Genomic DNA, 57671 nt, shown 5'->3' with positions numbered 1-57671 from the left:
TCGTCATCGAGGCGTTGAACCGTAATGCGAGGTATATCCGCGGCAGGCTCGGGCAACAGCTTCGGCAGATGAAATACATGCCGGAGGTGCGGTTCCGCGACGATACCAGCTTTGACAACTACAAGAAAATCGACGAGCTGCTGCGTTCGCCCGAGGTGCAACGCGACCTCGACGGCGATAATGACGAACAATAAACAGAAGAGACGCATGTCCAAACCACGCAAACCCAAGGGCCGGCCGATTTCCGGCTGGCTGATCCTCGACAAGCCGGTGGATTTCGGCTCGACGGAAGCCGTTTCCAAGATCAAGTGGCTCTTTAAGGCGCAGAAGGCCGGTCATGCCGGCACGCTCGATCCGCTCGCCTCCGGCATGCTGCCGATCGCGCTCGGCGATGCGACCAAGACCGTTCCCTATGTGATGGACGGCCGCAAAATCTATGAATTCACGGTCAGCTGGGGCGAGGAACGCGCGACGGACGATCTCGAGGGCGACGTGACCGAAAGCTCGGACAAACGCCCGAGCGAACAGCAGATCCGCGATATCCTAGCCAGCTATATCGGCACCATCAGCCAGGTGCCGCCGCAGTTTTCGGCGATCAAGATATCGGGTGAACGCGCCTATGATCTGGCGCGCGAAGGCGAAGTTGTCGAGATCCCCTCGCGCGAAGTCGATATCTTCCGGCTGACATTGCTCGCCTGCCCGGATGCCAATACCGCGCATTTCGAAGTCGAATGCGGCAAGGGCACCTATGTCAGGGCGCTCGCCCGCGATTTCGGCCGGGAGCTCGGCTGCTATGGCCACGTGTCCGGGCTGCGGCGCACCTTCGTCGCGCCGTTCGCGGAAGAGGCCATGGTGCCGCTCGCAGACCTTGTGGCGCTGGAGGCAATCGAGGATATGGACGAGCGGCTTGCCGCCCTCGATGCGCTGCTGATCAACACCTGCGAGGCGCTTTCCGCCCTGCCCCATCTCGTCATCAACGACGATCAGGCGCACCGGCTGAAGATGGGCAACCCGATCCTCGTGCGTGGCCGCGATGCGCCGGTTGCCGAAAGCGAAGCCTATGCGACGGCCCGCGGCAGGCTGATTGCGATCGGCGAGATCGGCCAGGGCGAGTTTCGCCCGAAGCGGGTTTTCGGCTGAGTCTGTACAGCTAACGATTGTCAGGCGTTAGCGATGCGATATCTTCCTTTCGGGCCGTGGCGGCCCGAAGGGCCATGGCGGCCCGACAAGGGGATGATTATGCGCGCAACCACTATCGGCATACTGACGTTCTTTTCGATGTTCCTGACTGTTGCCGGCGCTCAATCCGCCGAGCGCTGGGCCGAGCTCCCGGCCTTTCCTGCAATGCCCGTGCCGAAGACGAGCGGCATGGCCGATGTGAACGACATCAAGATGTATTACGCCGAATATGGTGAAGGCGACCCGATCCTCTTCATCCATGGAGGTCTTGGAAATGCCGAGGTCTGGGGTCATCAGATCGCCGATTTTGCCAAGGATCATCTGGTCATCGTTGCCGACAGCCGCGGACATGGGCGCTCGACGCGCAGCCGACAGCCCTTCGGCTACGATCTGATGACATCGGATTATGCCGCGCTTCTCGACCATTTGCAGATCGGCAAGGTGACGCTGGTGGGATGGTCCGACGGCGGCATTATCGGCATCGACATGGCGATGAAACATCCGGAAAAGCTGACGCGCGTCATTGCGCAGGCCGCCAATGTCACCACCGACGGCGTCAAGCCTGACGTCTTGAGAAACAAGACCTTCAACGACTACATCAACGTCGCCGGTGAACAGTACCGGAAGCTGTCGCCGACGCCGAACGAATATGATGCCTTCGTCACCCAGATTTCCGAGATGTGGGCGACACAGCCGGCCTGGACGGCGGCGGACCTTGGAAAGATCACGATACCGGTCACGCTCGCCATCGGCGACCATGATGAAGCCGTGAAGCTCGACCATACGGAGATGATGGCCAAAGAAATTCCGGGCGCAAAGCTCGTGATCCTGAAAGACGCCAGCCATTTCGCCATGCTGCAGGATCCCGCAGGTTACGATGCAATGATCCGGGAGGCCATGGCGGGCCGCTGAAAACCGCCGCGGGAGCTCCCCTCTTTCCATCGCTGCTTATTTGGTTTATAGGCAGCGCCAGCGTCAGGTTCGCCTGCTCGCATTCACGGCCAAAGCTGGACGACATCCCGGCTTTTGGCGACCTTTATCTCCTCTCTTAGAAAGGATCACCCGATGTCGATCACTGCTGAGCGCAAGTCTGCGCTGATCAAGGAATACGCAACCGTCGAAGGCGATACCGGTTCTCCGGAAGTCCAGGTCGCGATCCTGACCGAACGCATCAACAACCTGACCGGACACTTCAAGGACCACAAGAAGGATAACCATTCCCGCCGTGGCCTGTTGACGATGGTTTCGAGCCGCCGCTCGCTTCTTGATTATCTCAAGAAGAAGGATGAAGGCCGCTATTCCAAGCTGATTTCCAGCCTGGGTATCCGCCGCTAAGATTGTCCGGCGGGCGCTTTCCAAGTGCCCGCCGGATCTGTTTCGGGACATGGTTCCCGATGAAATGTTCCAGCCGCGCCCTATCTTCAAGCGGTGGAAAAGACCGGCGGACCCGGATGGGCCGGTTCTGCCAAACCAACCGTTGACCTGTCATGGGGCAGGATTGCCGGATGCTTTCGGCCAAGGCTTCTCGAGGCTTTGGCTTGGTTTTCTCAGGGACCCTCGGATTTATCGAGGAAACCAAGGATGAAAAGCCTCCCGTTGTCTTGCCCGTGATACGTCACATTATTTGCGGTCGACTGTGCGCTGCGCCTTGATATCGGCGATGGCGCGTGCTCCCGCATTGAAGGACAAGTCATGTTTAATACCCACACAGTCGAAATCGAGTGGGCCGGCCGCCCGCTGAAGCTCGAAACCGGCAAGATAGCCCGTCAGGCCGACGGCGCGGTTCTCGCCACCTATGGCGAAACCGTGGTTCTCGCCACCGTCGTTTCCGCCAAGGCTTCGAAGCCCGGCCAGGACTTCTTCCCGCTGACGGTCAACTATCAGGAAAAGACCTACGCAGCCGGCAAGATCCCCGGCGGCTACTTCAAGCGCGAAGGTCGTCCGTCTGAAAAGGAAACGCTGGTTTCCCGCCTGATCGACCGCCCGATCCGCCCGCTGTTCCCGGAAGGCTACAAGAACGACACGCAGGTCGTCGTGACCGTCGTTCAGCACGACCTTGAAAACGATCCCGACGTATTGTCGATGGTTGCTGCGTCTGCAGCGCTCACGCTCTCCGGCATTCCCTTCATGGGCCCGGTCGGCGGCGCGCGCGTCGGCTACATCAACGGCGAATATGTTCTCAACCCGCATCTCGACGAGATGGACGAATCGAGCCTCGACCTCGTCGTCGCCGGCACCTACGACGCCGTGCTGATGGTCGAGTCCGAAGCCAAGGAACTGAACGAAGACGTCATGCTCGGCGCCGTCATGTTCGGCCACAAGGGCTTCCAGCCGGTTCTCGACGCGATCATCAAGCTCGCCGAAGTTGCCGCCAAGGAACCGCGTGATTTCCAGCCGGAAGACCATTCCGAACTCGAAGCCGAAATGCTCAAGCATTTTGAAGCTGAACTGCGCGAAGGCTACAAGATCACCCAGAAGGCTGATCGCTATGCAGCCGTCGACGCCGTCAAGGCAAAGGTTAAGTCTCACTTCTTCCCCGAGGGCGTCGAGCCCAAGTACAGCGCCGAAGTCATCGGCGCCGTCTTCAAGCATCTGCAGGCGAAGATCGTTCGCTGGAACATCCTCGACACCAAGAGCCGCATCGACGGCCGCGACCTCGAAACCGTTCGTCCGATCGTTTCGGAAGTCGGCCTCCTGCCGCGCACACATGGTTCAGCGCTGTTCACCCGCGGTGAAACGCAGGCGATCGTGGTTGCCACGCTTGGCACCGGCGAAGACGAGCAGTATGTCGACAGCCTGACGGGCATGTATAAGGAGCGCTTCCTGCTCCATTACAACTTCCCTCCCTACTCGGTTGGCGAAACCGGCCGCATGGGCTCCCCGGGCCGCCGCGAAATCGGCCACGGCAAGCTCGCATGGCGCGCGATACGTCCGATGCTGCCGACGCCTGAGCAGTTCCCCTACACGCTGCGCGTCGTCTCCGAAATCACCGAGTCGAACGGCTCGTCCTCGATGGCGACCGTCTGCGGTACTTCGCTCGCTCTGATGGACGCCGGCGTTCCGCTGGCAAAGCCGGTTGCCGGTATCGCCATGGGTCTGATCCTGGAAGGCGATCGCTTCGCCGTCCTCTCCGACATTCTCGGTGACGAAGACCACCTCGGCGATATGGACTTCAAGGTTGCAGGGACCGCCGACGGCATCACCTCGCTGCAGATGGACATCAAGATCGCCGGTATCACCGAAGAGATCATGAAGGTCGCCCTTGGCCAGGCCCAGGGCGGTCGCGCCCACATTCTCGGCGAAATGTCCAAGGCCATCACCGAAAGCCGCGGCCAGCTCGGCGAATTCGCTCCGCGCATCGAAGTCATGAACATCCCGGTCGACAAGATCCGTGAAGTCATCGGCTCCGGCGGCAAGGTCATTCGCGAAATCGTCGAAAAGACCGGCGCGAAGATCAACATCGAGGACGACGGCACCGTCAAGATTGCCTCCTCCTCCGGCAAGGAGATCGAAGCGGCGCGCAAGTGGATCCACTCGATCGTTGCCGAGCCCGAGATCGGCCAGGTCTACGAGGGCACGGTCGTCAAGACCGCCGACTTCGGCGCCTTCGTCAACTTCTTCGGCGCCCGCGACGGCCTCGTCCACATCTCGCAGCTCGCTTCCGAGCGTGTTGCCAAGACGCAGGACGTCGTCAAGGAAGGCGACAAGGTCTGGGTCAAGCTGCTCGGCTTTGATGAACGCGGCAAGGTTCGCCTGTCGATGAAGGTTGTCGACCAGGCCACCGGCCAGGAGATCCCGAACGAGAAGAAGAAGGAAGAAGCGGCCGAATAAGCCGCGCCTTCCAGATTTAATTCCGGGCGCGGGAATGCTTCCGCGCCCTTTTTGTATCCTGGTTTTGCGCATGTCGTGGTCGCAAAACCGCTCAACACCTTTGCGCGACATGCTTTTAACGAGACGAGACCCATGAGCCGCGAGACGCTGAAGACCCTGTTCCATCCCTTTGCCAGCGACACAGTCGCGGTGCCCAGTGAGGGCGAGCGCGTGCTCTTCCTCGGCGCCGAGGCCGGCTTTGCGCTGCCGGACGGCTTTGCCGCCTCGCTCAGCGCCGTCCAGGGCTTCCGGCCGCTCTACCGGCAGCTGCTGGCGCAGCGGATCGAAGCAAAGCCCGAGATCGACGGCGAGGACTACGATGCCGCCCTGGTGCTCTGCACGAAGCACAAGGGCGAGAACGAGGCCAATCTCGCCGCGGCAATCGCCCGCACGCGGGTCGGCGGCCTGATCGTCGTTGCCGGCGCCAAGGAAGACGGCATCCAGCCGCTGCGCAAGCGCCTTGAAGGTTTCAACCTCGCAATCGACCATATGCCGAAATATCACGGTGTAGCCTTCTGGTTCGGCCGCCCTGCCGATGGCGACGACATCGTCTCCAAGCTGGTAAAGGCGCCGGTGCGCGTCGACGGCCGATTCCATGCGACCGCCGGCATGTTCTCGCATGACCGGATCGATGCCGGGTCGGAACTGCTCGCCTCGCGGCTGCCGCAGGATTTTACCGGCGACGTTGCGGATTTCGGCGCCGGATGGGGTTATCTCTCCGTCGAGATGGCGCAGAAGTCGCGCGGACTGACCCGCCTCGACCTCTACGAGGCCGATCACGCGGCTCTGGAGGCTGCGAGGGATAATCTGGCGGAGAACTGCCCGAAAGCGCCTGCGCGCTTTTTCTGGCATGATCTGGCGGGAGAGCCGGTCAAGGACAAATACGATCTCGTCATTATGAACCCGCCCTTCCACGAAGGGCACGCCGCCGATCCGGCTCTCGGCCAGGCAATGATCAAGACTGCCGCATCAGCGCTTCGCGGCGGCGGCCGCCTGATGCTCGTCGCCAATCGCGGCCTGCCCTACGAGCCGGTTCTGGCGGCGAACTTCAGGGAAAGCGGTGAAACCTGCCGCAACGCCCGTTTTAAGGTGCTGTGGGCGAAGAAGTAAGGGTTAGGGCTCGAACCGTTCCCCTTTCATCAATCGAAACAAAAAAGGCCGTGCGCACCTGCGCACGGCCTTTTGAGTTTCAAATCGGAGTAGCGTCTATTCGACGTCCGCTCTGCGCAACGTGTCCAGCGTCGGCATGGAGGTGACGTTGAAACCCGCGTCGACGAAATGGATTTCGCCGGTGACGCCGGCGGAAAGGTCGGAGAGCAGGTAGAGAGCCGAACCGCCGACCTGATCGATGGTCACGGACTTGCGCAGCGGCGCATTGCGCTGGTTCCAGGAAAGGATCGCGCGCGCATCGGAGATGCCGGCGCCGGCCAGCGTCCGGATCGGGCCGGCTGATATTGCGTTGACGCGGATGCCCCGCGGACCGTAATCGGCGGCGAGATAACGCACCGAAGCCTCAAGCGCTGCCTTGGCGACGCCCATGACGTTGTAATTCGGGATCACGCGCGTCGAACCGTTATAGGTCAGTGTCAGCATCGCACCGCCGTCTTCCATCAACGGAGCACAGCGCTTGGCGATCTCGGTGAAGGAGAAACAGGAAATGACCATGGTGCGGCTGAAATTCTCCCGCGTCGTATCGGCGTAGAGACCCTTCAGCTCGTTCTTGTCGGAAAAACCGATGGCGTGGACGATGAAATCGAGTTTGCCCCAGCGCTCGCTGATCGCGTCGACCACGGTATCGACCGAGGCGACGTCCTCGACATCGCAGGGCAGCACGAAATCCGAGCCGACTTCGGCAGCCAGCGGCTTGACGCGCTTGCCCAGCGCATCGCCCTGATAGGTGAAGGCGAGTTCCGCACCCTGTGCGGCGAGAGCTTTTGAAATCCCCCAGGCGATCGAATGGTTGTTTGCGACGCCCATGATGAGGCCGCGCTTACCCTGCATGATTCCCGACATGTTGTTATCCGTTATAACGCTGGAAGACCAGCGTGGCGTTGGTGCCGCCGAAGCCGAAGGAGTTGGAGAGGGCGATATCGATCTTCGCATCGTCGATACGCTTGCGCACGATCGGCACGCCTTCGAATTCCGGATCGAGCTCTGAGATATGAGCGCTTTCGCCGATGAAGCCATGTTGCATCATCAACAGGGAATAGATCGATTCCTGCACGCCGGCAGCGCCGAGCGAATGACCGGTCAGCGACTTGGTCGACTGAATATGCGGGATCTTGGCGCCGAATACCTCGCGGATGGCGCCGATTTCCTTGCTGTCGCCGACCGGCGTCGAGGTGCCGTGGGTGTTGACGTAGTCGACATCGCCTTTGACGGTGGCGAGCGCCTGGCGCATGCAGCGGATGGCGCCCTCGCCCGAGGGGGCGACCATGTCGTAGCCATCCGAGGTTGCGCCGTAGCCGACGATTTCGGCGTAGATCTTGGCGCCGCGGGCCTTGGCGTGCTCCAGCTCCTCGAGCACCAGCACGCCGGCGCCGCCGGCGATGACAAAACCGTCGCGGTTGACATCATAGGCGCGCGAAGCGGTATCGGGCGTATCGTTGTACTTGGAGGACATGGCGCCCATGGCGTCGAAGAGGTTGGACATGGTCCAATCGAGATCCTCGTGGCCGCCGGCGAACATCACGTCCTGCTTGCCCCACTGGATCATCTCGGCGGCGTTGCCGATGCAATGCGCCGATGTCGAGCAGGCAGACGAGATCGAATAATTGACGCCGTGGATCTTGAACCAGGTGGCAAGCGTCGCCGATGCGGTCGAGGACATCGCCTTCGGCACGGCGAAGGGGCCGATGCGCTTCGGGCTGTTGTTCTTCACGGTGATCTCGGCCGCCTCGATCAGGGTGCGGGTGGACGGACCGCCGGAGCCCATGATGATGCCGGTGCGCTCGTTCTGAGCGTAGTCCTTCTCTTCCAGCCCGGAATCGGCAAGTGCCTGCTTCATGGCGACATGGTTCCAGGCGCCGCCCTGCGACAGGAAGCGCATGGCGCGGCGATCGACCAGTTCGGCCAGCTCCGCCGAACCGAGCTTGGGGCTGCCCCAGACCTGGCACCTGAAGCCGTGCTCTGCGAAATCGCTGGAGAAGGAGATACCGGACTTTGCCTGCCGCAAGGATTCGGTGACTTCGGCGGCGTCGTTTCCGATCGAGGACACCACACCCAGACCCGTGACAACTACCCGTCTCATCTGATCAAACCTTTTTTGTTTCGTGAGCCGCTTGAGATACGGTTCAGGCCGTCTTGTCTTTCGAGAGACCGACGCGAAGATCGGCCGCCTGGTATATGGTCTCGCCGTCGGCCTTCAGCCAGCCGTTGGCCGTGCCGAGGACCAGACGGCCGCGCATGACACGCTTGAAGTCGATGCCGTATTCGATCAGCTTCGTCTGGGGCCGGACCATGCCCTTGAATTTCACTTCGCCTGTCGACAGGGCCATGCCGCGGCCTGCCTCGCCGAGCCAGCCCAGGAAGAAGCCGGTCAGCTGCCACATGCCATCAAGGCCGAGGCAGCCCGGCATAATCGGATTGCCTTCGAAATGGCAGGGAAAATACCAATCGTCAGGGCGTACGTCGTATTCGGCCCTGAGATAACCCTTGTCGAAAGTCCCGCCCGTTTCGGAAATATCGGTGATGCGGTGAACCATCAGCATGGGCGGCAGGGGAAGCTGCGCATTGCCGGGCCCGAACAGCTCGCCATGTGCGCAGGCGATGAGTTCGTCGTACGAGAAGCTGGACTGTCTTGTCGTCATAAAGTTTCTTTTCCCTCCCGCGTGAGCCCATGGTTATGAACATGTAGTCCAGGTTCTTCAGAAAATGAAGCACGAGCAAGGCAGCTTCATTCAAGGGTCCGGACCAAGCTTGCGCTATTATTTGGTGGTCGCATACAGGAAGGCCAGGGCTGCGACCAGACCTATTTGCGTCAAAAGCCCGTTTTGGCCGCGTTTATCAGGCTCTTGTCCCCATTGAACTATTGAAAGGCTCCGGTGCAAAAGTTATACCGCTTGAAGAAACATGATTGAATTATGCAGGAATAACCGGAGTTGGTTTTGATGACGGGTGCACTCCCGATCGCAATAGAGGTAAGGCTGCGCGGCGCGGGCCTGCGCCCCACCCGCCAGCGTGTCGCGCTCGGCGACCTCCTGTTTGCCAAGGGCGACCGGCATCTGACCGTTGAGGAACTGCATGAGGAGGCGGTTGCAGCCGGCGTTCCGGTGTCGCTGGCAACGGTCTACAACACGCTGCACCAATTCACTGAAGCCGGTCTCATCCGCGTTCTCGCCGTCGAGAGCGCCAGGACCTATTTCGACACCAATGTTTCCGACCACCACCATTTCTTCGTCGAAGGCGAAAACGAGGTACTCGATATTCCGGTCAGCAACCTGACGATCGCCAACCTGCCGGAGCCGCCGGAGGGGATGGAAATCGCCCATGTCGACGTGGTGATCCGTCTGCGGGCGAAGCAGGGCTGACGACACCGCTTCTTCACATCACATCGTCGGGATGCCGGCCGGGCTTGTGTCTGTAAGTCGGGAAGGTCCAGCCGAACCACAGTGCTCCGCCGCGCACCGCAAAGGCCGCCACGACGCCGCAGGCAGACGCCAGATAGAGCGGCATTCCCAGCGCATTGGCGAGCGTGAACACACCGGCGCCGACGAGGGCTGCGGTGACGTATATTTCCGGCCGCAAGAGCACCGAAGGCTCGTTTGCCATCAGATCGCGCAGAATGCCGCCGAAGGTCGCCGTCAGCGTGCCGGTTACGATCGCGATGGTCGGCGAACCGGTGGCGGCAAGGCCCTTGGCGGCGCCGAGCACGCAATAGGCGGCAAGACCGATCGCATCCAGCCAGATCAGCAGGCGATAGCGTGATTCCAGCAGGTGGGCGGTAAAGAAAACGACGATGCCCATGACGCAACAGACGAGGATATAGGCGGGGTTCAGCACCCAGAAAACCGGCACGCGACCGAGCACGATATCGCGCACGGTGCCGCCGCCCGTTCCCGTCACCATGGCGAAAAACAGAAAGCCGATCAGGTCCAGCTGCTTGCGCGAGGCGGCAAGCGCGCCTGTCGCAGCAAACAGCGCAATGCCGGCATAATCGAGATAAACGAGCAAGGACATGCGGCCCCCAGAACCGGCTTATGTTTTTGCCGAAAGAACCATGATGGCAAGGGCGGCGCAAGGCGGCGGCGCCATAAAGCCAAAGTCTTTATACGATGCATGCCGTTGTCCCAAATCCGCTGCACACATTCGGGCGACATGCATCAGGCTGCAGAGCCTTTATCCAAAAGAGGAAAGCCGTGAAAACGCTGGTGCTCGCCGTTCTGAATATCGTCCTGCTGCTTTTCACGCCGGCTGTCGCCTTCGGCCAGCAATCGCTGATTTCCGATCCGGAGATCTACGAGAAGAAACATTTCCAGGAGCAGTGCAAGACGGCCGAGTTCGCCGACGGCTTCATCATCCGGCAGGACATCAACAATGACGGCCTGATCGATGCGGTGGTCAACGAGGGCCAGCTGACCTGCGACGGGCAGAAGGGGCCGCAGTGCAATGACGACGGCTGCACCTATAATTTCTATCTGCAGGTGGCGGAAGGCGGTTATTTCATGATCGCGACGGCGCAGATCTATGGCTACGACTTCGTCCAGCGCTTCGGCAACATGGTGCTGGCAATGAAGATGCATCCGCGTTTCTGCGACCGCACCGAAGGTGATCCCTGCACGGTGACGGCCCGCGTGCGCGGGACGAAATTCGTCACCATTTCAAAAAAGTAACTCAGCCCGGATAAAGCTCCAATGTCCGGCCGGCGAGATAATAGCCGACCAGGCCGTACCATTCGCGGATCGCCGTCGCCATGTTCTGGGCGTTGAGGCTCGGCTGGGTGAAATCCAACCCCGGCCTCACCTCACCGTCGGTGCGATAATCGGTCGGCCAGGGCACGATATCGATGCCGAGCTTGCGGAAGATGCCGACGGAGCGCGGCATATGAAAACCCGAGGTGATCAGCAGGCAATTGGCAAGCCCCTGGCTTGCGAGGAATTCCTTGGTGTTGACGGCGTTTTCGAAGGTGGTGCGCGATTGCTTCTCCTCGATCAGGCGATCCCTGCCGACGCCGAAGAGCGGGAAGAAGCGCTCGGATGCCGCCGCATCGCCTTCGTAGATGCCCGAGAGCGAGCCGTCGCCGCCCGACACCAGAATGTGCGACTGCGGAAATTTCTGTGCGAGCCGCAGGGCTTCGACGAAGCGGTCGGCCGCGGCGTTGAATTCTATGCCATGGCGCGCCGTGTTCACCTCGTTTTCGAAAGCGCCGCCGAGCACGATCATGCATTGCAGGCTATCCGGATCGGCGGCGGGCTTGGCGAAGCGCTGCTCGAGACCCTGCATCATGAGGTTGCCGGCCGTGGTGTAGAGCGTGACGAAGAGGATAAGGGCCGAACCGGCTGCGCCGAGGATACTTAAGGTACGCCAGCGCAAAAGGCCGGCAATGAGGGCAATGATGAGGAGGAAGAATGCCAGCGACAACGGCTGAGCGAAAATCCAGACGAGCTTCGAAATCAGGAACAAGACCTACTCCTTGAGGATGGGCGGCGGTCCTTCCTATCCGATTCGACGGTAACAGGAATGCGACGGCTCTATTTCGCCCGCGCGACGGCCGATCGATGCGGCGCGATCTTCTGGTTGAAGCGCCGCTGAAGCGGCCGGGGGATGAACATGGCGGCAAGCGCAAGCACCATCGCAAAAAGGGAGACCAGCCACAGCGCATACGCGCCGGTCAGTCGCGTCACGAGGGCGCCGGCAATCGCCCCGAGCAGCATGCCGCCCCAGGGCACGATCTGGATCGTCCATTCGATACGGCGATCGCCGATGATCCAGCGGCCGATGCCGCGGCCGAAGCGCGACAGTGCGCCTGTGACATAAGTCAGCCCGATCGGCAGGCCCTCGATTTGCTCGACGGCGGCGTTCACCATGCCCATGGCAAGAACGATCAAATAGAAGCGCGACAGCAGCAAGTTTTGCATCGTCATCATCGAAGCAAGTGCCAGGACGAGGCCGACGCATCCAAGCACCACGAAAATGCGGCGTTGCGAAAAATGGGCGACGACAATGCCGGCCGCATTGCCGAGCACGAAAACCAGAATGGCGGAGATCAGTACCGCCGCGTGATAAAGGTTGCCCTGGCTCAAGGCCAATGCCGCCCGCGTCGTATTGCCGGTCATGAAGGAGACGAAATCGCCGGTCAGCAGCAGGCCGGTCGCATCGGTCATGCCGGCAAGAAACGAAATCGAGCCAACGAGGGCGATCCCGGTCATGGTCCGTCGGGTGCGGATGAGGCGACGGCGTCGTGCTCTGGTCATTGCGGAGGGTCCTGGGGCCGAATCGCTGAGATGCGGCAGAAGGATAATTCCTTTTGTTGAGGAATTGGCAAAGACGACTGCGGTTGGCTGATGCCACGCTCGGAAATGCTACTCTGAGAGACACCAGGAAAGAAGTGGTGATGCCCTGTTTTGCCGACAGGTCGGAGAGAAGCACGGCCGTCAGCTGAGGGAGCATAGGTCGGCTCGCTTGTTCTCACAGAACGACGGCGATCCGTTGCTGGGTACGCACCTTGGGCGCTTTCCTGGGCAATCGCCTTTCCCGTCTTACTATTGGTGCTGCCGGTGATGAAGCCGGTGACAGCGGTTATCGTCGAGATGTGAGGCTCGAGGCGCCGGTGGGCTGTGGGAGCGGCCTGCCGGGGCGACGCGGGGCGGTTAGAGTTTACCTGGATCCGAATGCGGCTGGACCAGTCTCTTGCTGGCAAAAGCCCTGCCGGAATGCGATTTCAGATATGCTTCGAATTCAAGCGCTTTGTGTTTGTCAGGAAAGGCGCAATACCAGAACAAAATCCATGGTGCGAATTTGGCCGTGTGGGTGGATTTTCCGGCATTGTGAGCGGCGAACCGTTGTTTCAGATCTGCGGTAGACCCGGTATATTCCTGATCGAGAAAATCGACGCTGCGGAGAATATAGACATACCACATCAGCGTTTCAGCCCGTCGTCGCCCTTCGGGCTATGCCGGGCACTGCTTCGGCCTAACGGTTTCTCGCGGCTGCGCCACGCGAAGCCCGTAAGGGCGAAGCGTGGTGGAGCTAAGCGGGATCGAACCGCTGACCTCTTGCATGCCATGCAAGCGCTCTCCCAGCTGAGCTATAGCCCCATCAAGGTGGTCCGGCGCAGGGCCGGTCCTGGGATACTCCTCAAGGCGTGCCCTTCGGAGTGGCGGCTTATTACTTCCGGTTTTCGGAGATAGCAAGCCTAAAAAATCCGGCCCGGAGAATTTTTTCCTCACCGGGCCGAAATGCAGTGGTCAGACTTCGTCGTCGTCGCCGGTCACGCCGATGATGTCGCTCATGTCATCGTCGTCATCGTCTTCGTCGGGTGTGAGGAAGGTATCGTCGTCGTCATCGCCTTCGATTTCGACATCGTCATCGCCGATATCGGGGATGTCGTCGCCGCTTGCGGCCTCATCGGCATCTTCCAGCGAAACCAGTTCGACTTCGGTGTTTTCAGTATCGACTTCCGCGACCTCGTCTTCCTCGGCAACCTCGGCGATCGCCGAGGTTTCCTGGAAGAAGGACAGGGGGTAGGACTTGCCGGTATAAGGAGAGACGACCGGATCCCGGTTCAGATCATAAAACTTCTTGCCGGTTTCCGGATCGGTACGCTTGGTTCCAAGTTCCGCTTTCGCCACTATAAGCCTCGTGAGAATGGCCGAATGCGAGATTCGGCAAATGCCGATCAAGCCGGCGTTCCATCGGAATTTATAAGCCGGTCCCCTTAATCGCTGTGGCTTCCCATGTCAAAGCCAAACTTTATGATCAGAGCGCAGGCTATTTCCGCCGCCGCCGGATGACCGGCCGGCGGGTGTATGGTAACGAGCCGCGGCAGCCGCAGAACGTAGCGAAGATTGTCGCCGAAAAGGACGGCCTTGCGAAGGAAATGCTATGCGTTTACAAATGATTACGCCATGCTTGGCTCCAGCCAGAGCCTGTAAGCCCGCTGCTCCAGGATTGATCACATGACAACGAAGACCTTCACCATCGCCATCGATGGCCCGGCGGCGGCCGGCAAGGGCACGCTTTCGCGCCGCATCGCCGAGCGATACGGCTTCCATCATCTGGATACCGGCCTGACCTATCGCGCCACAGCCAAGGCGCTGCTCGACTCCGGCCTGCCGCTCGACGACGAGGCGGTGGCGGAAAAGATCGCGCGGGAGGTTGAACTCGCTGGATTGGATCGCGATATACTTTCCAAACATGAGATCGGCGAAGCCGCCTCGAAGATTGCCGTGATGCCGGCGGTGCGCCGGGCGCTGGTCGAGGCGCAGCGGCGGTTTTCGATAAAGGCGCCGGGAACCGTGCTCGACGGGCGTGATATCGGCACGGTCGTCTGCCCGGATGCGGCGGTCAAATTCTACGTAACGGCGACGCCGGAGGTCCGCGCAAGACGCCGTTACGACGAGATCCTCGGCAAGGGCGCGACGGCGGATTTCGATGCGATTTTCGAAGACGTCAAACGGCGCGACGAACGCGACATGGGACGGGCCGACAGCCCTTTGAAACCAGCTGATGATGCGCACTTGCTTGATACGTCGGAAATGAGTATAGAGGCCGCGTTTCAAGCTGCACAATCGATCATCGATGCGGTCTTGAGCCGAAATGCCTAAATTGAAGCGATTTTGCATGCTCAGGAGCATGGATCGCTGTTAATGCAGCCTGAAATTCCGTCCAAGCGCCGGATTGCCCTCGTGAAAAAGGGCGGACTGGGTTCAGGCCCGTTCAACGCAAACCAACCGGCGCGTACGTGTCCGCTTCGCTATTCAGGACACGCAGGAGATTTTATGTCAGTAGCTACTCCCTCTCGCGAGGATTTCGCGGCCCTTCTCGAAGAGTCTTTTGCCAAGAACGATCTGGCCGAAGGCTATGTTACCAAGGGTATCGTCACGGGCATCGAAAAGGATGTCGCCGTTGTTGACGTCGGCCTGAAGGTCGAAGGCCGCATCGCGCTCAAGGAATTCGGCGCCCGCGCCAAGGACGGCCAGCTCAAGGTTGGCGATGAAGTCGAAGTTTACGTTGAGCGTATCGAAAACGCGCTCGGCGAAGCAGTTCTGTCGCGCGAGAAGGCTCGCCGCGAAGAAAGCTGGGTCAAGCTCGAAGCCAAGTTCGAAGCCGGCGAGCGCGTCGAAGGTGTGATCTTCAACCAGGTCAAGGGTGGCTTCACGGTCGACCTCGACGGTGCGATCGCCTTCCTGCCACGTTCGCAGGTCGATATCCGCCCGATCCGCGACGTCACTCCGCTGATGCATAACCCGCAGCCCTTCGAAATCCTCAAGATGGACAAGCGCCGCGGCAACATCGTGGTTTCGCGCCGTACGGTTCTGGAAGAGTCCCGTGCCGAGCAGCGTTCTGAAATCGTTCAGAACCTCGAAGAAGGCCAGGTTGTCGACGGCGTTGTCAAGAACATCACCGATTACGGTGCGTTCGTCGACCTCGGCGGCATCGACGGCCTGCTGCACGTCACCGACATGGCATGGCGCCGTGTGAACCATCCGTCGGAAATCCTGAACATCGGCCAGCAGGTCAAGGTTCAGATCATCCGCATCAACCAGGAAACCCATCGCATCTCGCTCGGCATGAAGCAGCTCGAGAGCGATCCGTGGGATGGCATCCAGGCCAAGTATCCGGAAGGCAAGAAGATTTCCGGTACCGTTACGAATATCACCGACTACGGTGCGTTCGTCGAGCTGGAGCCGGGCATCGAAGGCCTGATCCATATCTCGGAAATGTCCTGGACCAAGAAGAACGTTCACCCCGGCAAGATCCTGTCGACCACCCAGGAAGTCGAAGTCGTCGTTCTCGAAGTCGATCCGTCCAAGCGCCGTATCTCGCTCGGCCTCAAGCAGACGCTGGAAAACCCGTGGGCAGCATTCGCCCGCAGCCATCCGGCCGGCACTGAAGTCGAAGGCGAAGTCAAGAACAAGACCGAATTCGGCCTGTTCATCGGCCTCGACGGCGATGTCGACGGCATGGTGCACCTCTCCGACCTCGACTGGAACCGTCCGGGCGAACAGGTCATCGAGGAGTTCAACAAGGGTGACGTCGTCAAGGCCGTCGTTCTCGACGTCGATGTCGAGAAGGAACGCATCTCGCTCGGCATCAAGCAGCTCGGCAAGGATGCAGTCGGCGACGCCGCTGCATCAGGCGACCTGCGCAAGAATGCAGTCGTTTCCTGCGAAGTCATCGCAGTCAACGATGGCGGCGTTGAAGTGAAGCTCGTCAACCACGAGGACATCACTTCCTTCATCCGCCGCGCTGACCTTGCCCGCGACCGCGACGAACAGCGCCCTGAGCGCTTCTCGGTCGGCCAGGTCTTCGACGCCCGCGTCACCAACTTCTCCAAGAAGGACCGCAAGATCATGCTGTCCATCAAGGCTCTGGAGATTGCGGAAGAGAAGGAAGCCGTTGCCCAGTTCGGTTCGTCCGACAGCGGCGCTTCGCTCGGCGACATCCTGGGCGCAGCCCTGAAGAACCGCGGCGGCGAATAAGCCTCGCATCCGCCTTTTGAATTGAAGAACCCGCCGGAGCGATCCGGCGGGTTCTTCATTTTCGGGCTAGAGCGCGTCGCATCAAAGTTGATCCAGCGCGGCGCTTTGGTCCTTGGTTTTTATGCATTTCGTTATCCCGGAACCGCTGCACGCTTCCTGATGACTTGGATTATGGAAATTTATTCCCAGCCGACCATGCGCTGATAGAGCGCATAAACAGGGTCTTCGGCCGCGCCTGGCTGATGTGGCGTCGGCTCGGAATCAATCATCCTCGGCGTCCTGCGCTCAGGTGCCGCGTTGGCAGCTTCCAGATCGGGCGTGGCATCCCCGCTGCCCGATTGCGCCTGCTGTTGATCCCCTTGCTGCTGGTCTGGCGGTGCCCCATCGTGGTGGTGCTGATGCTGGTGGCTCGTTTCACCGGCCTTCTCGTTCGACGGAACATCCTTGGCGAACTGATAAGGCAGCTGCGTATAGGCAAGCCCCTCCGGCATTCTTGCGGCCAGCGGCAGATAGGACGCCTCGGCCGTCTCGGAAATCGGCATCATTGGCGGTGGCGCGGCGATCTCTTTCGGCTGACGGGCAGCCGCAGTCACGATCTCGGTATCCATCGGCGAAGGGTGAAGCGCTGCGGACTGGCGCGCATCCGGTGCTGCGAACTCCGCCGGCTGCCTGGTCAAGGTTTCGGTCGCATCGCTGATGACGGCTTCGTCGAGGATCACATCGATCTCAACGGCCGCCTCGACGGGACCATCCTCCACGACGGCTTCAATATCCTGCTCGCCGATGATGGTGACAATCATCGCGGAGACCTCTTCGGTCATCGAAGCGACAATTCCTGCCCAGTTCCTGGGAATGACGGGATCGCCCTTTTCCAACACCGCGCGAGGCTGGATGGCAGACGCCTCCGGCGTTTCCCGCGCGTCCTCGGTCGCTGTGGCTTCGGTCGGCAAGGCCGGCGCGGCTTCGATCTCCTGCGGCGCGGATTTTTCCGGGGCGACCTCGCTTGCCGCCGCCGACGCGGACTGAGCCCGGTTTTGAGGCTGCTGCGTTTCCGGATCTTCTGCGTCCACGGCCTCGGCGACGACCACTTCCTCGGCGGTCGCCAGAGCCGCGGCCTCGATCAGCAAACTGGCCGGCGCGGATAGCTTGTCTGCCGGCTGGCGCGTGGCGGCAGACCCACGATCCTCATGAAGTTGGATCTCAGGACGAGCTTCGGCGCGCATCGGCGAAGCGTCGTTCTGGCCGTAGGAGCGGACGACGGCGCGGGCGGCGAGATCGCGATCCTTGTAGCGGACGATTTCCAGATAGGCGACGATGCGGGCTGCTTCCGGGCCTGTGGGGTTCTTCAGGGCTGCGGCGATCATCCGGAGCGGCAGGCTATGGCCCTCTGCGGTGAATTGGCGCTCGACCTCGTCGATCCTGAGAGCCGGCAGCCGCTGGATGGCATCGGCGAGCCGGGAGGCGAAGGCAAGATTGGTCTCGTCCTCGCCGCGATCCAGCGAGATCGCGCGGCCGGCGGCATCGATGGCATCGAAAAGGGCTTCGACCATGCGCTCACGCGCGGCAAGGAGCAGGATATTGAGCTTGCCGGCAATGGCGGAATTCAGGTCGGCGGCTTCGACGGGATTGACAGGCGCCGGCGCAATCACAGAACGGCCGAGGCCGCCGGCGACGATCGCCGCAGTCTGGCCTTGGGACGAAAAGCTTGCATTGGACGCTGCACGAACGGGAGTCAACATGGCATGCTCCTTTCGCAAAGTGACGATGAAAGCAGGCTCTATAAAAGGACCGCGCTCATCCGGCCCCCTTGCATCCCAGCAGATCCTCCTGTCCGCATGACGCAATAGCCGCGTCATCGAAATGCATAAACATTAATGGGAATTTTAGGAAAGAGGCGTTAACGAATCGCTAACGCCGCGGACACGCCAGTCCACGGCCTTTGTCTGTCTGCGTGTCGCAGGCAATTTAATCAGCTGTGGGCGAAGATATCGGCCTCTTCCCAGCCGAGCAGGTCGAGCTTGGCGCGGGTCGGCAGGAATGCAAAGCAGGCCGTCGCATGGTCGAACCGGCCGTCGCGAAGCAGGCGTTCCGTCAGCTTGTCGCGCAACGCGTGCAGATAGAGCACATCGGACGCGGCATATTCGAGCTGGGCTTGAGATAGCGGCTCGGCCGCCCAATCGGAAGATTGCTGCGCCTTGGAGACATCAACGTCGAGCATCTCCTTGAGATTATCCTTGAGCCCGTGGCGATCGGTATAGGTCCGGATCAGGCGCGAGGCGATCTTGGTGCAGAACACCGGCGTCGTCGTGACGCCGAAAGTATGGAAGAGCACGGCAATATCGAAGCGGCCGTAATGAAAGATCTTCTGATGGGTGGGATCTTCGAGCAGGGCGACGAGATTGGGGGCCTCTTTCTGGCCGGCGGCGATACGGATGACGTCGGCGGTGCCGTTACCCGGCGAAAGCTGGACGACGCAGAGCCGATCCCGGCGCGGCACTAAGCCGAGCGTTTCGGTGTCGATGGCGATTGCGCCGGTGTAACGGGCGGCATCGGCCGCGGAAATATCGCCTTGGTGATAACGTATGGTCGCAGCCATGAGACTATCTTTCGTTCGAATGTCAGGCTGAACCGGCCTGAAATCGTCGTGTTTTAGCGCTATAGCGCAACGCCGCAAAATGCGAAACTGCTTCCTGTACGGGTGGGTCAGAATGTCGGCGGTGTGTTGATCCAGAGAAGCACGGTTTCGCCGTCGTGGCGGTTGCGCCAGGAATGATAGCGGCGGCTTTCGAAATAGAGCGAATCGCCCGGACCGAGATCGAAAAACTGATCGCTGTCGAGCACCAGCTCGAGCCGGCCGGCCAGGACATGCATGAATTCCTCGCCCTCGTGACGATAGGCGCCCTCGCTGGCCGCCCCCGGCGCCAGCACGAAACGATGACAATCCATCATCCTGCGGCCTTCGGCGAGCAACTGCACCGCGACTCCAGGCGTTGTTTCAGGCCAGGTGCGCCACGCCCCGGCACGCACCACAGCCGATCCCTCCTCGCTTTCCTCGCCTGAAAGGCGCGAGACGGTGGTGCCATAATACTCGGCGAGGTCATGTAGGGTCTTGAAGCTCACGCCCTGCGAAGTGCGCTCCAGCGTCGAGAGCGTCGAAGCGGTGATGCCGATGTCGCCAGCCACCTGATCGAGCGTCTTGCCGGCGGCATGGCGCAGGCTGCGCAGCTTGCGGCCGAGGCCCGCGCCCTGGCTTGCCTCCGCACCATCGGCCGGAGGCTCCTCCCCTTCCAACGCCTCACGGATTGCCGCGGGATTGAGGCCACGCTCGACACGAAACCAAGAGATGCGCTTCAACCGCGCCACATCGTCGGCGCTGTATTGCCGATGGCCGGTTTCCGAACGGCCAGGAACCAAAAGGCCCTGGCTTTCCCAGAGGCGCAGCGTCGAGGCCGAAACGCCCGCCAGCCTTGCGGCCTCCGCCACCTTGTAGCGCACAGGTCCGCTATCGTTCATCCAGAAACATCCCGATTCCAATCGCTGCGAGCATTCATCAAAACGCGTGATGTTTGAAGCAAAAAATCCCGCTTGTTTTCTTGCAGGAAAAATGTAGGAGTTTTCTACATAGCTTGCAGAACTTCTGCAAGATAATTCCAGCCCCCTTTCAGCGCAGGAGCACACCCGATGAACGCGACAAGCCTTACCGACCGGAAGAACGCCGCCATCTCCCGCGGCGTCGGCATGACGACCCAGATTTATGCCGATCGCGCAGAAAATGCCGAGATATGGGACAAGGAAGGCCGCCGCTACATCGATTTCGCCGCCGGCATCGCCGTTCTCAACACCGGCCACCGCCATCCGCGGGTGATCGCCGCGGTCAAGGATCAGCTCGACCGTTTCACCCATACCTGCCATCAGGTGGTGCCCTACGAAAGCTACGTGCACCTCGCCGAACGGCTGAACGTGCTCGTGCCTGGTGATTTCGAGAAGAAGACGATTTTTGTTACGACGGGTGCCGAAGCGGTCGAGAACGCCGTCAAGATCGCGCGTGCCGCCACCGGCCGCTCGGCCGTCATCGCCTTCGGCGGCGGCTTCCATGGCCGCACTTTCATGGGCATGGCGCTGACCGGCAAAGTCGTGCCCTACAAGGTGGGCTTCGGCGCAATGCCCGGCGATGTGTTCCATATTCCTTTCCCGGTCGAGCTGCACGGCGTCACCGCCGATCAGTCGCTCACAGCCCTGAAGAAGCTTTTCGCCGCCGATGTTGATCCGCAGCGCGTCGCCGCCATCATCATCGAGCCGGTGCAGGGCGAAGGCGGTTTCTACTCCGCACCCGCCGCCTTCATGAAGGCGTTGCGCGAACTCTGCGACCAGCACGGCATCCTCTTGATCGCCGACGAGGTGCAGACCGGTTTTGCCCGCACCGGCAGGATGTTCGCAATGGATCATCACGAGGTGGCGCCGGACCTGACGACGATGGCAAAGAGCCTTGCTGGCGGCTTTCCGCTCGCCGCCGTCACCGGCCGCGCTGAAATCATGGATGCGCCGGGACCGGGCGGGCTCGGCGGCACCTATGGCGGCAATCCGCTCGGGATCGCTGCCGCCCACGCCGTGCTTGACGTCATCAAGGACGAAGATCTCTGCGGCCGCGCCAACCAGCTTGGCGGACGGCTGAAGCAGCGGCTGGAATCGCTGCGCGAGACGGTGCCCGAGATCGTCGATATCCGCGGACCGGGCTTCATGAACGCCGTCGAATTCAACGACCGGACGACGGGATTGCCAAGTGCGGAATTCGCCAATCGGGTGCGGCTGATCGCGCTCGACAAGGGCCTGATCCTGCTCACCTGCGGCATCCATGGCAACGTCATCCGTTTCCTCGCGCCGATCACCATCCAGGATGAGGTTTTCGGCGAGGCGCTCGACATTCTCGAGGCCTCGATGCTGGAAGCGAGTTCGACCAAGTGACGCGACAGGAACCGGATTTCGACGGCCGTCGGCAACCGGCGGCCGCTCCCAAGGAGATATGAGATGGCTTTTACCACCGCCCTGACCAGACACGTTCCCTTCTCTTCGCCCTTCCTGCGCGCTGCCGGCTATATCAACGGCGTCTGGACATCAGGCGATACCGCAAAGACCTTCGACGTGCTCAACCCGGCAACGGGCGAGCTGCTCGCCTCGCTGCCCGATATGGGTACTGAAGAAACGCGGGCGGCGATCGATGCGGCGCATACCGCCCAGCCGGGCTGGGCTGCCCGTCCGGCCAAGGAGCGCAGCGCCATCCTGCGCAAATGGTTCGACCTGATGGTCGCCAATGCCGACGCGCTCGCCGCGATCCTGACCGCCGAAATGGGCAAGCCCTTCCCGGAAGCGCGCGGTGAGATCCTTTATGCCGCCGCCTATATCGAATGGTATGCCGAAGAGGCCAAGCGCATCTACGGCGAGACGATCCCCGCGCCTTCCGACGACAAACGGATGATCGTCATCAGGCAGCCGGTCGGCGTCGTCGGCACGATCACGCCGTGGAATTTCCCGGCAGCGATGATCACCCGCAAGATAGCGCCGGCACTTGCCGTCGGCTGCACGGTGGTGTCGAAGCCCGCCGAGCAGACGCCGCTGACGGCAATTGCGCTTGCCGTGCTCGCCGAACAGGCGGGTATTCCGGCCGGCGTCTTCAACCTCGTCGTCGGCGTCGACGGCCCGGCGATCGGCCGCGAGCTCTGCGGCAATGACAAGGTGCGCAAGATCAGCTTCACCGGCTCGACGGAGGTCGGCCGCATCCTGATGCGGCAGTGCGCCGACCAGATCAAGAAGGTGAGCCTGGAGCTCGGCGGCAACGCGCCCTTCATCGTCTTCGACGATGCCGATCTCGACGCCGCCGTCGAGGGCGCGATCGCCTCCAAATATCGCAATGCCGGCCAGACTTGCGTCTGCGCCAACCGCCTCTACATTCAGTCGAACGTCTATGACGCCTTTGCGGCCAAGCTTGCTGCGAAGGTCGCCGAAATGTCGGTCGGCGACGGATTCAAGCCGGGCGTCATGATCGGGCCGCTGATCGACGAGCAGGGTCTTGCCAAGGTGGAAGACCATGTCGGCGACGCGCTTGCAAAGGGCGCCAAGGTGCTGACCGGCGGCAAGCGCATCGACAGCGCCGGCACCTTTTTCACGCCGACGGTGCTGACCGGCGTCGCCCGCGGCATGAAGGTGGCCCGCGAAGAAACGTTTGGCCCGGTGGCGCCGCTCTTCCGCTTCGAGACGGTCGAGGATGTCATAGCTGAGGCCAATGACACGGAATTCGGCCTGGCCGCCTATTTCTATGCCGGCGATCTGAAGAAGGTCTGGCGCGTGGCGGAAGCACTGGAATACGGCATGATCGGCATCAATACCGGCATCATGTCGTCCGAGACCGCGCCCTTTGGCGGCATCAAACAATCGGGCCTTGGCCGCGAGGGCTCGCGGCACGGCGCCGACGATTATCTCGAAATGAAATATCTCTGCATCGGCGGCGTCTGATCAGCCAGCCAAGGAAATCCGGCACGCGGTATCCGCCGCGTACCGGCAGCGCGCCGTCAATAATGCGGCGGGCGGGTAATTGCCGGCGCGTCCAGCGACTGCTCCTCGAGCGACAGGAAACGTTCCGTCAGCCGGTCGAGCTTGGTGCGCATCTGCTCCACGATCTTCCATTGCTCGGTCAGCTGATCGGAAAGCTCCTCAATCGTTTTTGCCTGATGGGCCAGCATTTCCTCCAGCCGGGTGATGCGGTTCGTCTCGTCGGACATCGATCTTCCTTTGCCGAAACCGGCAGAATAGATGGTTCTCCCAAAGCGGAAATAGGCCAGCGCGTCAATGCTTTCGATGGCTGGCGGAGCGATGCGCCAAACTGTACCGTTTGGTTACCAAAAGACCTTGCCGTGCCTGATGTTGTGGGGTAGGCCCTTATCCATCAGGGAGGAATACTGATGGATGCAGGAAACGGCTTTCTTCATCCGGACCGGCTCTTTCCGGCCGATCCGGCAACACGGACCATTGCGCGAGATCTCTACGAGACGGTGCGCAATCTTCCAATCGTCAGCCCGCACGGGCACACCGAACCCGCCTGGTTCGCCGACGACAAGCCCTTCGAAGACGCCGCCTCGCTGCTGGTCATTCCCGATCACTATCTCTTCCGGATGCTGCACAGCGTCGGCGTCACCTTGGATGAGCTCGGTGTGCCGCGACTCGATGGCAAGCCGGTGGCTGCGGGACGGGCGATCTGGCGGACCTTTGCCGCGCATTATCACCTCTTCCGCGGAACGCCTTCGAGCCTCTGGGTCGATCACGCGATGTCGGCCGTGCTCGGCTGCACCGAGCCGCTGACACCTGACAATGCCAATGCGCTCTACGACCATATCAATGCCCAGCTCGCCCTTCCCGAATTCCGTCCGCGGGCGCTGCATCAGCGATTCGGGATCGAAACGATCGCGACCACGGACGGCGCGCTCGACCCGCTTGTGCATCACCAGAAGCTGGCGGCGGACGGCTGGATCGGCAAGGTGCGCACCACCTACCGGCCGGACAGCGTCACCGATCCAGAAGCCGTCGGCTTCCGCGACAACATGGTCAAATTCGGCGAGATCACCGGCACTGAGGTGACGCGCTGGGACGGACTGATCGAGGCGCATCGGCGCCGACGCGCCTATTTCCGCCAGTTCGGCGCTACCGCAACCGATCACGGTGTACCCACGGCCTTCACCGCTGATCTGCCGGTTGCGGAAAAACAGGCGCTGCTCGACAAGGCGCTGAGGGGCCCGCTTTCGCCAGAAGAGGCCGAGCTCTTCCGCGGCCAGATGATGACCGAAATGGCCGGGCTTTCGGCCGAAGACGGCATGGTGATGCAGATCCATGCCGGCTCGAGACGCAATACCGACCGCGGGCTCTTTGCGACGCGCGGCCCGAATATGGGCGCCGATATCCCGAAACCCACGGATTGGGTCGGCGGCCTGGATGCGCTGCTTTCGAAATACGGCCATGCGCCGGGCCTGCGGGTGCTGCTGTTCACGCTCGACGAAACGACCTATGCGCGCGAGATGGCGCCAATGGTTGGCCACTGGCCCTGCCTGATGATCGGCCCACCCTGGTGGTTCCACGACAGCCCGCTCGGCATTCGCCGCTATCTCGACCAGGTGGTGGAAACAGCAGGTTTCGCCAATATGGCCGGCTTCAACGACGATACGCGGGCGCTGCTTTCAATCCCGGCGCGGCATGACGTCTGGCGCCGCGAAGTCTGCGGCTTCCTCGCTGGGCTCGCCGCCGAGCATCGGATTTCCAAGAGGGAAGCCGAGATCGTTGCAGGCGAACTCTCCTATGGCAATGCAAAGAAGGCCTACAAGCTGTGACCGAACGACTGCAGACCCTTTCCGGCCTCGCCCCGACGGCGAAGCTTCCGGCCTATGACCGCAGCCAGCTGAAAAGCGGCATTCTGCATCTGGGGCCTGGCGCGTTTTTCCGCGCGCATTTTGCGCCGTTTACGGATGGTGCGCTTGCAGCCGCAGGCGACGACTGGGGTATCGAGGTGGCAAGCTTGCGCACGCCTGATGTCGCCGACAATCTGAGCGCCCAGAATGGGCTCTATACGACGCTGATCCGCGATACATCGGGCACGACGGCTGAGGTGATCGGTTCGATCCTGAAGGCGCATGTGGCGCCGCGCGATCCGGCCGGCCTGCTGGCGCGGCTCGAAGATCCCGCGATCCGCATCGTCAGCATGACGGTGACGGAAAAGGCCTATGGTTTCAATCCGGCAACCGGCGGCCTCGACCTCAAACATCCCGATATCGTCGCCGACCTCGCCAACCGGCATGCGCCGCGCGGCGTCATCGGCTATCTGGTGGAAGGCCTTGCACGCCGCCGGCAGAAGGGAATAGCCCCCTTTACGCCGCTGAGCTGCGACAACCTGCCGAGCAACGGCGCCGTTCTGAAACGCCTCGTGCTCGAATTCACCTCCCGCATCGATGCCGATCTGCATACCTGGATCGAAGCGAATGTGCCCTTCCCGTCGACGATGGTCGACCGCATCACGCCGGCGAGCACCGACGCGACCTATGCCGATGCCGAGCGGCTGACGGGCCGCACCGATTTGGCGGCGATCGAGACGGAGCCCTTTACGCAATGGGTCATCGAAGACCATTTCGCCAATGGCCGGCCGGCCTGGGAAAAGGTGCGCGGCGCACTGATGGTCGAAGACGTCTCGGCCTATGAGAAGATGAAGCTCAGGATGCTGAACGGCGCCCACTCGCTGCTCGCCTACCTCGGTTATATCGGCGGCTATGAATTCATCCGCGACGTGATGGATGATGAAGCCTTGGCAGCCCTTGCCTACCGCCATATGCATGCGGCGGCGAGAACGCTCGATCCGGTTCCCGGCATCGATCTCGACGACTATGCCAATGAATTGATAGCCCGCTTTGCAAACAAGGCGATCGCCCATCGAACCTATCAGATCGCCATGGACGGCACGCAGAAACTGCCGCAGCGGCTACTGGAACCGGCAAGCGAGGCGCTGGCGCATGGCGACAGGGCTGAAACCTACGCCATCGCCGTTGCGGCATGGATGCGCTATGCGATCGGCGAACACGGCAACGGCGATCGCTACGAACTACGCGATCCCCGTGCTCAGGAAATTGTCGCTTTGATCGCCGATGTCCCGCGCACCGGCCCGGCGATTTCGGCGGCGCTTTTCACCCTTCCCGGACTTTTCCCGGCGGCTTTGACCGGACACCGGGCTTGGACGCAGGATGTGTCGGACAAGCTGGAGATCCTGATCCAGGACGATCGGTTGCCGCTATTTTGAGCCTTTCCGACATAGGAGAGGGCGCGCCCTCTCGGAACGCTCGAGCGCACAGGAATTCGACCCGTCACGCCTTCACCCGCGCCATATCGGGATCGTAGAGCGGCGCCAGCGACACCTTGCAGGGGATGCGCTCCCGCGCGACATCGAGCTCATAAGTGCCGGAGAGGATGAAATCCTCCGTGACGCCGTCGGGGCTGCGGACATAACCGTAGCCGATCGGCTTGCCGAGCGTATAACCGAAGCCGCCGCTCGACAGCCAGCCGACGCGCTTACCGTCGCGATAGATCGTTTCGCGGCCGAGCAGCACGGTATCGGGATCGTCGGGAACGAAGCAGGCGAGGCGCTTCTTCACCCCATCCGCCAGCTGCCGCGCGATCGCCTCACGGCCGCGGAAGGCAATGTTCTTCTTGATCTTCACCGCCCAGCCGAGGCCGGCTTCGACCGGCGTATGGTCGGGACCGATATCGGACCCCCAGGCGCGATAACCCTTTTCCAGGCGGCAGCTCTCGATGGCGCGGTAGCCGGCATTGACGAGGCCGAGCTCGGCGCCGGCGGCCATCAACACGTCATAGACCGTGGTGGCATATTCAATCGGGATATGCAGTTCATAGCCGAGTTCGCCGACATAGGTGATGCGCAGCGCCCGCACCGGGCAACCCGATATGCCGACGGTTCTGACCTTGCCGAAGGGAAAGGCCGCATTCGAGACGTCGCTGCCGGTCACCTTTTCCAGCACGGCGCGGGAATTCGGCCCCATCAGCGACAGCACGGAATAGGCTGAGGTGACGTCGACCAGTTCGGCATGCATCTCCGCCGGAATATTGCGAGCGATCCAATTGAAGTCATGGGTGGCGAAACCGGTGCCGGTGACGATGTAATATTCGTCCTCGGCGATGCGGGCGACCGTCACGTCGCATTCGATGCCGCCCTTGTCGTTTAGCATTTGCGTGTAGACGAGCGATCCCACAGGCCTTGCGACATCGTTGGCGGCGATCCAGGAGAGTGCGGCCTCGGCATCCCTGCCCTTCAGCACGAATTTGGCGAATGAGGTTTGGTCGAAGATAACGGCCGCCTCGCGCACGGCCTTGTGCTCGCGGCCGACGGCGTCAAACCAGTTCTGGCGGCCGTAACTATACACATCCCTTGGCTCCTCGTTGGCGAAGAGATCGGCAAACCAGTTCGGCCGCTCCCAGCCGAGCTTTTCACCGAAACAGGCGCCCTGCGCCTTCAGCCGGTCATAGAGCGGCGATTTGCGGCAGGGGCGGCCGGTCGAATGCTCCTCGAACGGCCAGGCCATGGTGTAGTGCTTGCCATAGGCTTCGAGCGTGCGCGTGCGCGCCCAGTCGGTATCGAAATGCGGGCGGCCGAAACGGCGGATGTCGACCGGCCAGAGATCGTAGGGCGGTTCGCCTTTCGTCACCCATTCGGCAAGCGCCATGCCGGCGCCGCCGGCCGAGGCGATGCCGAAGGCGTTGAAGCCGGCGCCGACGAAGAAATTCTTCAGCTCCGGCGCCTCGCCGAGAATGAAATTGCCATCCGGCGTGAAGCTTTCCGGGCCGTTCAGCAGCTGTTTGACGCCGACATTCTCCAGCGCCGGAACGCGGCCGAGCGCCTGTTCCATGATCGGCTCGAAGTGGTCGAAATTACTGTCCAGCAGCGTGTAGTGGAAACCCTCGGGGATACCGTCTTTCGCCCAGGCAATGGGGTTCGGCTCGTAGCCGCCCATGACGATGCCGCCGACCTCCTCCTTGTAATAGGTCAGGCGATCGGGATCGCGCAGCGTCGGCAGATTGGAAGGCACGCCGAAGGATTCGGTGATGATGTATTGATGCTCGACCGAGACCAGCGGCACATTGACGCCGAAACGGGCGGCGAAGGCGCGCGTCCATTGGCCGGCGCAGACGACGACGCGCTCGCATTCGATGCGCCCCTGCGCCGTGACGACGGCGCGGATCCTTCCGTTGTCGATCTCGAGATCGAGAACTTCGGTATCCTCGAAGATCGAAACACCAGACATGCGGGCGCCCTTCGCCAGCGCCTGAGTGATGTCGGAGGGATTGGCCTGGCCGTCGGTGGGAAGGAAAGCGGCCCCGACCAGATCATCGACCGTCATCAACGGCCAGAGATCGAAGGCTTCCTGCGGCGTCAGCAATTGCATTTCCAAGCCGAAGGACTGGGCGGTGGTCGCCTGGCGCCTGACCTCCGTCCAGCGCTCCTCGTTGCAGGCAAGCCGTAGGCCGCCATTCATCTTCCAGCCGGTGCCGAGGCCGGTTTCCTGCTCCAGCCGTTTGTAGAGATCGACGGAATAACCGAGCAGCTGGGTGATGTTGGCGCTGGTGCGCAACTGGCCAACGAGGCCGGCGGCATGGAAAGTGGTTCCCGAGGTGAGCTTCTTACGCTCCAAGAGGACGGTATCGGTCCAGCCGAGTTTGCCGAGATGATAGGCCGTCGAGCAGCCGATGATACCGCCGCCGATGACAACGGCTTTTGCCGTCTTCGGTAATTCCTTCGTCATTTATTGTCCTGCTCAAAAGCTTGATAGGCGCGTTCGAAGCGCGCGAGATTTTCGGCCGTATAGCCGGAATAGTCGAAATCGATGGTGGAATGGATTTCCGAAATCATGCTCCAGAGCGTCTCGCGCAGCAGCGAGGCGCATTTCATCGCGCCATAGCGCCGGGTGAGGTCATCGGTCAGCGGCCGGTCGAAATAGATCTCCAGCATCATGCGCTCGACCGCATCAGGGAGTTCGTTGTTCGAGGCCAGTCCGCCGAGATCGAACAGCGGCGTGTTGAAGCCGGCATAGTCCCAGTCGATCAGCCAGAGCCGCTTGCCGTCATCAAGAAAGTTGGCGGCCAGCAGGTCGTTATGGCCGAAGGCGATCTCGAACGGCCCTGCCGCTGCTTCCAGCGTCTCGGCCTTGCCGATCAGCGCCGACAGCAGCGGGAGATAGGCGCTGCCCGACGCCTTCAGATTGGCGGCGTAGTCGCGAATGACGTGGAAGACCCAGAAGATCATTGCCTGACCACGGAAATGCCGGGCGATATCGCAGTGGCAGGCACGGACCAAGGGGACGATCCGGGTCAGCATTTCCGGTGTCCTGACATCCTCCGGTGAAAGCGCCCGTGCCTCGATATATTCGAGCACCAGCACGCCGGGCGAATGGTGGATGACAGCGGGCGATATGCCGGCGGCATGGGCCGCACGGCTTGCGGCAAGCTCGTTCTGCCGGTTGATGTGGTGGATCGGAATATCGGTGCCGAGCCTCACCACGCAGCGCGCCACGGCATCGCTGACTAGGTAATTCCGGTTGGTAATGCCGCCGGATATCGGCGAAATCTCGATCGGGCCCTGCCAGATGCCAAGGGCATGAATCCTATCTTCAGGCGTCATGCTTGTCCCCCAGAGCATGATGCCGAAAAGTGTGAGCGGTTTTCGGACGACAGCATGCTCTAACTAATTAAGTTAGAACAGGATTCATCCTGTTCCAACGGCCCCATCCGGAAATGATGGGGCAGAGGGGGATCGGCTGTCAAGAAGGGCGGTTAGATCGTTTTGCCGGCGGCGTCGAAGACGTGACAGCGGGCCGGATCGAAGGAAGTCTTCACATTGGCGCCGCGCTCGACCTTCTGCTGGCCGCCGAGCGCAACGGTCAGGAGCTGGCTATCGGGCGTCGTCGTGTAAAGCATGGTGGCGCCGCCGAGATTTTCGACGAGATCGATGTTGACGGTCGACAGTGCGATGGCGCCCTCGGCGAGGGAAAGATGCTCGGGACGGATGCCGAAGGTGACGTCCTGGCCAGCCTCGCCTTTCAGCCGGCGCGGCAGGCGAACCGAATTGCCGCAGACATGGATGCTGGTTTCAGCCTCGCCGACCTGCTCGATGCGGGCCTTGAGAAAGTTCATTTTCGGGCTGCCGATGAAACCGGCGACAAAGCGGTTGGCCGGGTTGTTGTAGAGATCGAGCGGCGCGCCGACCTGCTCGATGCGGCCGGAATTCAACACCACGATCTTGTCGGCCATCGTCATGGCTTCGACCTGGTCATGGGTGACATAGATCATGGTGTTACCCAGGCTGCGGTGCAGGCGGGAGATCTCGACGCGCATCTGCACGCGCAGTTCGGCATCGAGGTTCGACAGCGGTTCGTCGAACAGGAAGATCCGCGGTTCGCGCACGATGGCGCGGCCGATCGCAACACGCTGACGCTGACCGCCGGAGAGCGCTTTCGGCTTGCGCTCCAGCAGCTTCTCGATCTGCAGGATCTCGGCGGCACGCTTCACCTTCGGCTGGATATCGGTCTTCTTGTAACCCGCCGTCTCCAGGCCGAAGGCAAGGTTCTTGTAAACCGACATATGGGGATAGAGGGCATAGGACTGGAAAACCATGGCGATGCCACGTTTGGCGGGCGCCACCTCGTTCATGCGCTCGCTGTCGAGAAGCAGCGCGCCGGCGGTGATCTCCTCGAGACCGGCGATCATGCGCAGAAGGGTCGATTTTCCGCAGCCGGAGGGGCCGACGAAAACGACGAATTCGCCGGGATCGATCGTCAGGTCGATGCCATGGATCACATCCAGCGAGCCGTAGCGCTTCTCGACCTTCTGAAGAACGACACTGGTTGCCATCTTCTCAAAACCCTCTCGTTTTATTTATCGGTTACTTCGTTCTTGCGCGCCAATCGGCGTATTTCGGACTGTCAGGACCGACCGGCAGCGGCACGTCGGCGCCGCTGTCGGAAGACTGGTAAATGGCGGTCACCAGTTCCAGCGCGCGACGAGCATCCACCGTCGTCACCGGCAGCGGCCCCTGGCCGCTGAGGAAGGCGTGGAACTGGCCCATCTGGGTGGTGAAACGCGGCGCGACCGGCTGCCAGTCGGCAATCACCCGGTCGATCTTCTCCCGCACCTCGTCATTCGCAGCGATAATCTTCCAGGGATCCTTGCCTGGTGTGTAGGGTTCGTGGCTGCTTTCGAACGTGACGTTCTCGAAGTGCAGCCTTAGCCGGCTCAATTGTTCCTGCGAACCAAGCGTGCAGGACAGCGAGACAAAGGCGCCGTTTTCCATCAGCAGGCTGGCGGAGGCGCAATCCTCGACCTCGATATCGTTGACGCGGGTGGCGACACGGCCGAAGACCCTTGCTGCCGGGCCCATCAGATGCATCATCATGTCGTGCAGATGCAGCGCATGGGTAACGAGCACGCCGCCGAGTTCGGTCGCCCATTTGCCGCGCCAGGGAACGGCGTAATATTCCGGCTTGCGCAACCAGAAGGTTTCGACCGAAGCCGTATAGGCCTTGCCGGCAATGCCGGCATCGATGATCCGCTTGGCTTTCTGGATACCGTCGCCATAGCGATATTGGAAGATCGGCATCAGTACGCCTTTGGCGGCTTTTTCCGCTTCCATGATGGTATCGACACCGGCCAGCGAGCCGGTCAGCGGCTTTTCGCAGACGACATGTTTGCCGGCGGCGAGCGCCGCGACCACCTGTTCCAGATGAATGCCGGGTGGGGTGCAGATATCGATGATGTCGATCGTGTCGTCGGCCAGCAGTTCTGCAAAAGAGGTGGTGCGGCGTTCGATACCGAACTCGTCGCCGACCGCCGACAAACGCTCTCCGTTCAGGTCGCAGATCGCCACGACCTTGAACTTGTCGGAATGCGGCAGGTAGCCTTCGACGATGTGGGAGCGGCCGATGCCGCAGCCGACGATCGCCACCGTCTTCATGCTCATGTCGCTTTTTCCCGCTATCGCCGTCAACGCTTCATGCCCGTCGTGGCGATGCCCTCGATCAGCAGACGCTGGAAGAACAGGAAGAAGAAGAATACCGGCACCAGCGTCAGGGTCGACATGGCGAACAAACCGCCCCAATCCGATGCGCTGGTGGAGTCCACGAAGGTCCGCAGGCCGAGCTGGATCGTATAGGTGTTCATGTCGTTCAGGTAGATCAGCGGACCGAAGAAATCGTCCCAGGTCCATATGAAGGAGAAGATGGCGGCCGTCGCCAGCACCGGCAGCGACAACGGCAACATGATCTTCCAATAGATGCGCCAGGCGCTGCAACCATCCATCATCGCCGCCTCGTCGAGTTCGCGCGGGATACCGCGGAAGAACTGCACCATCAGGAAGATGAAGAAGGCATCGCTTGCCAGGAACTTCGGCACGACAAGCGGCAGGATGGTGTTGACCCAGCCGAGATCGAGGAAGAGCACATATTGCGGGATCAGCGTCACGTGATAGGGGATCATCAGCGTGCCGAGCATGATCGCGAACCAGAAATTCCGGCCGACGAACCGCAGCCGCGCAAAGGCGAAGGCCGTCAGCGAACAGGCGATGACATTGCCCGTCACCACCAGCAGCGAAATGACCAGCGAATTCCAGAAGAACCGGCCGAAGCTGACATCGAGGCCGACCCAACCGCGCGCATAGGAGGAGAAATCGATCGACGACGGGATGAGCGAGGTCGACGAGAAGATCTCGGTTTCCGGCCTGACCGATGCCGAAACCATCCACAACAGAGGATAGAGCATCAGAAGCGATGCGGCGATCAGCAGGGCGTGGATGATGAGCGACGCCGGCAGACTGCGTTTGGTGATGTCCGATGGCGGCCTGGCCGCAGTGACGGAAGCGGTCATCTCAGTCATCGTAGTGCACCCAATAACGCGAGGTCAGGAAGGAGAAGGCAGTGAAGATCGCGATGATCACCACCAGGATCCAGGCGAGCGCCGAGGCATAGCCCATGCGGAAATTGCCGAAGGCTTCCTGATAGAGGTAGAGCGTGTAAAAGAGCGTCGAGTTGATCGGACCGCCCGTGCCGCCGGAGATGATGAAGGCGGGCGTGAAGGCCTTGAAGGCATCAATCGTCTGGACGACGGCGTTGAAGAAGATCACCGGCGTCAGAAGTGGCAGCGTGATCTTGTAGAATTGCCGGAATTTCGAGGCGCCGTCGAGGCTCGCGGCCTCATACATATCCTGCGGGATCTGGCGCAGGCCGGCCAGGAAGATGATCATCGGCGAGCCGAACTGCCAGACGGACAGCGCCACCAGCGTGTAGATCGAATAGTTCGGATGCGAGATCCAGCTCGGTCCCTCGATGCCGATCTGGGCAAGGGCCGCGTTGATGAGGCCGTCACTGGCGAAAAGCTGGCGCCAGAGCACGGCGATCGCCACGCTGCCACCCAGCAGTGAGGGGAGGTAGAAGATGGCGCGATAGATCGGCAGCCCACGCAGGCCGCGGTTCAGCGCCATGGCGACCAGCAAGGCGAAGGTCAGCTTGAACGGCACCGATAAGACGACATAAGTCAGGGTTACGTGCATGGCGGCCGAGAATTTCGGATCCGCCGTGGCGATGCGCACGTAATTCGCAGCCCCCACCCACCGCGGCGACTGGATCATGTCGAAGTCGGTGAAGGAAAGGTAGAGCGAAATCAGGGCCGGCCCGAGGGTCAACCCGAAAAAGCCGATGAGCCATGGCAAAAGGAAGAGATAGCCGGGAGCATTGGCATTCCAGAGACGCCGGAAGCGTCCTTCGGCCACGGCACCCTGATAGCTTTCCACTGATATGGCCCCTGCGGGCGTGCGCATCGCATTGCTCATACGGGATCAGCCTCGTGCGAGAATCTGCGTGATTTCAGTGACGAGCTGTTTGCCGCCATCGGCGGGAGACAGCTGTCCGAAGCCGACCTGTTCGGCGATGTTGCGCAACATCAGCTCGCCCTCACCGGCGCCGGCCGGCGGCGGCGGCGGCAATTTGCCGGCGAGGTCGCCAAGACCGCTGACATATGCCAGGGCAACCTTGCCGTTCTCATCGAGCTTCGCCGCGACGACCTCGCGCATGGCGGCCGATTCCGGAATGCCGCGTTCGACATCCAGGAGCACCGCCGCCTCGGGGTTCTTGACGAAGAAATTGACGTAGTCGACCGCTTGCTCCACCGATTTCGACTGGGCCGAGACCGAGAAGAACATCGAAGGCTTGCGATAGTGGCCACCCTTCGAATCCGCCTTGATGCGCATGTAGTTGGTGAGCGCCAACTTGTCCTTGCTCATTGCCTGATAGGCGACGAACTGGTTGGAATGGGCAAAGCCGGCCGCAGATTTGCCGAGCGATACCGTGTTGGTTTCGATGTCGTTCTTGTCGAGCGCCTGGACGTCGGCAGGAACGCAGGCGCCGGCCTCACGGAACTTGGCCCACATGTCGTACCATTCCGATGCATCGTCGACGTCGAAGGCGATCTTGCCGTCGGCGGTATAGAGGCCCTTGCCGCGCTGACGCAGCCAGTTTTCGAACAGCGGTTCACCGCCGCTGCCGTCGGCGATGCCGAACATGCCCTTGCGTTTGCCCGCCTTGGTGATCTCGGCGCCCATGCGGCCGAATTCTTCCCAGGTTGTCGCCTGCGTCGGCAGATCGACACCGGCCTCCTTGAAGGCGGTGGTGTTGAGCACCGTCGCGGCCGAGTTCGCCCCGAGGCTGACGCCATAGAGATGGCCGTCGACACTGCCGCCTTCGACCTGCGCCTTGTCGAAATCGTCGAGGTTCAGTTTCGCCGGCATATAGGATTCCAGCGGCGCAAGCGCACCGCGCCGCGCATATTGAACGATATAGCGATAGTCCATCTGGATGATATCAGGCGCATTGCGGCCGGCGACCTGGGTCGCAAGACGCGGCCAGTAATCGCCCCAGCCGAGGAATTCGCCGGTGATCGACGTACCGGCATTCTTTGTCTGGTAAAGTTGGGAGACCTTGTTGGTGCGGTCGGCGCGCGGCTGCGAGCCCCACCACAGGAGACGCAGGCGCGTTTCCTGTGCCAAAGCGCTGGTTCCGAGCGCCGAAAGCGAAAGAAGCGTTGCGCCTCCCGCCACGAAATTACGTCTGCTTACACGTAGGCTCATTTTTTCCTCCTCCTAAGGGGAAGCGCCTCCACACGCTTCCGATGTAGTTACCCTTGCATAAATAACTAATTGGTTACAAGCTACGGGCAAAGCGGCAAGCGTGTCAAGCGGGGTGTCGGTTGTTGCTGGCCGCCCTTCTAAATTCGGTTTTTACAATTTCGCACCGAAGGCTTATGAGCGCAACATCCGAGACGGAGGGGAAACGATGAACGACAACGCGGAAAACGGAGAAAAGAAAAAATCCCGGCGCCCATCTCAGGAACGCACGGCGCAACGCGATCCGGAGCGGACACGCGCCGCGATCCTGGAAGCGGCAACCCGCGAGTTCGCCGAAAACGGCATGGGCGGGGCCCGCGTCGATGCCATCGCCGAACGCGCCGGCACCAACAAGCGCATGCTCTACCATTATTTCGGCGACAAGGAGCAGCTCTACCTCAGAGTGCTCGAAGAAGCCTATGGCGGCATCCGCACGGCCGAGCGCGCGCTTCATATCGGCGACCGTAGCCCGGAAGAAGGCATCGGCGAACTCGCGCTCTTCACCTGGCGTTATTTTCTCCAGCACCCGGAATTCCTGAGCCTGCTCGGCACGGAAAATCTGCATCGCGCCCGCTGGCTGCGCCAGTCCGTTCGGCTAAAAGAACTGCACTCGCATCTGATCGGCGAGCTTTCGGATGTACTCGAGCGGGGAAAGAAGCAGGGCGTCTTCGTCGAGACCGCCGATCCCCTGCACGTCTATCTGACGATCGCCTCGCTCGGCTATTTTTACCTGTCCAACCAGTACACGCTTTCGACGATCTTCGGCCGGGACCTGATCGAGCCGACCCATCTCCATGCCTGGGAAAGGCATATCGTCCACGTGACGCTCGCCTCGATCAAGCGCTGAATCCCGAAAACAGGATTTGACTATTGACAGCCTCGCTGCTCTTCTGCCATCAAGTAACTGTTTAGTTACTGACTTGGGAGGGTCGGGCCGGATGCCCGCTCCCGCCGCAAAAAATTGCAAGGGAGGAAAAATGGCACGCTTGGGGATCATCTTGCACGGCGTTACCGGCCGCATGGGGTACAATCAGCACCTGGTGCGTTCGATCCTCGCCTTCCGCGACCAGGGCGGCATCACGCTGAAATCGGGCGAGAAACTCGAGATCGACCCGATCATCGTCGGCCGCAACGGCGCCAAGATGGAAGAGCTGGCGAAGAAGCATAACATCGGGCGCTGGTCGACCGACCTCGATGCCGCTCTCGCCAATCCCGACGACACGATCTTCTTCGACGCCGGCACGACGCTGATGCGCGCCGAGCTGCTGTCCAGGGCGATCGATGCCGGCAAGCATGTCTATTGCGAAAAGCCGATCTCCGACGATCTGCAAGTGGCACTCGACCTTGCCCGCAAGGCGCGCGGCTCCGGGCTCAAGCACGGCGTCGTGCAGGACAAGCTGTTCCTGCCGGGCCTGCGCAAGCTGGCGCTGCTGAAGGATTCCGGCTTTTTCGGCAAGATCCTCTCGGTGCGCGGCGAATTCGGCTACTGGGTCTTCGAAGGCGATTGGGGCGTGCCCGCCCAGCGTCCGTCCTGGAATTATCGCAAGGGTGATGGCGGCGGCATCATCCTCGACATGCTCTGCCACTGGCGCTACGTGCTCGACAATTTGTTCGGCGAGGTAAAGGCTGTCTCCTGCCTCGGCGCCACCCATATCGGCCAGCGCATCGATGAGCAGGGCAAGCCTTATGATTGCGACACCGATGATGCGGCCTATGCGACCTTCGAGCTCGAGGGCGGCGCCATCGCGCAGATCAACTCCTCCTGGGCCGTTCGCGTTCGCCGCGACGACCTCGTCACCTTCCAGGTCGACGGCACGCATGGTTCGGCTGTCGCCGGCCTGACGAAATGCTGGAGCCAGCACCGCGTCAACACGCCGAAGCCGGTCTGGAACCCCGACCAGCCGCAGACGATCGACTTTTACAAGACCTGGGACGAGGTCCCGGACACGCAGGCTTTCGACAACGGCTTCAAGGCGCAGTGGGAGATGTTCATCCGCCATGTCGTCGAAGATGCGCCGTGGCCCTATGGCTTGGAAGCCGGCGCCAAGGGCGTGCAGCTTGCCGAACTCGGCCTGAAATCCTGGGCAGAGCGCCGCTGGCTCGACGTTCCCGCATTGGAGTTCTGACTGTGACGACGATCAATCTCCCCCTCGACGGCAAGATCGTCCCCTACACACTGACCGGCACGCCGATCGAACTGAAGAAGCGCGACGCCAAGGCCTTCCCGCGCATCGCCTTTGCCGCCGCCCATGTCGTCGCCGATCCGCTCGCCGACAACGACCCGTGGCTGACGCCGGCGATCGACTGGGACCGAACGCTCGCCTTTCGCCACCGGCTCTGGGATCTCGGCCTCGGCGTCGCCGAAGCCATGGATACGGCGCAGCGCGGCATGGGCCTCGGCTGGTCGGAAGCGCGCGACCTCATCCGCCGGGCGCTTGGCGAAGCGGCCGGTCGCAAGGATGCGCTGATTGCCTGCGGTGCCGGCACCGACCATCTAACGCCGGGACCCGACGTGACCGTCGACACGATCCTCAAGGCCTATGAGGAGCAGATCGAAACGGTGGAGGCAGCCGGCGGCCGTATCATCCTTATGGCGAGCCGGGCGCTTGCGGCTGCCGCCAAAGGGCCGGATGACTATATCCGCGTCTACGACCGCATCCTCCGCCAGGTCAAGGAACCGGTCATCATCCATTGGCTGGGCGAGATGTTCGATCCGGCGCTCGAGGGTTATTGGGGCAACGGCGACCACCTCAAGGCGATGTCCACCTGCCTCGAGGTGATCGAGGCACATGCCGACAAGGTCGACGGCATCAAGATCTCGCTGCTTTCCAAGGAGAAAGAAGTGGCGATGCGCCGCCAACTGCCTAAAGCCGTGCGCATGTATACCGGCGACGACTTCAACTATGCCGAACTGATCGCCGGCGACGAAGAGGGTCATTCCGATGCGCTGCTCGGGATTTTCGATGCGATCGCGCCGGCAGCGTCCGCTGCGCTCGACGCGCTCGGCCGCAAGAGTAACCACGAATTCTTCGATCTGCTCGAGCCGACCGTGCCGCTGTCGCGCCACATCTTCAAGGCGCCGACGCGCTTCTACAAGACCGGCGTCGTCTTCCTCGCCTATCTCAACGGCCTACAGGACCATTTCGTCATGGTCGGCGGCCAGCAGAGCACCCGTTCGCTGACGCATCTGGCCGAACTCTTCCGCCTGGCCGACAAGGCGCGGGTTCTCGCCGATCCGGAACTCGCAACGGCGCGCATGAAGCAGGTGCTTGCCGTCCATGGCGTTCACTAAGCGCCGGCACGGCAATGGGAGGGAATGACATGCAAGCCGAAGGACTTTCGATCAATCTGGCGACGATCCGCGAACAATGCGGTTTCGCCGAAGCCGTCGATATCTGCCTGAAACACGGCATCACCTCGATCGCGCCGTGGCGCGACCAGGTCGCCAAGGCCGGTCTCGACGAAGCGGTGCGGATCGTCAAATCGAACGGCATCAAGCTGACCGGACTTTGCCGCGGCGGCTTCTTTCCGGCGGCAAACGATGCCGACTGGCAGAAGAACCTCGACGACAACAGGCGCGCCATCGACGAGGCCGCGGCCTTCGCAGCCGATTGCCTGGTGCTCGTTGTCGGTGGATTGCCCGGCAGCTCGAAGGATATTGTCGCCGCCCGCCAGATGGTGTTTGACGGCATTGCCGCCGTGCTGCCGCATGCGCAGGCTGCCGGCGTCAAGCTCGCCATCGAGCCACTGCACCCGATGTATGCCGCCGACCGGGCCTGCGTGAACACGCTCGGCCAGGCGCTCGACATGTGCGATCAGCTCGGTGAGGATGTCGGCGTTGCGATCGATGTCTACCATGTCTGGTGGGATCCCGATCTTGCCAACCAGATTGCCCGCGCCGGGCGCATGAAACGCATCTTTGCCCATCACATCTGCGACTGGCTGGTGCCGACCAAGGACATGCTGCTTGACCGCGGCATGATGGGCGATGGCGTCATCGACCTCAAGGGCATACGACGGATGGTCGAGGCTGCCGGTTTCTTCGGCGCGCAGGAGGTGGAGATTTTTTCGGCCGAGACCTGGTGGAAACGCCCGGCCGACGAGGTGATCGCCACCTGCGTCGAGCGCTTCCGCAGTTGCTGCCAGATCTGATTTTCAATTCGTTTCATCACGCATGCAGGAGGTTCATTCGATGGAGAAACGCCGTTTTGCCCTGATCGGCACCGGAAACCGCGGCACCACGATGTGGGGCAAGGACCTGCTTGCCGGCTGGCGCGAACATGTCGATCTCATCGCGATCGTCGAGAAGAATTCGCTGCGTGGCGAACGTGCCCGCAATATGATCGGCAGCAACGCGCCGATTTACGACGATATCGACGCGATGCTGGCCGAACAGAAGCCGGATCTGATCATCGTCTGCACGCCTGATCACACCCACGACGACATCGTCGTGCGGGCGCTCGAAGCCGGTATCGACGTCATCACCGAAAAGCCGATGACAACAGCGGTCGACAAGATCAGGCGGATCATCGATGCCGAGAAACGGACCGGCCGGCGCGTCGACGTCTCCTTCAACTACCGCTACGCGCCGACGGCGGCGCGCATTAAGGAACTGTTGAATGCCGGCGAGATCGGCCGGGTGACCTCCGTCGACTTCCATTGGTATCTCAACACCAAACACGGCGCCGACTACTTCCGCCGCTGGCATGCCTATACCGAAAATTCCGGCAGCCTGTTCGTCCACAAGGCGACGCATCATTTCGATCTGTTGAACTGGTATCTCGACAGCGACCCCGAAGCCGTCACCTCCTTTGCCGACCTGCAAAACTACGGCCGCAAGGGCCCATTCCGCGGCCCGCGCTGCAAGCTCTGTCCGCACGCGCATGAATGCGACTATTATCTAGATCTCGAGGCCGATCCGTTCCTCGATCAGCTCTACGAGGATCCCTCGAAGATTGACGGCTATTTCCGCGACGGCTGCGTCTTCCGCGAGGATATCGACATTCCCGACACGATGGTGGTCAGCCTGCGCTATCGCAACAACGTCCATGTCTCCTATTCGCTGAACACCTTTCAACCGATCGAAGGCCATCACCTCGCCTTCAACGGCACCAAGGGGCGCATCGAGCTTCGCCAATATGAGGCCCAGCCCTGGGAAGAGCCGAAGGAAGACACGATCCTGCTGATCCGCAATTTCCCGAACGGCAAGGAGGCGGTCGAGCGCATCGTCGTTCCGCATTTCACCGGCGGCCATTACGGCGGCGACGACCGGATGCGCAATATGATCTTCAAGCCCGACATAGAAGACAGGCTCGCCCAGCGCGCCGGCACGCGGGCCGGCGCCATGTCCGTGCTCTGCGGCATTGCGGCGTTGACAAGCTCGCGCACCGGCAAAGTGGTCAAAATTACCGATCTGATGCCCGAGCTCGCCGATGACGGTTCGCCCAATTCGCTGCGGACATCACGCTGATATCTCGTCGCCTGGGTCGCTCGACGCGCCTCAGGCGATGTTTTCGAGATTCGCCTGGTGGATCTGGTAAAGCAGCGGCCGGCCGATCATGAAGCGCTCGACCTCGTCCACCGCCATCTCGCCGAGGCGCGCCCGTTCCAGCCCGATGGCGCCGGCAATATGTGGCGTCAGAAAGACATTCGGCAGATCGTAGAATACCGAGCCGGGGTCCGGGATCTCCGGATCGGTGACGTCGATGACCGCATCGATGCGGCCGGTCTTCAGCTGCGAAAGCAGCGCCACCTCATCGACGAGGATGCCGCGCGCGGTGTTGATCAGCGTTGCGCCCTCCTTCATCAGCGACAATCTTCGCGCATCGATCATATGCCGGGTCGAGGGCAGCGACGGCGCGTGCAGGGAAACGATATCGGCGCGGCGCATCAATTCGTCGAGATCGACCTTCTCCGCGCCGAGTCCGGCGGCCTCGGCAGCATCGAGCATGGGGTCGAACAGCAGCAGCCTGTAGCCGAAGGGTTTCAAGAGCTCGATTACCCGCCGGCCGATGCGCGAGGCGCCGACGATGCCGACGATGCGGCCATAGTTTCCGATCGCTTCGCGCTGCATCGGATAGGTCCGGTCGCGGTTGCGGTCGGCGACATAGAGATCACGGAAACGGAAGGCCCGCTTGCCGGCGAAGATGATCGCCGCCAGCGTGAATTCGGCGACCGGCACGGCATTGGCCTCGGCCGAATGGCTGACCACTATGCCGGCTTCGAAGATGCTGTCGTCGATGACGCCCTTTACCGTGCCCGCCGCATGAACGATGAGGCGAAGGTGCGTTGCTGCGGCGGGAATGTCAGGCCCGACATAGGGCGCGCCCCAGCCGGTGATCAGGATTTCGGCTTCGGCCAGCAGGCGTCTGGCCCGCTCGTCGTTGAAATGCTGCAGCGGCTTGGAATCCAGCAGGTGACCGACGGTGTCGAGCCGTTGCAGCAAACCCTCCGGCAGGACGTGTTCCGTGCGCGAGGGCTCCATCGCAAGAACAATGGCCGGGCGGCTCATGGCATCTGTCCCGGCGCTTCGATGGCGCTGACGGTCACGCCTTTTTCCCGCACCAGGGCCTCCAGCATCGCAATATCGGGCGCTTTCGGCGGCTTCGTCCAGGCAGAGGAGACGGCGGCGGGATCGTCGAGCGCCAGCACTGCCGTCACCAGGATGGTTTCACCGGCCGGGATCTGGCCGCGCAGCTGCGGCACGATGGTTTTCGCAACGATCACATTGGTGTTGGGTTGCGCCTTCTGGGCAAGGCCGGCGCGCCTGACCGAAGAACCGAGATCTACAATGCCGGTGAAATCGGCTTCGCCGATCGCGTAGGCAGCCCCATCGGACGCCGAGAGCCTGTCCAGCTCGAAATCCCGGCGGCCGATGGCAAAGCCGCCTTCGGCGATGCGTAACGGCCGGTCAGACCTGATCCGGTGGAGGCGGATATGCCAGGGGGCTTGAGGCAGCAGCCAGGTTTCGACAGCGACAGCGGGGAAAGGCGACCATTTCGCATAGAGCACCTCGCCTGCAAGCTTTGCTTGCTCATTCGTTTCGCGCACGCGGTAATGCAGGCCGTCATCGCTGAAGGCCAGCATCGAATCAAAGGCGGCAAGCGCGAAGCCACGCTCATCGGACTCGACACTGAAGCCGTAGCGGGTGGAATAAGCGAACTTCGCGTATTTTTCCGTGCCGAAACGCATCTGCAGATTTTCCTGGCCCGCAGACAGTGCCACGACATCGCCGCCTGCCCGCATCATCACCATGCCGGGATGACGCTGGGGGACGATAGAGGGTGCCTGCTCCGGCGCCTTTTCCTCAGCGGTCCAGAACGGATGATCCTCGGCGATGGCGAGCGGCAGGAAGGCCTTGAGCGCCCAATAGGGCGAGCCCGCGGAATTGTAGCTTTCCGACATCAGCAGGTTCGGATAGCCAAAACCAATCGACAGCACGCCGTCGCGATCGGCAATCGGCTTATCTTTCCACCAGCGTAGATGCTGCAGGCAGAGATGCTTGACCTCGCCCCAGGGCAAAGCCTCGACATCGGCAAAGGCGAGCGCCGACCAGAAGCCGGCACAGGCAAAGCGATAGGTCAGGCTGCGGCCGAATGGGATCGTCGCGCCGTCGGCGGCAAACCAGTGGCGGAAGTCCCGGGCAAAGAGGATGGCGCGCTCCCGGTAGCGTTTTGCATAATCGTCGTCGACGAGCTTGGAATAGATCAGACCATAGAAATGCATGGCGAACGGAATGTAGTGGTCGATGCGGCGCACGTTGCCGTCGCGATACCAGCCATCGCCGATATAGAAGCCTTCGAGCTCCTGCAGATATTGCCGGGTCAGGCTGCGATCGAAATCGGCGCCGAGACGATCGAGCGCAATATCGACAAGGATCCGGAAGAATTTCCAGTTATTGTCGGCATAGTCGAACTGCCTGGCATGCTTGAGATAGGCGACGACATTGCCGCGGGCGCGCTGATCGAGCGGCTCCCAGATCTTTTCCGGCACCAGCGCCAGGGCAAAACCGAGAGCGGCAAGCTCGACCATCCGCTGATCGCGGCCATTGACCGTTCCCCAATATTCCGGATGGGCGGGATCGGTGCCGTTTGCGAGACCTTCGGCAAAACGATGCCAGTGGGCGAAGTCGCCGTTGCCGGCGCCAAGCGGCGCCAATCCCCAGAGCGGGCGGGCGAAGCCTTCGAGATCGGCTGCCGCCCGGTCGAAATGGGCGGCGCCGCCGCTCAGCCTGACGCGGGCATTGCCTTTTGAAAAACAGACAAGAAGCGGATCGAAGAGATCAAGCAGAGCCCGGCTCATATCGGCGCGGGTTTCGAGCGGATTGCCTGCAAGCGGGTTGGCGCTGGCGGGATCATAGGTCATCAGCATCACTCACGGTTTTTCGGCATTCGGAACGGTCCCTCCCGCAACGGCAACGACCGCCTGGCAGATGTGGCGCGCCGCCGCCGTCCTGTTGCGGAAACGGGACAGCATCAGGAAGACGGCCTCGCGCCCGAGGGCGGCGCGGTCGACGCGCATGGTGGAAAGCCGCGGATTGGTCATCAGCGCGCAGGGCAGATCATCGAAGCCGACGATCGCGAAATCCTCCGGCACACGCATACCGGCTTCGGTGACGGCCTCGAGCACGCCGACGGCGATGAAATCATTCATGCAGAAGGCGGCGGTGAAACCGGCATTTTCGGCAAGGACCGCGGCAGTGCGTTCATGCGCCTCGCGGCTGGCGCTGCCCTCCAGCACCAGAGGCACGAAACGACCCTCGGCGTCGGGGACGGCGGCCACCGCAGCCTCAAAACCGCGGATACGCTCCCGGATAGTATAGCGGTGCGAGCCGCTCAGATGCAGGATGCGGCGATGGCCGGCCTTGATCATTCGGCTGGTCGCTTCATAGGCGCCGAAAAAATTAGCCGGCGAAACGCCATCAAACTGCATTCTGGGATCGGTGCCGTTGACGAGCACGGCCGGCGTCATGGTGCCCTGCAGCCAGTCACGCAGCATCTCGTTCGGGTCGATGCCGACCAGAAAGAGACCCTCGGCATCTGCTGCCTGCATATAGTCGCGCACGGCGTCCGGCGTGATGCGATCCTCGCGAACCATCCGGATCTCGAAGGGCATGCCGGCTTCGGCGGCTCCGGCGCGCAGGCCCTCGACGATCGCTTCATAAAAGACGCTGAGACCGCCGGTGACGCCGTCGCTGGCAATGAGCGCCAGCCCGCCGGCAACGGCTTCGGTCGCAGATTTCACCGGATAGCCGTGCTCGGCCGCCACCTTCAAGATCTGGCGGCGCACGGTTTCGCTGATGCCGGGTTCGTTGGCGAGCACACGCGACACCGTGGAGACGGAGACGCCGGCCAATGTAGCGATATCGGCCTGACGCGGCCGTCTGATTTTTTGGTCGTTGGTTTCTTGGTCGTTGGTTTTTTGTTCATTCATGGGCAAACCTTATGCAAATTATGCAAATTTGCAAGATAAACGTTATTTATTGCAATAATTATTTTTTTGCGTACTCTATTGCAAAATGCACGCCAACGCCGTTGGAGGATGGTAGCGGGCATGTTGCGACAAGGAGGAGGATATCATGCAGGTCAACCGCCGTTCATTTCTGATGGGTTCAGCCGGAGCAGCCGCCGGCCTCGCCTTCGGCGCGGGAAGCGCAATTCCGGCTTTTGCCGAGGACGCGTCGCTGCGCGCCATGTGGTGGGGGTCGAACGACCGCGCCAAGCGCACGCTCGAAGTCGCCAAGCTCTACCAAGCGAAGACGCCCGGCGTCACGATCGTCGGTGAATCGCTTTCGGGCGACGGCTACTGGACCAAACTCGCAACGCAGATGGCCGGCCGCTCGATCGCCGACGTCTTCCAGCTCGAGCCGGGAACGATCTCCGACTATTCCAAGCGCGGCGCGTGCATGCCGCTTGACGAATTCCTGCCTTCGACCCTGAACGTCCAGTCCTTCGGCGCCGACATGCTGAAACTGACCACCATCGACGGCAAACTCTATGGTGTCGGCCTCGGCCTCAACTCCTTCTCGATGTTCTTCGACACGGTCGAATTCGAAAAGGCGGGCATCCCGTTGCCGACACCCGACCTCACCTGGGACGAGTATGCCAAGCTCGCCGTAGAACTCGCCAAGTCCTCCGGCAAGAGCGGCGGCCCCTATGCCGCACGCTATGCCTATGTGTTCGACGCCTGGCTGCGCCAGCGCGGCAAGAGCCTCTTTGCGAAGGAAAGCGTCGGGCTCGGCTTCACAGCCGACGATGCCACCGAATGGTTCGACTACTGGGAGAAGCTTCGCAAAGCGGGGGGCACCGTTGCTGCCGACGTCCAGACGCTCGATCAGAACACCATCGACACCAATTGCCTCGGTATCGGCAAATCGGTGATCGGCATGGCCTATTCCAATCAAATGGTCGGCTATCAGCTGATCATCAAGAACAAGCTCGGCATCACCATGCTGCCGCGGGAAAAGAAGGGTGGGCCGTCGGGCCACTACTACCGTCCCGCGCTTATCTGGAGCCTCGGCGCCACGACAAAGAACGGCGAGGCAGCCGCGAAATTCATCAACTTCTTCGTCAACGATATCGAGGCCGGCAAGATTCTCGGCGTCGAGCGCGGCGTGCCGATGTCCCCGTCCGTGCGCGAAGCCATTCTACCGCAGCTCAACCCGACGGAGCAGGAAACAGTCAAATACGTCAATCTTCTCAAGGATCAGGTCGGCGAATATCCGCCGCCGGTGCCGATGGGCGCAACCCAGTTCGACCAGCGCGTGCTGCGCCCGATCTGTGACGAACTCGCCTTCGAACGGATTTTGCCCGCCGATGCGGCAAGCCGGCTCATCGAAGAGGGTAAGGCGACGATCAAAGGATGATCGATCGCCCGACATGAGAGGAGAGGCCCGCAAACCCCGGCGGGCCTCTCTCCTTTCCGGGCGGTCAGTTGGCCAGGCCTTCGACGACGCGCCAGTCCGGCCGGCCGAGATCGAACGGCCAGGCATGCACATCCCGGTCGTTGAAATAGACGACTTCCTGAAGGTTCGGAAAGGCGCTCTGCTTCAGCGTCGCGGTTTCGATCCAGGGCCTGACATAGGCGTCGCCGCCTTGATAGCCGAGCTCCGCCACCCAGATCGGCTTTCCGTAGCCGGCGACGAGATCGTAACCCTGCTTCAGCGCTTCCGAAAACGTCCGATGCTTGGTGTAGGCAAGCTCGTCGTAGCGTTCCAGGCCAAAGACCGAGAGCCCGACGAGATCGACATAATCATCACCGGGATAGTAGTCCTGCAAGCCTGGCTCGCCCTTCGGCGACCACATCAGCTTAGTGCCCGGCGCCTCTTGGCGGACGATATCCATCATGCGCTTGTAGGCCGTGATATAGTCCCGCGGGTTCCATCCGGACCACGAAAACCGCCCGGACTTGTCCTCCATCTCCTGGCCCCAGCGAATGATCACCGGACTTTTCAGCTGGGATATCATCTGCGCGATCGCACGCATGTTGACATCGTAATCGCCGCGCAGGACCTTTTGACGAAGCTGGCCGGAGGTCAGCCGCCAGTCGACATCCCAGGACCACGGCTCAACCGATATCAGCAGATTGCGGCCTCTGGCCTGCGCGTAGGCATCGGCAACGCGTAGCGTCTCCAGATCGACGTCCTCCCAAGGCAGGAACAGGGCTTCGGTCGCGACATTCGATTGTGCGCCAAAATCACCATTTGGATCATAGGCGCCGAACTTGATGCCGTCGGCATGAAGAACGGGGCGTTTGTCGATGATCGTCTGGACGCCTGCAGCCGGGTTCGGGGCAATGCCCGCATATTGCATCTCGCTTCGGCCCGGCATATCGGCGACACACAGCAGCAGCACCGCTATCGCTGCAGTCGAGAGGTTTTTTTTCAGTAGCTTCTTCATGGCTCACCCTCCTTTTCGGGCTACTTCCTGGCTCAGCAGGACCTGCTTCAGGTCACGCGCTTTCGCACTGACCGAATCCATGGGAACGAGCTTGCCAAACTCGTCATCGCCGCGCACCGACGCATGACGGAAGACATACCAATTGCCGTCCGGCTGGCGCCGCTGATAGATCGTGTTGCCGATTTTGCGATGGCCGAAACAGGTGCTGGCGCGGGCCGCACCTTCTGCATTCGTCCAGGTGGCGCGCATGCAGAGCTGGCCGAGATCGTCGACCACCCACGTGCCTTCGGCGAAGGACTGTTTGCCCTTGTCATTGGTCCAGGCGACGAACCGCCGGCCGTCATCGACGAAACGACCGCCGCCGGTGTTCCAGATCCAGGTCTTGTCGCCGTAGATGCGGTAGAGCTCATAGGCGCTGAGCGGCGTCGGCGCCTTCTTGCCAGCTGCCTCGGCGCAATGTGCCGCCACCGGCAGACACAGGCTGAGAGCAAGGGCTGCTCCATAAAGTTTCGATCCGATACACATTACATCCTCCTGTTCGACACTTGCCGGACTGCCGGCTACACACCCTGTTCGTCCCGTCCCATGTTGCCGAACCCATTCCATTTGAGACGAAATTTGGTGATCCTGGTCTTGCCGCCGCCGAGGCCGGCACCGGCGACGGCAAATTGTGATTCGGTGAAACTGATGAATGGCTGGCCATGGGAAAGAGCTTCGAGGCTGCTGAGGCCATGGCTGCCCAGCTGCATGCCGCCGGTAACCCAGATCGCAAGCCCCATGGCAGTCGCAAGCCGTAGCCCGTGCGATTGCGGCAGCAGCGGCAGACTGCTCTCAATCGCATGGCGAACGACGATCAGTATCGCTAGCAACAGATAGATCGAGAGGTTCATCGCGGCGAAAATGTAAAAGCCCTGAGCGGCAGCGACCTCGCTGGCAAGCGCCATGGCGACGGCGCAAAGCCCGGCGAGCGCGATATAAGGGGCGACGACGCGCAGCGGCAAAGAATGCTGCTGCTGTTTTCCCTTCGGGGTGATGCGGAAGTCGACGAAGGAGCCGGAGATATGATCGCGAACGGCCGCAAGGCTGCCGGCGAGCGACCACGGCCAGCGCAGGAAGATGAAGGCCAGCCCCTCCCAGCCGAAAAGTTTCGCATCATGCGGCCTGAAGGTTCCCGTCGCCCGCCAGAATACGGAAAACAGCGTCAGTACCACCGATATGGGTAGGAAATGCAGCAGGAAATCCGGGTAGGTGACGTCGACGAAGACGTGGCCCGTCAGCAAGGCGGCAACCGGCAGCAGGAACATTACGGCCATGAAGGCGGAAAACAGCGGGTACCACAGCTGCGAGAACACGAACTGAAATTTCAGTCGCCATGGCAGATGGACGACATAGCGGCTGGAATGTTGCAGCAGAATGGTGACGAGGCTGCGCGACCACTGAAATTCCTGGACGACGAGATCGGCAAAATTCGCCGGGCCGTCGCCATGGGCGATCGCATCGACGGCATGGACGCCGCGCCAGCCGCCGGCATTCATCATCAGCGTCGTCGAATGGTCTTCGGCGAGTTCCGGGCCGAGGCCGCCGATCTGGCGAAGTGCGGCGGTGCGAACGGCATAGTGGGAACCGATGCAGAGCGGCGCCCAGCCATTGTTGTAACCTGTCTGCAGCGAACCGTGCAGGCTGGCCTCGGCATAGAGCCTGCCGCGCGCGGCCCAACTCGTACCGACATTCGCATCGCAGATGCTCGGCGCGGAGACATAACCGATTTCAGGGTCGGTGAAGGGGCGCAGGATTTCACGGAGATAGGTCGGCGTCGGCACATGATCGGCGTCGAACTGGGCGACGAAATCATAACGCTCATAGCCGAAATGGTCGTAGAAATAGGCAAGGTTGCCTTCCTTGCATCGCGTCCGGCGCGGCCAGCTTGCGCGATGATATTCCGCCACCCCCTTTCGGGTGGAGATCAGCACGCCGTGCTGCGCGCACCAGCGCCTGGTCTCCTCGGAAGGATCCTCGTCGGCCAGCCAGACATCGAACTCGACGCCGGTCTGGTCGAGCATTGCCTGAAGCGTGGCGCGAACGACGGCAAAAGGCTCGGACGGCGCCTTGGTGACGACCATCGCCACTCGCCCTTCCGGCAGCGGAGCGCGGGGGCTGATCGTCCTCGCATCGAGAAAGATCAGGATGAAATAGGCCGGCACGAGCGTGATCCAGCCCAGTACGAGGGTAATGAGCACAAAGGCGGTCCAGGAAATGATATGGGCGGACTGGCACCACCAGATCCAGAAAAACCCAAGTGCGGCCAGCCAGCAAAGGATGCCGAAACCATAGGCGACGCGGTTCCAGCCGGTAAAAACAGGCTCGAATGCATCCGCGGTGGCGGCTTTAGCCGTACTGACGCCGTGGCCGATTTGCGAAACGTTGCTCACGCTGTCATCTCCAGTCCAAAGGTCGGGCCGGCGGTACGGATGATCGTATCGATATCCGAGAGGGTGGGAGCGAAGCCGAGTTCCGCCTTCGCTCTCGCCGTGTTGGCAAAGAGGATCGGCGGATCGCCGGCCCGGCGGGGGCGATAGCGGACGGGGACTTCACGGCCGGTCGCGCGATAGATGGCTTCGAGGATCTCGAGCACCGAGGTGCCGCGACCGGAGCCGAGATTGACGCTGAGCGAGCCGCCGTCGGCCATCAGATGATTGACGGCGGCAAGATGCGCCTGCGCGAGATCGCTGACGTGAATATAGTCGCGCACGCAGGTTCCGTCCTCGGTCGCATAGTCGGTGCCGAAGATATCCAGCCTCTCCAGCCTGCCGGCGGCAGCGAGAAGGGCGCGGGGGATTAGGTGGGTTTCCGGCTGGTGGCGCTCGGCAAGCTCACCCTCCGGATCGGCGCCGGCCGCGTTGAAATAACGCAGGGCGGCGAAGCGGATGCCATAGGCGGCGGCAAAATCCTCGAGCGCCATCTCGAAGATCAGTTTTGTGCGACCATAGGGGTTGACCGGCAGCTGCGGGCTTTCCTCGCGTATCGGCAACGAGGCGGGAACGCCATAGGTGGCGCAGCTGCTCGAAAAGACGATCCGGTTGATATCCTGGTCGAGGCAGGCCTCGAGCAGCGTCAGACTGCCGACGACGTTGTTTCGGTAATACTTCCTGGGCATCTCGACGGATTCGCCGACGTAGGCATTGGCACCGCAATGAATGACGCAATCAGGCGAAAACTCGGCAAGGGTCCGGCGCAGCGTGGCGGCGTCGGCTAGCTCGGCCCGAATAAGCGGCCCCCAGCGGACGCTGTCGGCATGTCCCGTCGAGAGATTGTCGTAGGTAACCGGGATCATGCCGGCGCGCGACAACGCTTTGCAGATATGACTGCCTATGAAACCGGCGCCGCCGGTAACCAGAATGTAGCGGGGCATCTCATACGACCTCCGCCTTCTCGGTTTCGGCGAGCAGCCCGTCGAAATAATCGACGGTGCGCGCCAGGCCGGCTTCGAGGCCGATGCGGGGTTGCCAGCCAAGATCGGCCAAGGCTCGGGAAATATCCGGCCGGCGCTGACGGGGGTCGTCGGTGACCGCAGGCAGGTGAACGATCCGGGAACGGGAATTTGTCAGGTCGCGGATGATTTCCGCCAGGCGGCGAACGGTGATCTCAGCGGGGTTGCCGAGGTTGATTGGACCGTGGCAGGCGTTGCCGGCGGCCGAGAAACGCAGGAATCCCTCGACGAGATCGTCGACATAGCAGAAAGAGCGGGTCTGCTGACCATCGCCGTAGATCGTCAGGTCTGCATTGCGCAGGGCCTGCACGATGAAATTGGAGACCACCCGGCCGTCATCCAGACGCATGCGCGGCCCATAGGTGTTGAAGATGCGGCCGACCTTGATGTCGACGCCGTAGGTCCTGTGATAGTCGAAGAACAGGGTTTCGGCGCTGCGTTTGCCTTCGTCGTAACAGGCGCGCGGTCCGATCGGGTTGACATTGCCGCAATAGGATTCCTGCTGCGGGCTCTGGCTCGGGTCGCCATAGACTTCCGATGTCGACGACTGAACGACGACAGCACCGGTCTTGCGGGCGCAATCCAAGGTGTTGACGGCGCCGAGCACATTGGTGAGCAATGTTCCCACAGGATCCCGCTGATAATCGGGCGGGGAGGCGGGCGAGGCAAAGTTGAAGATGAGCGACGCTTCGATATCGAAAGGCTGGCGAACGTCGTGCTCGACCATGTGAAAACGGGCGTTCGCGGCGAGGTGATCGACATTCACTCGGCGGCCGGTCGAAAAATTATCGAGGCAGATGACGCGGTGGCCACGCTGCAGCAGCCTTTCGCAGAGATGTGAACCGAGGAAGCCGGCCCCACCATTGACAAGAGCGGTGCCCAGTTGCCTGAGCACCGGTATACGAGTTACCTCAGAATTTCCTTCGCTGGGAACGAAACTACGCATTACAAACTCCTTCCCATGTATTTAGTCTTTTGATTTAGTTATGCACTGCATGTCTCCTCATCCGGCTGGATATTCATTGTATCGACTATCTCAATACGAATAACTTTTTAGTTATTCTTCGGATGACTGAATTACTATTTAAACAATAAGACGATTACAGCTGACGTCAACTTCAAAAATTCTGATTATCCAAAATAACTACGCAACTATTCTTCAGAATAATAAATGATTAATCATTTTATTCCTGCTTCTCACGCGCCACGGGTAGCCTGAGGTCGCTTAAGCCTCACTCAATACAGCAGATGTAGAAGAAAGGAGTAAGGTTGGCCGCGCCGGATTGCGCGACCGGTCTTGCATCCGGAAGCGCCATGTGCGAGGGGTTTTGCTATGTTGAAAAAACAAGATGCAGCGCAGCCGAAAGGCTGGCGTCTATTTCGTTTTGCGATGTTCGCCTGGGGAACGACGCTTATGGCGATCGGACCGAGTGCCTGTGCGGTCGCTGACGACGACATAGCCGTCGTCGCGAAAAAAAGTGTCGTCGTGGTCGAGGCGCCGCGTGTCTCGAAAGACTATACCTATCCGGCAGATCGGCCCGAGCGCCCTGCTGCGGCAACGGTTCACGTCGCCTATCACGGCTCAGCGCCTTATATCTGCTCGCCAAGCGGCTTCGGACAGAAGTCGCACTGCTTCGCGCGCCCCTCGATCTGAAGCGACAGCGTTAAAGCATGTCGCCCAACATCGCGATACGCGTTTCGATCAGTTGCGCCACCGGCCGGACATGTCGTCATCGCCGGCGGGATGCTCATTGAAGAAGCGGGACGCAGCTTCCGTGCGGTTTCGCACGTTCATCTTTTTGTAGATATTGCGGACGTGAACCTTCACGGTGTTTTCTGATAGATGCAGCTTGTCGGCGATGATCTTGTTTTGCGTGCCCTTGCAGATGAGATCCAGTATCTGAACCTCCCGGGTGGTCAAACTGGAGATGCTGTCGCGTCTCAGCTTCAGCGCATTGCTGCGTGCCGCATCGACCGACTTTGTCTGATAGAGGGAGGGCTCCAGTTGGGCGTTCTTGTTGGTGAGGCGATTGAGAAGTGCTGAGGGAAAATGTTCGCCGCCCTTCATCAGTAGATCCACTGCGGCCATGAAGACATCGAGACGCAGGTTGAGCGGCAGGACGCCATCGATGATCCTTGCCTCCACCAGCCGGCTGACATAGGGTTCGAGCATATCGATCGCCTCGACGACGAGTCCGACGGAGGTCTCCGGATGGTTTTCGCGGGCAGCCTGCAGTGCTTCATGAAGCTCCGGCGCCGGTATATGATAGAATAAAACGAGCTTTATATCGCTGGTATCCTTTTCCAGCATCGGCTTTGTGCTCGTTATGCTTGCCACTTCACAGTTCGGAAATTTCTTTGCCAGAGCTTCTACCATGCATTCCGAAAACAGATCCGCCTTGGCAACCACCAGTATAGTATTTCCAGATGAATCCAACTTCCGTCCCTGGTCAGTATTCTCCATCCCTGAGCCTGTCATGAACATATACGCCTCCCGTAGCGTTACACTTTACTCAAACTTGGAGCGATGGCGGGTATTAAATAGTATGAAATGCCGGCCCTTGATGTCACCGCTTTATTTTTTAGACATTTCTTAATTATGTTAATACGGATTGAGAGGGAAGGAAATGGCCCAAAGTGATTAGTTTTAGCGGGCAAAAAACGATAATATACTAAGCTTTGGTTGTATTTTTACTGTGATGGGTACTTCGAGGTTATATCTGCTCCCAATATAGATCAGAGCTTGATGTAATATTTCAGTACAGATTGTTATATTTTCGTCCTGCATGGAGTGTCGTGTACGAGGCGGGCAGCCATCGAATGGTTGCTCTCAGCCCAGCGGCGAGCGCTTGCCCTGCATCAAGATGACCTGGCCGCCGAAACTTTCCGCCAGGTCGGAGAGATCGGGCCACATCTCATCCAGGCGCATTACAAACGGGGCATTGCCCTTGCGGCCAACAAGCGATTGGGCGAAGCGGAGGCAGTCTTCGCTGCGATCCAGGATGTGCATTCGGACGATCCGGCCGCACTCGACTATGCGGCCAAGGCAAGTGCAGCCCTCGAACGGATCCGCACGAGCGTCGAGCCAGCTCCTCATAAGACCGACGTCGCGCAGGAGACTGTCCTCCGCTGGAATCGGGGACGGCAGCTCAGCAAGCGACGCCGGCCGCGTCTGCATTGACGGGATTTTCGCCGGTTGCGCAAAAATGCGTTTGGGCGCTTCCTGAATGCGCAGTCGCCATGGTCTTTGATTTTGAGCTGCGATCGTTGCTAAAAGAGGTGCAAGCCTATTTTGCAACTCCTCAGTAGGAACTCATGCAGACCAATGCAGATGGCGCCGAAAGAGAACGGCTTCTGGCCATTCTCGATTTCTGGCACAAGATCGAGTTCTTCATTCCCTATGATCTATCCAGTCGTGTCGTCACAGGTGAGGGCCGAAGTGTCTTCTGGCTGCATGCAAGGACGCTTGAAGATGACGGTGCATCACTCCGCCGTCCCGCGATCCCCGAGGGGAAGCAGATCACGGGTTTTACGCTGTTCCTCGGCGTCTTCAGCAAATCCGAAGTCACCGACATCCGCAGGCGCTTCGATAGCGTTGCAGCCGATATCGCCGAATATGAGGATGCCGAGCGCGGCGATCTCGATGGCGATACCTGCTTTGCCAGCCTGCAGCTCACGCCCTTGGGACAGCCGATCTTCGAGACATTTTCGGTCTCCACGCTTCCTTGGGCTCTGGGTCGCGTGCAGAAATCCGGCCTCTCCTCGCTCAGCTACGAGGCATTTGCCGACTGCAAGCGGCAGCTATCGGAACTGCTTCAAAATTTTCGGGCGCAGCGGCATTTGAGATCGCCATCCTTCGGGGACACAGACGATCAACCGATCGACGCCGGCGAGATTCTGACGCTGCATGAATTGCTCTGCGATTGGGCCGGCTTTGCCTCGCCTCGGGAGATGCCCATCGCCGCCGTTGAGATACGCTACAAAGACAAGGCGGAAAGGCCTGAAGTCCTGTCGCTGCCGCCTCAGCAGGAGAGCCATGCGCCCGATGCCGAGGATGAGGAGGATGACAGTGCAAGCGTTGAAGAAGAGATCGGTATCCTGAACAGCTTCTTCATCGAGGATATCGAGCGGGCGATGATGCGCGTCAAACACGGCGATATTCCCGAGCCGCTCAGGCGATATCTCACCCCGCTTGCGCAGGAGAAGCGGATCGACCTCTATACGGCGGACGGACGCCAGGCGATCGTTCGGGCCTTGCATCCGGGAAATATCAACCGCGGACGCTGGCTCAGCGAACCTTATCACGCGATGAGCCTCATGCAGCAGTTCGCGATCAATTCGGCCATCGGCGAGCTTTCGAAAACCGGACTGTTTTCGGTCAACGGCCCGCCGGGGACGGGAAAGACGACGCTGCTTCGCGATCTGTTCGCGGATAATATCGTTCGGCGCGCCCGCGTGCTCTCCTCCTTGAAGACGGCGCGCGATGCCTTCGACGGACCAGCGCGCCGCGCCATCTTCGCAGACCGGAGCACCGCCACGATATCGGCACTGATCCCGGCCCTTACCGGTTTCGAAATGGTCGTCGCCTCCTCCAACAATGCCGCCGTGGATAATATTTCGCGCGACCTTCCCAAGCGAAGCTCGATCGCCAGGGCGTCTTCCTTCCACTATCTGCAGACGGTCGCGCACAAGGTCGCTTGTCAGAAGGACAATGGTGCCGCCGTCAAGCTTTCCGACGGCGACCGTCCGTGGGGGCTGATCGCCTGCGCGCTCGGCAACTCCAGGAACCGTCGCGCCTTCAAGGAACGTTTCGCCTTCATGGAAATCACCGAAAGGCCGAATCCCGGCTGGTCCGGCGCGGCCAGGCCGCAGACCATCTGGGAATGGCTTAAGAGTTACGAGGGGCCGAGTTTCGCCGAAGCATCAACGGCCTTTGATGACGCCGATGCCCTGGTTCTTGACAAGATCGGTCAATATGCACGCTATGCCGATCTCTATGACGACATCGCCGGGGTGTCAGAGGATACGTTCTGCAGCGAGACGCTTAAAGGGGTCGGGGAAGCCGCCGCCGAACTCCGGGGCGTGCAGGGCCGTTGCGACACGGCGGCGGCCGAAATGCTGCGTCTCCGCGAAGGATTGTCGGGTCTGAAGGAGGAAGAACAGCTGCTCGACCGCAGCGCGCCTGCGTGGTGGGAGCGAGCGCTGCCGAGCAACTCTACCCGGCAGCATCGGCAAGACGTCGGCGCCAATGCGCGTCGGCAGCTGGAATTGCGCAAGGCACTGGCAGAATGCGAGGACCATCTTGCGAAAATCCATGAACCTCAGCTGGAACAGGCGTTGCTCAAGCATGAACGGGCCGAACAGGCACTGCGGTCTCGGCGGAAAATCTGGTCCAGGAAAAGAAGTGAATTCGACCGTCTGGGGGAAATTTTCAATCATCCTGCCGCACCCGACCGTCTCGCCGATCTCGAGACCGACCAGTTCCAGATCGACGGCCTGTGGCATCAGGACGAACTGGCAGGTCTGCGCTCGGCATTGTTGGAAGCAGCATTGACGCTGCATGAAGCATGGCTGGCGGAGGTTGGCAGGAAGGGCGGGGGTTTTGGTGGAAACATTGTCGCCATCAGCAAACTGCTTTCCAACAATAGCCCCGTCGATGGGGAGCACATTGTGTCGATCTGGCAAAGCCTTTTCATGATCGTTCCTATCGTCTCGACAACATTTGCCTCCTTCGCCCGGCAATTCCGCGGGCTCGAAGCTGGTTCGATCGGCTGGGTCTTTATCGATGAAGCGGGTCAGGCGGTGCCGCAAGCGGCGGTCGGAGCCCTGCTGCGGGGGCGCCGTGTCATGGCGATCGGCGATCCCCAGCAGATCGAGCCGGTCTTTACACTTCCGAGCGCGCTGATCACCGCCGCTTCGTCTCTCTCAGCCCACACGGCGACAGGACAATATTCACCGAACCGGGCGTCGGTGCAGATGCTGGCCGATGCCGCAAACCGCTACGGAACGACAGTCCCCGGCGAGGAAGCGGATGGACTCTGGATCGGCTGTCCTCTCCGGGTGCACCGGCGCTGCATCGATCCGATGTTCGGCCTTGCCAACCGGATCGCCTATCAGAACAAGATGGTATTCGGGCTGGAGAAGCGCCGCCCTGCTGGCGACGCACCGCCGTTTTATGGCGACAGCGCCTGGATCGACGTCAGGGGTAGGGTCGCGGGCAAACAGACCGTTGCAGAACAGACGGACTTCATCGTCAACGTCCTCACTGCCACATATCGCCGGAATGGCGCATTGCCGGATCTCTATATCATCTCGCCGTTCAAGGAGGTCAAGAACAGCCTGAGGCAGGCTCTGGCCCATGCAGCATGGATGGACCGGAACGGAAATATGCGGTCCCCTCCATCGAGACTGTCCAGGTGGCTGCGGGAAAGGATAGGCACGGTGCATACCTTCCAGGGCAAGGAGGAAGACATCGTTTTCATGGTTCTCGGCGCCGATGCCGATCATAGCGGAGCCGCAGCCTGGGCCGCATCCAAGCCGAACCTGTTGAACGTGGCGCTGACACGCGCGAAGCGCCGCTTCTATATCGTCGGCGACCGCACTCTCTGGCAAACCTTGCCGTACTTCAGGGAGACGGCGGATGCCTTGGAGACAATTCAAGCAGGGGAATTCCTGGCTCGGAATGGTTTGGACTGACAATCTTGCTGTCGTGTGCTGATTTCACCGTCGCCCCGTAAACGCAAAAGCCCGCCATGAGGCGGGTTTTTGGGTATTGTGTGTTTGATCATGGAAGGATTGGTTGCGGGGGCAGGATTTGAACCTGCGGCCTTCAGGTTATGAGCCTGACGAGCTACCGG

General features: G+C 61.0%; 50 protein-coding genes, 1 tRNA gene and 1 pseudogene (1 of these 52 running past the window's edge). 23 read left to right on the top strand and 29 right to left on the bottom strand.

Translation table 11 applies throughout. The features are described 5' to 3' along the window. The 6 genes from rbfA to HJB89_RS00235 form a co-directional block, all read left to right on the top strand. On the top strand, nucleotides 1-194 hold the 3' portion of the coding sequence (gene rbfA, locus HJB89_RS00260; RefSeq protein WP_164006026.1) for a 30S ribosome-binding factor RbfA. Its footprint begins 211 nt before the window's first position; the window shows 194 of its 405 coding nt (coding positions 212-405); its start codon lies off the left edge, out of view; the stop codon is at nucleotides 192-194. A gap of 13 nt (nucleotides 195-207) precedes the next feature. Next, nucleotides 208-1140: a tRNA pseudouridine(55) synthase TruB gene (truB, locus tag HJB89_RS00255; RefSeq protein WP_207582407.1), complete on the top strand. Its 933-nt coding sequence runs from the start codon at nucleotides 208-210 to the stop codon at nucleotides 1138-1140. Nucleotides 1141-1239: 99 nt separating this feature from the next. After that, nucleotides 1240-2091 (top strand): alpha/beta fold hydrolase, encoded by an 852-nt coding sequence (locus tag HJB89_RS00250; RefSeq protein WP_207582406.1) that lies wholly within the window; start codon nucleotides 1240-1242, stop codon nucleotides 2089-2091. A gap of 153 nt (nucleotides 2092-2244) precedes the next feature. After that, nucleotides 2245-2514, top strand: a complete 270-nt coding sequence (gene rpsO / locus HJB89_RS00245) for a 30S ribosomal protein S15 (protein ID WP_007634179.1) — start codon at nucleotides 2245-2247, stop codon at nucleotides 2512-2514. Between the two features lie 357 nt (nucleotides 2515-2871). Beyond that, entirely contained in the window at nucleotides 2872-5010 is a 2139-nt protein-coding gene (pnp, locus tag HJB89_RS00240; protein ID WP_221148645.1) for a polyribonucleotide nucleotidyltransferase, read from the top strand. Between the two features lie 132 nt (nucleotides 5011-5142). Beyond that, on the top strand, nucleotides 5143-6159 hold the full coding sequence (locus tag HJB89_RS00235) for a class I SAM-dependent methyltransferase (protein WP_221132947.1): 1017 nt from the start codon (nucleotides 5143-5145) through the stop codon (nucleotides 6157-6159). 96 nt (nucleotides 6160-6255) lie between these two features. On the opposite strand, the gene fabI is transcribed toward HJB89_RS00235, so the two are convergent. Genes fabI through fabA form a run of 3 tightly spaced genes read right to left on the bottom strand, consistent with a single transcriptional unit; the run spans nucleotide 6256 to nucleotide 8858 of the window. Continuing rightward, the gene (gene fabI, locus HJB89_RS00230; RefSeq protein WP_207582403.1) at nucleotides 6256-7062 is read right to left on the bottom strand and encodes an enoyl-ACP reductase FabI; all 807 of its coding nucleotides are present in this window, start codon (nucleotides 7060-7062) and stop codon (nucleotides 6256-6258) included. Between the two features lie 4 nt (nucleotides 7063-7066). Continuing rightward, on the bottom strand, nucleotides 7067-8299 hold the full coding sequence (gene fabB / locus HJB89_RS00225) for a beta-ketoacyl-ACP synthase I (protein WP_207582402.1): 1233 nt from the start codon (nucleotides 8297-8299) through the stop codon (nucleotides 7067-7069). A 43-nt stretch (nucleotides 8300-8342) separates the two neighbouring features. Continuing rightward, entirely contained in the window at nucleotides 8343-8858 is a 516-nt protein-coding gene (gene fabA / locus HJB89_RS00220; protein ID WP_221116468.1) for a 3-hydroxyacyl-[acyl-carrier-protein] dehydratase FabA, read from the bottom strand. A 300-nt stretch (nucleotides 8859-9158) separates the two neighbouring features. On the opposite strand from fabA, the gene irrA reads away from it, so the two are divergent. Continuing rightward, nucleotides 9159-9578 carry an iron response transcriptional regulator IrrA gene (gene irrA, locus HJB89_RS00215; RefSeq protein ID WP_164006019.1) on the top strand — a complete coding sequence of 140 codons (420 nt, stop codon included), beginning with the start codon at nucleotides 9159-9161 and terminating at the stop codon, nucleotides 9576-9578. 13 nt (nucleotides 9579-9591) lie between these two features. Here irrA and HJB89_RS00210 read toward each other — a convergent pair whose 3' ends face one another. Continuing rightward, nucleotides 9592-10227 carry a trimeric intracellular cation channel family protein gene (locus tag HJB89_RS00210; RefSeq protein WP_207582401.1) on the bottom strand — a complete coding sequence of 212 codons (636 nt, stop codon included), beginning with the start codon at nucleotides 10225-10227 and terminating at the stop codon, nucleotides 9592-9594. A gap of 179 nt (nucleotides 10228-10406) precedes the next feature. On the opposite strand from HJB89_RS00210, the gene HJB89_RS00205 reads away from it, so the two are divergent. Beyond that, nucleotides 10407-10880, top strand: coding sequence for a hypothetical protein (locus HJB89_RS00205; RefSeq protein WP_207582400.1), 474 nt, complete (start codon nucleotides 10407-10409; stop codon nucleotides 10878-10880). Nucleotide 10881: 1 nt separating this feature from the next. Here the strand turns inward: HJB89_RS00205 and HJB89_RS00200 are convergent, their stop codons facing one another. The 5 genes from HJB89_RS00200 to HJB89_RS00180 all read right to left on the bottom strand — a co-directional run bounded on the left by HJB89_RS00200 (nucleotide 10882) and on the right by HJB89_RS00180 (nucleotide 13838). Then, nucleotides 10882-11670, bottom strand: a complete 789-nt coding sequence (locus tag HJB89_RS00200) for a YdcF family protein (protein ID WP_221148644.1) — start codon at nucleotides 11668-11670, stop codon at nucleotides 10882-10884. A 68-nt stretch (nucleotides 11671-11738) separates the two neighbouring features. Next, on the bottom strand, nucleotides 11739-12461 hold the full coding sequence (locus tag HJB89_RS00195) for a YoaK family protein (protein WP_207582398.1): 723 nt from the start codon (nucleotides 12459-12461) through the stop codon (nucleotides 11739-11741). Between the two features lie 396 nt (nucleotides 12462-12857). Then, nucleotides 12858-13127: a GIY-YIG nuclease family protein gene (locus HJB89_RS00190; protein WP_207582397.1), complete on the bottom strand. Its 270-nt coding sequence runs from the start codon at nucleotides 13125-13127 to the stop codon at nucleotides 12858-12860. 101 nt (nucleotides 13128-13228) lie between these two features. Next, a tRNA-Ala gene (locus HJB89_RS00185) sits at nucleotides 13229-13304 on the bottom strand. A gap of 150 nt (nucleotides 13305-13454) precedes the next feature. Continuing rightward, nucleotides 13455-13838, bottom strand: coding sequence for a TIGR02300 family protein (locus tag HJB89_RS00180; protein ID WP_207582396.1), 384 nt, complete (start codon nucleotides 13836-13838; stop codon nucleotides 13455-13457). 327 nt (nucleotides 13839-14165) lie between these two features. Here HJB89_RS00180 and cmk point away from each other — a divergent pair, with 327 nt between their 5' ends. After that, on the top strand, nucleotides 14166-14813 hold the full coding sequence (cmk, locus tag HJB89_RS00175) for a (d)CMP kinase (RefSeq protein WP_221148643.1): 648 nt from the start codon (nucleotides 14166-14168) through the stop codon (nucleotides 14811-14813). A gap of 174 nt (nucleotides 14814-14987) precedes the next feature. Continuing rightward, on the top strand, nucleotides 14988-16691 hold the full coding sequence (gene rpsA / locus HJB89_RS00170; RefSeq protein ID WP_007634197.1) for a 30S ribosomal protein S1: 1704 nt from the start codon (nucleotides 14988-14990) through the stop codon (nucleotides 16689-16691). Between the two features lie 179 nt (nucleotides 16692-16870). On the opposite strand, the gene HJB89_RS00165 is transcribed toward rpsA, so the two are convergent. The 3 genes from HJB89_RS00165 to HJB89_RS00155 all read right to left on the bottom strand — a co-directional run bounded on the left by HJB89_RS00165 (nucleotide 16871) and on the right by HJB89_RS00155 (nucleotide 20204). Next, on the bottom strand, nucleotides 16871-18430 hold the full coding sequence (locus tag HJB89_RS00165) for a hypothetical protein (RefSeq protein ID WP_221148633.1): 1560 nt from the start codon (nucleotides 18428-18430) through the stop codon (nucleotides 16871-16873). Nucleotides 18431-18660: 230 nt separating this feature from the next. Next, nucleotides 18661-19287 (bottom strand): ribonuclease D, encoded by a 627-nt coding sequence (locus HJB89_RS00160; protein ID WP_207582393.1) that lies wholly within the window; start codon nucleotides 19285-19287, stop codon nucleotides 18661-18663. A 107-nt stretch (nucleotides 19288-19394) separates the two neighbouring features. Continuing rightward, complete coding sequence (locus HJB89_RS00155; protein ID WP_221116459.1) at nucleotides 19395-20204, bottom strand: MerR family transcriptional regulator; 810 nt, start codon at nucleotides 20202-20204, stop codon at nucleotides 19395-19397. Between the two features lie 168 nt (nucleotides 20205-20372). Between HJB89_RS00155 and HJB89_RS00150 the strand changes: the two genes are divergently transcribed. Both HJB89_RS00150 and HJB89_RS00145 read left to right on the top strand, forming a co-directional pair. Continuing rightward, nucleotides 20373-21653: a 4-aminobutyrate--2-oxoglutarate transaminase gene (locus tag HJB89_RS00150; protein ID WP_221148631.1), complete on the top strand. Its 1281-nt coding sequence runs from the start codon at nucleotides 20373-20375 to the stop codon at nucleotides 21651-21653. Nucleotides 21654-21716: 63 nt separating this feature from the next. Then, complete coding sequence (locus HJB89_RS00145) at nucleotides 21717-23198, top strand: NAD-dependent succinate-semialdehyde dehydrogenase (RefSeq protein WP_221116456.1); 1482 nt, start codon at nucleotides 21717-21719, stop codon at nucleotides 23196-23198. Between the two features lie 56 nt (nucleotides 23199-23254). Here HJB89_RS00145 and HJB89_RS00140 read toward each other — a convergent pair whose 3' ends face one another. Then, nucleotides 23255-23464, bottom strand: a complete 210-nt coding sequence (locus HJB89_RS00140; protein ID WP_164016000.1) for a SlyX family protein — start codon at nucleotides 23462-23464, stop codon at nucleotides 23255-23257. Nucleotides 23465-23644: 180 nt separating this feature from the next. On the opposite strand from HJB89_RS00140, the gene uxaC reads away from it, so the two are divergent. Together uxaC and HJB89_RS00130 are read left to right on the top strand one after the other, a co-directional pair. After that, nucleotides 23645-25060, top strand: a complete 1416-nt coding sequence (uxaC, locus tag HJB89_RS00135; RefSeq protein WP_221116455.1) for a glucuronate isomerase — start codon at nucleotides 23645-23647, stop codon at nucleotides 25058-25060. After that, the gene (locus HJB89_RS00130; RefSeq protein WP_221116454.1) at nucleotides 25057-26514 is read left to right on the top strand and encodes a mannitol dehydrogenase family protein; all 1458 of its coding nucleotides are present in this window, start codon (nucleotides 25057-25059) and stop codon (nucleotides 26512-26514) included. Before uxaC ends, HJB89_RS00130 begins: the two co-directional genes overlap by 4 nt. A 64-nt stretch (nucleotides 26515-26578) precedes the next feature. Here HJB89_RS00130 and HJB89_RS00125 read toward each other — a convergent pair whose 3' ends face one another. The 7 genes from HJB89_RS00125 to HJB89_RS00095 all read right to left on the bottom strand — a co-directional run bounded on the left by HJB89_RS00125 (nucleotide 26579) and on the right by HJB89_RS00095 (nucleotide 35394). Further along, nucleotides 26579-29029: an FAD-dependent oxidoreductase gene (locus tag HJB89_RS00125; RefSeq protein WP_221148629.1), complete on the bottom strand. Its 2451-nt coding sequence runs from the start codon at nucleotides 29027-29029 to the stop codon at nucleotides 26579-26581. Then, nucleotides 29026-29904: a phosphotransferase gene (locus tag HJB89_RS00120; protein ID WP_221148627.1), complete on the bottom strand. Its 879-nt coding sequence runs from the start codon at nucleotides 29902-29904 to the stop codon at nucleotides 29026-29028. Before HJB89_RS00120 ends, HJB89_RS00125 begins: the two co-directional genes overlap by 4 nt. 152 nt (nucleotides 29905-30056) lie before the next feature. Beyond that, nucleotides 30057-31133, bottom strand: a complete 1077-nt coding sequence (locus tag HJB89_RS00115) for an ABC transporter ATP-binding protein (RefSeq protein WP_221148625.1) — start codon at nucleotides 31131-31133, stop codon at nucleotides 30057-30059. Between the two features lie 31 nt (nucleotides 31134-31164). After that, complete coding sequence (locus HJB89_RS00110; protein ID WP_207582384.1) at nucleotides 31165-32238, bottom strand: Gfo/Idh/MocA family protein; 1074 nt, start codon at nucleotides 32236-32238, stop codon at nucleotides 31165-31167. A 23-nt stretch (nucleotides 32239-32261) separates the two neighbouring features. Further along, nucleotides 32262-33149 (bottom strand): carbohydrate ABC transporter permease, encoded by an 888-nt coding sequence (locus HJB89_RS00105; protein ID WP_405049021.1) that lies wholly within the window; start codon nucleotides 33147-33149, stop codon nucleotides 32262-32264. After that, nucleotides 33142-34101: a carbohydrate ABC transporter permease gene (locus HJB89_RS00100; RefSeq protein ID WP_207582383.1), complete on the bottom strand. Its 960-nt coding sequence runs from the start codon at nucleotides 34099-34101 to the stop codon at nucleotides 33142-33144. The genes HJB89_RS00105 and HJB89_RS00100 overlap by 8 nt, the downstream gene beginning before the upstream one ends. Before the next feature lie 6 nt (nucleotides 34102-34107). Next, nucleotides 34108-35394 carry an ABC transporter substrate-binding protein gene (locus HJB89_RS00095; protein WP_207582382.1) on the bottom strand — a complete coding sequence of 429 codons (1287 nt, stop codon included), beginning with the start codon at nucleotides 35392-35394 and terminating at the stop codon, nucleotides 34108-34110. Between the two features lie 205 nt (nucleotides 35395-35599). Between HJB89_RS00095 and HJB89_RS00090 the strand changes: the two genes are divergently transcribed. The 5 genes from HJB89_RS00090 to HJB89_RS00070 all read left to right on the top strand — a co-directional run bounded on the left by HJB89_RS00090 (nucleotide 35600) and on the right by HJB89_RS00070 (nucleotide 40900). Then, nucleotides 35600-36277, top strand: a complete 678-nt coding sequence (locus HJB89_RS00090; RefSeq protein ID WP_221148624.1) for a TetR/AcrR family transcriptional regulator — start codon at nucleotides 35600-35602, stop codon at nucleotides 36275-36277. Between the two features lie 130 nt (nucleotides 36278-36407). After that, the gene (locus HJB89_RS00085) at nucleotides 36408-37556 is read left to right on the top strand and encodes a Gfo/Idh/MocA family protein (protein ID WP_207582380.1); all 1149 of its coding nucleotides are present in this window, start codon (nucleotides 36408-36410) and stop codon (nucleotides 37554-37556) included. Nucleotides 37557-37558: 2 nt separating this feature from the next. Further along, nucleotides 37559-38722 carry a dihydrodipicolinate synthase family protein gene (locus HJB89_RS00080; protein ID WP_221116450.1) on the top strand — a complete coding sequence of 388 codons (1164 nt, stop codon included), beginning with the start codon at nucleotides 37559-37561 and terminating at the stop codon, nucleotides 38720-38722. Nucleotides 38723-38751: 29 nt separating this feature from the next. Beyond that, nucleotides 38752-39582, top strand: a complete 831-nt coding sequence (locus HJB89_RS00075) for a sugar phosphate isomerase/epimerase (RefSeq protein ID WP_221148623.1) — start codon at nucleotides 38752-38754, stop codon at nucleotides 39580-39582. Between the two features lie 40 nt (nucleotides 39583-39622). After that, nucleotides 39623-40900, top strand: a complete 1278-nt coding sequence (locus HJB89_RS00070) for a Gfo/Idh/MocA family protein (RefSeq protein WP_221148621.1) — start codon at nucleotides 39623-39625, stop codon at nucleotides 40898-40900. A 30-nt stretch (nucleotides 40901-40930) separates the two neighbouring features. Here HJB89_RS00070 and HJB89_RS00065 read toward each other — a convergent pair whose 3' ends face one another. From HJB89_RS00065 to HJB89_RS00055, 3 genes are read right to left on the bottom strand one after another with little or no spacing between them, the layout of a single operon-like run. Next, nucleotides 40931-41941 (bottom strand): hydroxyacid dehydrogenase, encoded by a 1011-nt coding sequence (locus tag HJB89_RS00065; RefSeq protein ID WP_207582376.1) that lies wholly within the window; start codon nucleotides 41939-41941, stop codon nucleotides 40931-40933. Then, a complete protein-coding gene (locus HJB89_RS00060) occupies nucleotides 41938-43794 on the bottom strand; it encodes a DUF2264 domain-containing protein (protein WP_207582375.1) in 1857 nt (618 codons plus the stop codon). The genes HJB89_RS00065 and HJB89_RS00060 overlap by 4 nt, the downstream gene beginning before the upstream one ends. Nucleotides 43795-43803: 9 nt before the next feature. Continuing rightward, nucleotides 43804-44862, bottom strand: coding sequence for a LacI family DNA-binding transcriptional regulator (locus tag HJB89_RS00055; protein ID WP_221116446.1), 1059 nt, complete (start codon nucleotides 44860-44862; stop codon nucleotides 43804-43806). Nucleotides 44863-45007: 145 nt separating this feature from the next. On the opposite strand from HJB89_RS00055, the gene HJB89_RS00050 reads away from it, so the two are divergent. Further along, on the top strand, nucleotides 45008-46294 hold the full coding sequence (locus HJB89_RS00050) for an ABC transporter substrate-binding protein (RefSeq protein ID WP_221148618.1): 1287 nt from the start codon (nucleotides 45008-45010) through the stop codon (nucleotides 46292-46294). A 64-nt stretch (nucleotides 46295-46358) separates the two neighbouring features. Here the strand turns inward: HJB89_RS00050 and HJB89_RS00045 are convergent, their stop codons facing one another. From HJB89_RS00045 to HJB89_RS00025, 5 genes are read right to left on the bottom strand one after another with little or no spacing between them, the layout of a single operon-like run. After that, nucleotides 46359-47327: a glycoside hydrolase family 26 protein gene (locus HJB89_RS00045; protein WP_221133200.1), complete on the bottom strand. Its 969-nt coding sequence runs from the start codon at nucleotides 47325-47327 to the stop codon at nucleotides 46359-46361. Between the two features lie 3 nt (nucleotides 47328-47330). Further along, a complete protein-coding gene (locus HJB89_RS00040) occupies nucleotides 47331-47852 on the bottom strand; it encodes a DUF995 domain-containing protein (RefSeq protein WP_207582371.1) in 522 nt (173 codons plus the stop codon). 35 nt (nucleotides 47853-47887) lie between these two features. Further along, nucleotides 47888-49756, bottom strand: a complete 1869-nt coding sequence (locus HJB89_RS00035; protein WP_221148616.1) for a glycosyltransferase family 2 protein — start codon at nucleotides 49754-49756, stop codon at nucleotides 47888-47890. Next, nucleotides 49753-50736 (bottom strand): UDP-glucose 4-epimerase GalE, encoded by a 984-nt coding sequence (gene galE, locus HJB89_RS00030; RefSeq protein WP_221116441.1) that lies wholly within the window; start codon nucleotides 50734-50736, stop codon nucleotides 49753-49755. The genes HJB89_RS00035 and galE overlap by 4 nt, the downstream gene beginning before the upstream one ends. Before the next feature lies 1 nt (nucleotide 50737). Next, the gene (locus HJB89_RS00025) at nucleotides 50738-51760 is read right to left on the bottom strand and encodes a UDP-glucuronic acid decarboxylase family protein (protein ID WP_207582368.1); all 1023 of its coding nucleotides are present in this window, start codon (nucleotides 51758-51760) and stop codon (nucleotides 50738-50740) included. 387 nt (nucleotides 51761-52147) lie between these two features. Between HJB89_RS00025 and HJB89_RS00020 the strand changes: the two genes are divergently transcribed. Continuing rightward, nucleotides 52148-52468 carry a hypothetical protein gene (locus tag HJB89_RS00020; RefSeq protein WP_207582367.1) on the top strand — a complete coding sequence of 107 codons (321 nt, stop codon included), beginning with the start codon at nucleotides 52148-52150 and terminating at the stop codon, nucleotides 52466-52468. A 48-nt stretch (nucleotides 52469-52516) separates the two neighbouring features. Here the strand turns inward: HJB89_RS00020 and HJB89_RS00015 are convergent, their stop codons facing one another. Continuing rightward, nucleotides 52517-53299: a response regulator transcription factor gene (locus HJB89_RS00015; protein WP_221116440.1), complete on the bottom strand. Its 783-nt coding sequence runs from the start codon at nucleotides 53297-53299 to the stop codon at nucleotides 52517-52519. 363 nt (nucleotides 53300-53662) lie between these two features. Between HJB89_RS00015 and HJB89_RS33030 the strand changes: the two are divergent. Further along, nucleotides 53663-53995: pseudogene (locus HJB89_RS33030) on the top strand (cellulose biosynthesis protein); the annotation flags it as partial. Between the two features lie 134 nt (nucleotides 53996-54129). Continuing rightward, nucleotides 54130-57510: a DEAD/DEAH box helicase gene (locus tag HJB89_RS00005; RefSeq protein ID WP_207582364.1), complete on the top strand. Its 3381-nt coding sequence runs from the start codon at nucleotides 54130-54132 to the stop codon at nucleotides 57508-57510. Nucleotides 57511-57671 lie beyond the last annotated feature (161 nt).

Source organism: Rhizobium sp. NZLR8, from assembly GCF_019685025.1.
Lineage (GTDB): Bacteria > Pseudomonadota > Alphaproteobacteria > Rhizobiales > Rhizobiaceae > Rhizobium.
This window is presented reverse-complemented; position numbering and strand designations above follow the sequence as displayed.

Coding starts and splice junctions, on each gene's coding strand:
- truB (WP_207582407.1), top strand. CDS start 208: ATGTCCAAACCACGCAAACCCAAGGGCCGGCCGATTTCCGGCTGGCTG.
- HJB89_RS00250 (WP_207582406.1), top strand. CDS start 1,240: ATGCGCGCAACCACTATCGGCATACTGACGTTCTTTTCGATGTTCCTG.
- rpsO (WP_007634179.1), top strand. CDS start 2,245: ATGTCGATCACTGCTGAGCGCAAGTCTGCGCTGATCAAGGAATACGCA.
- pnp (WP_221148645.1), top strand. CDS start 2,872: ATGTTTAATACCCACACAGTCGAAATCGAGTGGGCCGGCCGCCCGCTG.
- HJB89_RS00235 (WP_221132947.1), top strand. CDS start 5,143: ATGAGCCGCGAGACGCTGAAGACCCTGTTCCATCCCTTTGCCAGCGAC.
- fabI (WP_207582403.1), bottom strand. CDS start 7,062: ATGTCGGGAATCATGCAGGGTAAGCGCGGCCTCATCATGGGCGTCGCA.
- fabB (WP_207582402.1), bottom strand. CDS start 8,299: ATGAGACGGGTAGTTGTCACGGGTCTGGGTGTGGTGTCCTCGATCGGA.
- fabA (WP_221116468.1), bottom strand. CDS start 8,858: ATGACGACAAGACAGTCCAGCTTCTCGTACGACGAACTCATCGCCTGC.
- irrA (WP_164006019.1), top strand. CDS start 9,159: ATGACGGGTGCACTCCCGATCGCAATAGAGGTAAGGCTGCGCGGCGCG.
- HJB89_RS00210 (WP_207582401.1), bottom strand. CDS start 10,227: ATGTCCTTGCTCGTTTATCTCGATTATGCCGGCATTGCGCTGTTTGCT.
- HJB89_RS00195 (WP_207582398.1), bottom strand. CDS start 12,461: ATGACCAGAGCACGACGCCGTCGCCTCATCCGCACCCGACGGACCATG.
- HJB89_RS00190 (WP_207582397.1), bottom strand. CDS start 13,127: ATGTGGTATGTCTATATTCTCCGCAGCGTCGATTTTCTCGATCAGGAA.
- cmk (WP_221148643.1), top strand. CDS start 14,166: ATGACAACGAAGACCTTCACCATCGCCATCGATGGCCCGGCGGCGGCC.
- rpsA (WP_007634197.1), top strand. CDS start 14,988: ATGTCAGTAGCTACTCCCTCTCGCGAGGATTTCGCGGCCCTTCTCGAA.
- HJB89_RS00165 (WP_221148633.1), bottom strand. CDS start 18,430: ATGTTGACTCCCGTTCGTGCAGCGTCCAATGCAAGCTTTTCGTCCCAA.
- HJB89_RS00160 (WP_207582393.1), bottom strand. CDS start 19,287: ATGGCTGCGACCATACGTTATCACCAAGGCGATATTTCCGCGGCCGAT.
- HJB89_RS00155 (WP_221116459.1), bottom strand. CDS start 20,204: ATGAACGATAGCGGACCTGTGCGCTACAAGGTGGCGGAGGCCGCAAGG.
- HJB89_RS00150 (WP_221148631.1), top strand. CDS start 20,373: ATGAACGCGACAAGCCTTACCGACCGGAAGAACGCCGCCATCTCCCGC.
- HJB89_RS00145 (WP_221116456.1), top strand. CDS start 21,717: ATGGCTTTTACCACCGCCCTGACCAGACACGTTCCCTTCTCTTCGCCC.
- HJB89_RS00140 (WP_164016000.1), bottom strand. CDS start 23,464: ATGTCCGACGAGACGAACCGCATCACCCGGCTGGAGGAAATGCTGGCC.
- uxaC (WP_221116455.1), top strand. CDS start 23,645: ATGGATGCAGGAAACGGCTTTCTTCATCCGGACCGGCTCTTTCCGGCC.
- HJB89_RS00125 (WP_221148629.1), bottom strand. CDS start 29,029: ATGACGAAGGAATTACCGAAGACGGCAAAAGCCGTTGTCATCGGCGGC.
- HJB89_RS00120 (WP_221148627.1), bottom strand. CDS start 29,904: ATGACGCCTGAAGATAGGATTCATGCCCTTGGCATCTGGCAGGGCCCG.
- HJB89_RS00115 (WP_221148625.1), bottom strand. CDS start 31,133: ATGGCAACCAGTGTCGTTCTTCAGAAGGTCGAGAAGCGCTACGGCTCG.
- HJB89_RS00110 (WP_207582384.1), bottom strand. CDS start 32,238: ATGAGCATGAAGACGGTGGCGATCGTCGGCTGCGGCATCGGCCGCTCC.
- HJB89_RS00105 (WP_405049021.1), bottom strand. CDS start 33,149: ATGACTGAGATGACCGCTTCCGTCACTGCGGCCAGGCCGCCATCGGAC.
- HJB89_RS00100 (WP_207582383.1), bottom strand. CDS start 34,101: ATGAGCAATGCGATGCGCACGCCCGCAGGGGCCATATCAGTGGAAAGC.
- HJB89_RS00095 (WP_207582382.1), bottom strand. CDS start 35,394: ATGAGCCTACGTGTAAGCAGACGTAATTTCGTGGCGGGAGGCGCAACG.
- HJB89_RS00090 (WP_221148624.1), top strand. CDS start 35,600: ATGAACGACAACGCGGAAAACGGAGAAAAGAAAAAATCCCGGCGCCCA.
- HJB89_RS00085 (WP_207582380.1), top strand. CDS start 36,408: ATGGCACGCTTGGGGATCATCTTGCACGGCGTTACCGGCCGCATGGGG.
- HJB89_RS00075 (WP_221148623.1), top strand. CDS start 38,752: ATGCAAGCCGAAGGACTTTCGATCAATCTGGCGACGATCCGCGAACAA.
- HJB89_RS00070 (WP_221148621.1), top strand. CDS start 39,623: ATGGAGAAACGCCGTTTTGCCCTGATCGGCACCGGAAACCGCGGCACC.
- HJB89_RS00065 (WP_207582376.1), bottom strand. CDS start 41,941: ATGAGCCGCCCGGCCATTGTTCTTGCGATGGAGCCCTCGCGCACGGAA.
- HJB89_RS00060 (WP_207582375.1), bottom strand. CDS start 43,794: ATGACCTATGATCCCGCCAGCGCCAACCCGCTTGCAGGCAATCCGCTC.
- HJB89_RS00055 (WP_221116446.1), bottom strand. CDS start 44,862: ATGAATGAACAAAAAACCAACGACCAAGAAACCAACGACCAAAAAATC.
- HJB89_RS00050 (WP_221148618.1), top strand. CDS start 45,008: ATGCAGGTCAACCGCCGTTCATTTCTGATGGGTTCAGCCGGAGCAGCC.
- HJB89_RS00045 (WP_221133200.1), bottom strand. CDS start 47,327: ATGAAGAAGCTACTGAAAAAAAACCTCTCGACTGCAGCGATAGCGGTG.
- HJB89_RS00040 (WP_207582371.1), bottom strand. CDS start 47,852: ATGTGTATCGGATCGAAACTTTATGGAGCAGCCCTTGCTCTCAGCCTG.
- galE (WP_221116441.1), bottom strand. CDS start 50,736: ATGCCCCGCTACATTCTGGTTACCGGCGGCGCCGGTTTCATAGGCAGT.
- HJB89_RS00025 (WP_207582368.1), bottom strand. CDS start 51,760: ATGCGTAGTTTCGTTCCCAGCGAAGGAAATTCTGAGGTAACTCGTATA.
- HJB89_RS00020 (WP_207582367.1), top strand. CDS start 52,148: ATGTTGAAAAAACAAGATGCAGCGCAGCCGAAAGGCTGGCGTCTATTT.
- HJB89_RS00015 (WP_221116440.1), bottom strand. CDS start 53,299: ATGTTCATGACAGGCTCAGGGATGGAGAATACTGACCAGGGACGGAAG.
- HJB89_RS00005 (WP_207582364.1), top strand. CDS start 54,130: ATGCAGACCAATGCAGATGGCGCCGAAAGAGAACGGCTTCTGGCCATT.